Consider the following 55604-nt stretch of genomic DNA (forward strand, 5'->3'; position numbering starts at 1 on the left):
GGCCATGGGTCCGGCGGAAACGGAAACAGCGGCAATGGATCCGGTAGCGGCAGCAACCACTGACGTACCAAGTGCCGCGTCGATCAACGACATCATCGATGCGTGCGCAACCGGCCGGAGAGCGGATATCCCCTTGTGGTAACCGCTCTCCTCGATGACCGGCTCGACCTTACCTTGCGCGACACATGCCGTTCAAGCCTCGCCTCGGGCCTCGCGTCTCAAAGATGCATCATCATCGGCGGATTCAGCGGCCGAACCCGCATCGGCGAACTGTCGGCGAACGCACCGACGACCGACGAGCATCGTCGGTATCGATCACAGCATCTCGAGCGGCACCTTCCTGCGCGGCGGCTTGAACTCACCGTCGATCTTCGCCAATTCCCGCTCGTTGAGGACGATGTCGAGCGCCTGGCGATTCGCGCGCACATGCTCGACGCTGCCCGCCTTCGGAATAGCGCAGACCCCAGGCTGCGACAGCACCCACGCCAGTGCGATCTGCACCGGCGTCAGACCGCGCTCGCGCGCGATTTCATCCAGCACCGATCGCTTGGGCAAGCGCATGTGATCGATCGGACTATAGGCCATTGCGGGCATCCGATGCGCCTTCAGCCAAGGCAGCAGATCGAACTCGGGCCCGCGCCGGGCCACGTTGTAGAGAATCTGATTCGCGGCGCAGGCCTGCCCACCGGCGTCGACGAGTTCGTCCATGTCGTCGACGTCGAGGTTGCTCACGCCCCAGTGCCGGATCTTCCCGCCGCGCCGCAAGCCCTCGAGGCCCTCGACCGTTTCCTCGAGCGGGACACCGCCGCGCCAATGCAGCAAATACAAATCGAGCCGATCGGTCTTCAAGCGTTTCAGGCTCGCCTCGCACGAAGCGACGACCCCACGCCGGCCCGCATTGTGCGGATACACCTTGCTGACGAGGAAGATACGATCGCGCAGTCCTGCCAGCGCCTCGCCGAGCAACGCTTCGGTTTCCCCTTCGCCATACATTTCGGCCGTATCGATCACCGTCATGCCGAGTTCGATACCGGCGCGCAGTGCATCGATCTCGGCGGAGCGCCGCTCGGGCCGCTCACCCATTTCCCAGGTGCCTTGCCCCAGCCGGGCGATACGCTCGCCGTCGGGCAGCGTGACGAAAGCGTCGTCGCGCGTCATATCAACCTCCTCAACGATTGGCTATCGGATGCAGTGTAGTCATCGGGGGCGTGACTTGCGCTTGCATCGACGAATGGGCGGTATCAGAGGCGCGTATGCTCGGCTTCAACCTGTCGATATCCGGCCCTGACGGCGCCGCGATGACATAAAATTGCCGCTTGCCCCTCGCCGCGCACATTCCATGAACAACGCTTCCTCCGAAGACCGCTGGCGCGATTTGCGCCCGGACCCGGACAACGACACGCCGCTTTACCTGCAGCTCGCGCGCAAGCTCGGCCAGGCCATCCACGAGAACCGCTGGAACGCCGGCGAAGCACTGCCCTCGGAGCGCGTGCTGTCCGATGCGCTCGGCGTTTCGCGCATCACGGCCCGCAAGGCGATCGCACTGCTCGTGGAGCAAGGTTTGATCCGCCGCACTCAAGGCGCGGGAAGCTTCATCACGCCACGCTACGACGATCCCCTCTCGCGTTTGTCGAGCTTCAGCGAAATGCTGCGCCGGCGCGGCTTCACGCCCAGTTCCAAATGGATTTCGCGCGAGATTCAACCGGCGAGCCGCGATGAAGTCATCCAGCTCGGTTTGTCGCCGGCCGCGGCCGTCACGCGTCTGAAGCGCCTGCGGCTCGCCAATGGCATCGTCATGGCCGTCGAGAATTCCACGCTGCCCGCGTCGGTCATCCCCGATCCGAACGCAATCGGCGATTCGCTCTACAGCTATCTCGAACAGCGGGGCCTCGGCATCACGCGCGCCCTGCAGCATTTCCGCGCCGTCAATGCGAGCGACGAGATCGCGCTGCAGATGGGCATCGCGACACACGACGCCCTGCTGCTCATCACGCGTATCGGCTACACCACCGATCAGCGCGCGATCGAGTTGACCGACACGTACTGCCGCAACGACTACTACGACTTCGTCGCCGAACTTCGGAAGTAGTCGCCGCACACGCCGTGCCTAGCACACCGCCGCGCTAGGCAGTCCAGCTCGCCGCATCGGCGCCGAGCGGCACCGGCGGCCGGTCGAATCGAGGCGGTGTGGCCAACATCGTCTCGGCCGGCGCCGTGGCCAGCACCTTGCCGAAAGGCGAGTCCATCGTCTGCATCAGATCGCGCACGGCGTCCAGCGGCACGTCGGGCGCGCGCCATCCATCGGCGATCGTACCGAACGACTGCAGCCACCGCCCTGTTTGCGCCAGCGAAACGCGCACGTGCCAGCTACCGCCTTCGACAGCCCGGCGCAGCAACGCCGCCATCGCGCCGAAAGCGGCGAGATATCCGGTCGCGTGGTCGAGTGCCTGACAAGGAAGATGCTTGGGTGCCGTCGCTCCGGCCGCCGCGCGCTCGGTCCAGGCGATGCCGCTCGCCGATTGCACGAGACTGTCGAAGCCGCGCCGCTGCGCCCAAGGGCCCGCATGCCCGTACGCGCAGATCGACACGTAGACGATCCCGGGCCGCGCCCGCGCCAGCGCCTCGGGCGAGAACCCATGCGCCGCCAGCGCGCCGGGACGATAAGCCTGCAGGAAGATGTCGGCCTCGCTTGCGAGCGCGTGCAGCGTGGCCCGCTCGTCCTCTCGGCGCAAATCGAGCAGCGCCGAACGCTTGCCTCGGCCGTTGTCGATGACGAGCGGCGCGATGTTGGGCAGATGCGGTCCGTTGACGAGCAAGACGTCGGCTCCATGCTGAGCGAGCGTGCGCCCGGCCACGGGCCCCGCAATGATGCGGCTCAAATCGAGCACGCGCACGCCGCCGAGCGGACGGGCGTCGATCGCACCGGCCGCGCGGCCGATCGGCATTGGCCGTGCATCGCCCTCACCGTCGCCGCCGATCCGTTCGATCTCGAACAGCGGCAGCGCGGCGATCGCCGACGCCTGTTCGAGTGCGGCCCATTCGTCCGGACGCCTAATCAACGCCGCGCACAGCCCCGCATCGGCGAGCGCTTGATCGAGCGCGGCGCCGTCCCAGCCCCGAATTGCCGCGCTGACGCCCGCATGATCGTTCGCGCAGCCGAGCAGATTGACGACGCCTTGCCGATGATGCGGAAAATTCGTGTGCAACTGAATCCAGCGCCCATCGCGCGTTTCATAAAACCCCATCAACGGATCGCGCAGTTCCGGCGCGGCGCCTTCATCGATGCGTAGATACCGCTCGCTGCGAAACACGGCAAGCGCGCGCCGCTGCTCGACTTCGATACGTTGACCGATTCCGGTGCGCAGCCGGTGGCATTGCGCCGCGGCCAATGCGGCGGCACCGATCGTCGCGCCGGCGAGCGCACCGACGCGATAGACGGAAGGCAGCCCCGGATCCTCGCCGACAAGACGGACATCGTCCAATGCAGTTACATCGCAACCGGCCAACGACCAAATATGTTCGAGCGCACTGAAGGCAGTCATGGTCTGAAAAGAACGAAGTGACGATGTCGACGAGTCTAGGTTCGCGCTCCATGCCGATCAATCTCGATTTAAGCGATCAAGCCGCGGCCTGGCGCAAGCGCAAAGCCGGCACCGGCAGCCGCGGACGAGCGAGCGCCTCCTGCTTGCCGCTCTCGTCCCGCGAACCCGCGCTCCTCACCGTCACGCGTACGTCGCCGCGCCCCGAGCCGATCCACGTCCGCGCCCCGGCGGGCAACAAAAACGACTGACCGGAATCGAGCCAATAGTCTTCGGCGTCGCCCTCGATCGTCAGCCAAAGCGTGCCGTGCGCCACCTCGACGACGAGCGACCGGTCCACGCGCCATGCCGTGGCGGGTTCGTCGTATCCCATTTCGAACGTCCGGATTTCGCGCATCGCCTTACTCCTTCAAAATTGTTCCGTCTATTCATTATTGCGATAGCACGGCTACAATCACATGCACAGTACCGAACAGTTTTCGGCCGAACTGTTCAGCCAAAATCCCGAACAGTTACCGTTGCCGGTTGGAGGACGAGGATGAAAATCGAGATCGACCGCGCGAGCGGCGTGCCGATGACCGAGCAGATCGTCGCGGCCATGGATCGCTGGATTCGTTCTCGCGACGCGCATGCGGGCGCCAAGCTGCCGTCGATCCGCCAGCTCGCGCACGAATGCGGCATCAGCCGCTTCCCCGTGATCGAGGCCTACGACCGGCTCGTCTCGCTGGGGCTCGTCGAATCGCGCCACGGGTCGGGGTTTTATGTGAGCGGCCGCGCTCAGGCCGCGCTCGATCGCTGCGGCGCGTCGGACCCGCGCCGCGCCGAGGAGGAATCGAACTACATCCTCGAGCAGTTCAATCACCCGGGCGGCACGCTCAAGCTCGGCAGCGGATTCATTCCCGAGCCGTGGCGCGACGTGGAAGGCATCGCGCAGGCGGTGCGCCACGTCGCGCGCACCGATCCCGGATCGCTGATCGATTACGCGACGCCGCTCGGCAACGCCGCGCTGCGCGAACACCTGCAGGCGCGCATCGCCCCGCTCGGGATCCGCGCCGACGCCTCCCAGATCTTGGTCACGTTCGGTGCGAGCCAGGCCATCGATCTCATCGTGCGCTACATGCTGCGCGCGGGCGATACGATGTTCGTCGAGGATCCCGGCTACTACAATTTATTCGGACTCCTAAAGTTGCACGGCGTCAACGTCGTCGGCATTCCGCGCACGGCCACGGGGCCGGACATCGAAGCGCTGCAGGCCGAGCTGAAGCGGCATCGCCCGCGAGCGCTGTTCGTCAACACGGTTTTTCATAATCCGACCGGGACGGTCGTGGCGCCGTCGGTCGCCTTTCGCCTGCTGCAGCTCGCGCACGAGCACGACTTCACGATTGTCGAGGACGACATCTACGCCGATTTCCAAGCGGATACGACCGACCGGCTTGCCGCGCTCGATCAGCTCGAACGCGTGATCTATATCGGCGGATTGTCGAAAACGCTGTCGTCGTCGCTGCGGATCGGCTTCATCGCCGCGAGCCGCAAGACGGTCAAGGACCTCGGGGACATCAAGATGCTCACGAGCATCAGCGGCTCGCAGTTCGCCGAGGCGGTCACGCTGGCGATGCTCGAGCGCGGCGCCTACCGCAAGTTCCTGGAACGGCTCCGGCGCCGCATGACCGACGCGCTGGGCACGACGACGCGCACGCTCGAGGCACACGGCTGGCAACTGTTCGCGCCGCCGGCCGGCGGCAAGTTCATCTGGGCGCGCGTGCCGCATATCGACGATTCGCAAACGTTGATCGAGTGCGCGGCCGAATGCGGCGTGACGATCGCCGCGGGCAGCTACTTCCGTCCGCACGGGGAATCGAGCCCGTGGATCCGGATCAACGCCGCCTATGCGCAAGATCGGCGCGCTCACGCGTTCTTCGCCCGCGCGGGACAGTTGGCGCCGAGCGGCGACGCGCGCCCCTCGGGCGCAAACGAGCGCGCGCTCGTCGACTAAAGCTAAAGCTCGTCCCGGGCCTCTCCGCCCACACCGCGCGGAACGACCCCGCCGGAGCGCCGCGTTGGGGCGCACGGCACCGGCGTTGTGCGCGCACGCATCATGCGGAGCGGCGCGCGCTCGAGTTCGGCCCGCCGGTTCGGCCCGCCGGCAAGCGCATCGTCATCTTGCATAAATCTTGCTGGCGTATGCTGTACAGTTGAGCCAGCGTTCAGTGCTGTCTTGAAAGTGTCGCTGAAGGGCAGCTTGGCTCGCGAGGCACCCCGCGGCGCCTGTATTCACTTCCGTCCGATTTCCCATGAGCATGATCGACCTCGATCCTCCCGGCTTTCAACCGCCTCGTCCCGTCGCGGACGATGAGGGTAGCCGCCGCACCGTCGTCTATGGCGGCTACACCGTATTCAGCGTGTTCCAACCGGTGTTTTCGGTCTCGCATCGCCGCGCGATCGGCTATCACGCGTCGCTGCGCGCGCACGACGAACACGGACGGCCGGTCCCCTCGCGCGACGTCTTCGGGCAGGCCGCGCGGCGCGGCGATCTGCTCGAGCTCGGGCGGCTCGCCGAGTCGCTGCATCTGGGCAATTTCAGCGCGATCGACGGTCACGACGAGTGGCTCTTCCTGAGCCTGCATCCGGCCGCGCTGATGGATACGAGCTACGGGGACGCACTGCTCGCGAATCTGAAGTCGCTGAGCCTGCCGCCGCAGCGTGTCGTGCTCGAAGTCCCCGAGCAAGCGGGCGGCGAAACGGGCCGCTTCGCCGAGATCGTCGACAGCCTGCGCAAATCGGGCTTTCTGATCGCACTCGGCGGGTTCGGGGCGAAGCACTCGAACATCGACCGCGTTTGGCATCTGCATCCGGACATCGTTTCGCTCGATCGCGGCATCCTGGCGCAAGCGAGCGAGCACTCGCACTTCGAACGCGTGCTGCCGCAACTCGTCTCGCTGCTGCATGAATCGGGGCAGCTCGTGTTGATGGGCGGTCTGACGACGGAGCGCGACGCGTTGATCGCACTCGAGTGCAACGTCGACTTCGTTCAAGGCAGCTATTTCGCGGAGCCCAGCGCGCAACCCGTGGAGCCGCAAGCCGCGGCGGGGCTCGTCGATGCGTTGTCGGCGGCCTTGCGCAAGCGCATCGCGGTTCGCGAGCGCGCGCAAGCCGCGCGCCTCGCGCCGTATGTGAAATCGCTGGAACAAGCCTGCACGCGCTTCGTGGCCGGCACGCCGGTCGATGCAGCATGCGATGAGCTTTTGAAGCTGTCGGACACGGCGCGCTGCTTCTTGCTGGACGCTCAAGGCCGGCAAATCGGCGACAACGTCGTGCCGAGCGGCCGCGTCTCGCGGCGCGCGAAGCGTTTCAAGCCGCTGCTGCACTCGGAAGGCGCGAACTGGGCCCATCGCCCCTACTTCACCGAAGCCGTCCAGGCGCCGGGGCCCGTGCACGTCACGGCGCCGTATCTCTCGCTGAACGAGGCCCATTTGTGCGTCACGGCGTCGGTCGCCGCGCAAACCGCTCACGGGCTGCAGGTGCTGTGCGTCGATATCGATTGGGAAGCGGCCTCGCATGGGCGCTAACCCAGCCGTGAACGTCGCCGCGGCCGCAGCGTAGTGACATTGCGGTAATCACGTCAAGCCACGGTCAGGCCACGCACTGAGCCGTCGCTGACGCGCCGGCGATCCGCGCCAGCAATTGCGCGATCGCGCGCGCGCCGAAACGGCGGTTCAACGCATCCACTTCCACCCCGCTCGTCACGAGCGTGAAAGCGCCGCGCGCGTCGCCCGAGCCTTCGCTCCCGGAACGGAAGCGAACCAGGCCGACCACCTCGCACGCGCGCACGAGCGCGAACGCGCCCCCCCAATCGTGCGGCAGCGCATGCGCTTCGAGCGCGGCCCCTTCGTTTGCCGCTCCCGCGCATTCAACGGCCGAGTCCACCGTTTGCAGGGGCCGACTCGCGTTGCCGGCCGCGGCGGCAATGATCACCGCACTGTCGACGAACAACCGCATCGCACTGACCGCATCGGCGCCATGAATCGCCGCCCGCAACCGTTCGATGTTGCCCATGCTGAGTTCGTCAGGCGCCACGCGATCGCGCGGCTTGCCGTTCGGCACGCGCTCTTGTCCGCCGGACAGACGCAGGCGGGCCCGGTGCGCGAGTTGGCGGCAGTGCGCGGCGGTTTTGCCGACGACCTCGGCAATCTGCGCATAGTCGTAATCGAACGCTTCGTGCAAGACGAACGCCGCGCGTTCGTCGGGCGAGAGGCGATCGAACAGCAGCGCCACGGCCTCGGATACGGAAGCCGCACGCAGCACTTCGTCTTCGGCCGACGGTGCCATGTCGTCGAGCCACGGCTGCATCACCCATTCGCTCGCACGCGCCGCCTGCTCCGACTGCAGGCGCCGGATGCGGTCGATCGCGAGCCGCGTCGTCACCGTCGTCAGCCAGGCGAGCGGCGTGCGCAGATCGCCCGCGGCCGCCGTGTGCCACTTCAGCCATGCGTCTTGGACGACGTCCTCGGCCTCGGCCCGGCTGCCGAGCATCCGATAGGCGATCGACGTGAGCCGCGCGCGGGCGGCCTCGAAACCCGATGTTTTGTCTTTTTCTTCTTGCGTCATTGAATTGGCTCCCAAAGTCGAGCTGTCGGCGCGCCGTGCGCCTCCGTCATATTGACGGACGAGCGCGCCTCGATGTGACGTGCGTTCCGTAGTTTTTCATTGCCGACGGAAACGCGGATTTCGTATTCACCTCACGCGCGGCGGTTTTGTCGAAGCCCCGTCACGTCCTTTCCCATCCGTGCGTCATGACAGCGAGGACCGCCCGCGCGGAGTATGCTCGACCGGCGGCCATCGTCGATTCCTATCCGAGGAGCGCCATGCCTTCCTACCCACATAGCCAGCTCGTGCCGACCGTCATCGAACAATCGGGTCGCGGCGAGCGCGCCTACGACATCTATTCCCGCTTGCTGCGCGAGCGCATCGTGTTTCTGGTCGGGCCCGTGACCGACGAAACGGCGAGTCTTATCGTCGCGCAGATGCTGTTTCTCGAGTCCGAGAACCCCGACAAGGATATTTTCTTTTACATCAATTCGCCGGGCGGCTCGGTTTATGACGGCCTCGCGATCTACGACACGATGCAGTTCGTGAAACCGCAAGTCTCGACGCTGTGTACCGGATTCGCTGCAAGCATGGGGGCGTTCTTGCTCGCCGCGGGCGAAAAAGGGAAGCGTTTCGCGCTGCCGAACGCGCGCATCATGATCCACCAGCCCTCGGGCGGCAATCAAGGCACGGCGGCGGACATCGAGATTCAAGCCAAGGAAGTGCTGTTCCAGCGCGAGCGGCTCAATCAGGTCCTCGCGGAACGGACCGGGCAACCGATCGAGCGGATCGCGAAGGATACCGATCGCGACAATTTCATGTCGGCCGCCGCGGCAAAAGAGTACGGTCTCATCGACGATGTGCTGACCGATCGCGTCGCGCTGGCCGACGTCGCGCGGCGGACGTCGCTTTGAATCGAACGCCGCGCCATGAAAAAAGGCCCTCCGATGCGGAGAGCCTTTATCGATGGGTGGGCGCCCTAGCGGACACCCAACCCTCGGCAATGAGCCGGCGCTTGGGCGCTTGGCGTTAGGCGAAGTTCTTCGCCGCGAAATCCCAGTTCACGAGGTTCCAGTACGCTTCGACGAACTTCGGACGCGCATTGCGGTAGTCGATGTAGTAAGCGTGTTCCCACACGTCGATCGTCAGCAGTGCCTTGGCGTCGGTCGTCAGAGGCGTGGCGGCGTTGCTCGTCGAAACGATGTCGACCGAGCCGTCGGCCTTCTTCACGAGCCACGTCCAGCCCGAACCGAAGTTGCCCGCGGCAGCCTTCGAGAACGCTTCCTTGAACGCGTCGAAGGAGCCCCACTTCGCGTTGATCGCGTCGCCCAGCGCACCGCTCGGGGCGCCGCCGCCTTGCGGCTTCAGGCTGTTCCAGAAGAACGTGTGATTCCAGATTTGCGCGGCGTTGTTGAAGATACCGCCCGACGCCTTCTTGACGATCTCTTCGAGCTGCAGGTTTTCGAACTCGGTGCCCTTGATCAGGTTGTTCAAGTTCGTGACGTAGGCTTGATGGTGCTTGCCATAGTGAAACTCGAGCGTTTCCTCCGACATATGCGGAGCGAGCGCGTTCTTCGCGTACGGCAGCGGCGGGAGCGTATGTTCCATGGTGCTGATCCTTCTGTGTTATGGGGAAGTAGGCGACTAACGCTGTAGAGCAATGGATTGTAGGCGACTTGGAATAACCCCGCAAACCGGCGGCCTTTATGCGCAGCATTGACCGCCCTGCTCTTCGATCGGCGTAAAAAATGCTCTCGCAACGTGCATTTCGTCGCATGGATAGACGGAGATGACCGGCGATCGAGCCCGATTGCCGCGCGCGAGACATCGAACGCTTCAGCATGCGCCGGGCCACGACGTTCGTTCGGCGCCGGGCACGTGAAAGCTTTGAAGGTTTGAACGGCCGGCGCTTCGATCAGAAACCGCCGGTCAGTCCTAGAAACCGTCGGTCAGTCTCGGCTGCACGTCTTTCAGCGTGACGTCGGCCGACCCTTCGGCCACATGGACGGTCAGCCGCTTCTCCCGCTTGAGCGCGGACGGCGAGCGCACCGCGCGCCCCGTCTGCGCGTCGATGAGCGCCGCGTAACCGCGCTCCAGCGTGCGCTGCGGGCTGAGCACCTCGAGCCGGGCCGCGAGCGTGCCCACTTGCGCCGTGCGCCGCTCGCCCTGCCGATCGAGGCCGGCGTCGAGCCGGCGCGAGAGCCCGGCCAGCGCCGCGCGCGGTGCCGCGAGATCAGGGCGCCAGCGCTGCCAGGAGAGCCGCACCAGCGCAAACCGGGCCTGCGCGTCGCGCAACGGGCGCCCGCCCGCCGACGCCAGCCGCGCCCGCAATTGCTGAAGATGCGTCCGTTGGCGCCGCAGCCGCTCGGCGGGGCTCACGAGCCGGCGCGCAAGCCAATCGAGTTGCTGAGCGCGCCGCTCCATGAGCCGCCCGAAGCCCCGCGCCAGCGCGGTCGTGCGATGGTCGAGCTCGCGCAGCAGCAGCGTGCGCTGGGGGCTCACGAGTTCGGCGGCGCCCGTCGGGGTCGGCGCGCGCACGTCCGCCGCGAAATCGGCGATCGTAAAATCCGTCTCGTGGCCGACCCCGCTTACCACCGGGAGCGCGCTCTCGGCAATCGCGCGCGCGACGCCTTCTTCGTTGAAGGACCACAGATCCTCGATCGAGCCGCCGCCCCGGCAGACGATCAGCACATCGACTTCCCGGCGCGCGTTCGCGGTCTCGATCATCGCCGCGACCTTCTCGGCCGCTCCCGCGCCCTGCACGGGCGCCGGGTAGACGATGACGGCAACGTGCGGGGCGCGGCGCGCGAGCGTCGTCAGCACGTCGCGCAACGCCGCGGCTTGCAGCGAAGTCACGACGCCGATCGCGCGAGGGTGCGTCGGCAGCGGCCGCTTGCGCTCGGGCGCGAACAGCCCCTGCGCTTCGAGCTGCGCCTTCAGTTTCAAAAACTGCTCGTAGAGCCGGCCCGTGCCGGTGCGGCGGACGGCCTCGACGTTCAGCTGCAGCTCGCCGCGCGGCTCGTACATCGTGACGAGCGCGCGCACTTCGATCTTGTCGCCTTCGCGCGGCGTGAATTCGGCGTGCTGGGCGCGGCCGCGAAACATCACGCAGCGCATCTGCGCGCCCGCATCCTTGATCGAAAAATACCAATGGCCGCTCGCCGCCCGCGTGAAATTCGAGACTTCGCCGGCAACCCAAACGAGCGGAAACGATCGCTCGAGCATCGTGCCGATCGCCCGGTTGAGCACCGAAACGGGAACGGCCACGTCGGCGTCGAACGGACTGGCGGAGGACGGCGCGCCGCCGCCGCCGGGTGGAAATGGAGGGCGAGATTGCATGCAGAACCTTTTTTTAGCCGGTCAGACGATAGACCGCCGCGCGGCCGACGTCCAGTACGCTCGCCATCGCGTGCAAGGTTTCCCACATAGCGGAGCATGCCATCCGATGGCGGAGAATCACGAAGGGAACCGCTGAAAAGCGCGAGCATCCGTCGCAAATTATTGATTTTTAAAGCATATTTCTCAACAGAACATTGGGCATGGCCGATAAGAAGTCCGATTTATCGGCTTCCCGGGCTGCGGCGTAGGAAGTTCTTCACAGAGTTATCCACAGCCCGTGTCGACGCGGCGAAATCCGCCGGCGCGCTCGCGGGCCGGCCGCCGCTTGCCGCGGTCTTGCCGAGCACGCTACAGTGCCGGGTCCTTCTTCCTAACCTTCGACAACCTGACGACCACGCACATGGATCGCATGGCCGACCGACTCAAAGCACGCGCCGAAGCTTACGTCACGCGCGAATGGCAGCGCCGCGGCACTTTCGCGTGGGCCATGACGCCGCTCGCCTGCCTGTTCGCCACGATCGCGGCTGTCCGGCGCGCGACGTTCGCGCTCGGCTGGCGCGAGCGCGTGAAAGTGGACGTACCCATCGTCGTCGTCGGCAACGTGACTGTCGGCGGCACCGGCAAGACGCCCACCGTCATCGCGCTCGTGGAAGCGCTGCGCGCGGCCGGCTTCACGCCGGGTGTCGTCTCGCGCGGATACGGATCGAAGGGCAGCGAACCGCGGCCCGTCACGTCGGCTTCGTCGGCGAGCCAGGTCGGCGACGAGCCTGTGCTGATCGCCCGCCGCACGAGCGCGCCCGTCTGGGTCTCGCGCGACCGCGTCGCGTGCGCGAAAGCGCTGCGAGCGGCGCACATCGACGTGGACGTGATCGTCAGCGACGACGGCCTGCAGCACTACCGCCTCGAGCGCGACGTCGAACTCGTCGTCTTCGATCAGCGCCTGGCGGGCAACGGCTTTCTGCTGCCCGCCGGCCCCCTGCGCGAGCCGCTTTCGCGGCGCCGCGACGCCACGCTCGTCAACAATCCGTTCGAGCGCGCGCTGCCGCCGTGGCCCGACACGTTCGCGCTCTCGCTGACCCCGGGCGACGCATGGCACCTCGCCGATCCGAGCCTGCGGCGCCCGCTCGCGCAGTTCGCCGGCACCCGCGTGCTGGCCGCCGCCGGCATCGGCGCGCCGGAGCGCTTTTTCGCGACGCTGCGCGCGGCCGGCCTGGCCCCGGCCACACGTCCGCTGCCCGATCACTACGCGTTTCACGACAACCCGTTCGTCGACGAAACCGTCGACGCGATCCTGGTGACCGAGAAGGATGCAGTAAAATTGGGCGCTTGGCGTGACGCTCGCATCTGGGTAGTCCCGGTCGAAGCCACGCTGCCCGCTCGCCTCATTGCTCTGGTTGTGGAGAAACTCCGTGGACGCTCGCCTGCTTGAAATCCTCGTTTGCCCGATTTGCAAGGGGCCGCTGACCTACGACCGCGCTCAGCAGGAGCTGATCTGCAACGCCGATAAACTCGCCTACCCGGTTCGCGACGGCATTCCCGTCATGCTCGTCGACGAAGCGCGCCAGACCGTCGAAGGCACGCCGGTCGAGCCGCTCGACCCGACGGGCGGCGCGTAACGCGCCCAACCTGCGCCGCGCACTCCCTTCCAGCCTTTTCACGCACCTCGATGACCGCCAACGCTCGTCACGACGCACCGCCTTTCGTCGCCGTCGTCCCTGCCCGTCTCGCCTCGACCCGCCTGCCTGAAAAACCGCTCGCCGACATCGCCGGCAAGCCGATGGTCGTGCGCGTGGCCGAACGTGCGCGCGAAGCCGGCGCGCAGCGCGTGCTGATCGCGACCGACGACGCGCGCGTGCTCGCGGCCGCGCAATCGCATGGGTTCGATGCACTGCTCACGCGCGCCGATCATCCGTCGGGCACGGACCGCCTCGCCGAAGTCGCGACGCAGCTCGGCCTGGACGACGACACGATCGTCGTCAACGTGCAGGGCGACGAGCCGCTGATCGACCCGGCACTGGTGCGCGACGTCGCGTCGCACCTGGCCGATCGCCCCGACTGCGCGATCGCGACGGCCGCGCATCCGATCGTCGATGCCGCCGAGGTCTTCAACCCGAACGTCGTGAAGGTCGTGCTCGACGCGCGCGGCGTGGCGCTGTACTTCTCGCGCGCGCCGATCCCTTGGCAGCGCGACGCATACGGGCCGCAGTGCGGCGCGCAAGCGATCGACGTCGCCGCCATGCCCGCGCCGCGGGCGGGCGCCGTGCTGCGGCACATCGGCCTGTACGCCTACCGCGCGCGATTCCTGCGCACGTACCCCGCGCTCGCCCAAGCGCCGATCGAACAAGCCGAGATGCTCGAGCAGTTGCGCGCCATGTGGCACGGCGAACGCATTGCCGTGCGCGTGACGCAAGAGGCGCCGGCGCCCGGCGTCGACACGCCGGCCGATCTCGAACGCGTGCGAACGCTTTTTCTGTCAAAGCGCTAACAGCGGCTAACGCATGGCATAATCAGGGCCGATTGCGCGAGCATTCGCACTATTCGCTTCTGGTCCCCGTTCGTTTGCCTTGTCGCCCACCGGCGGCTTCCCGTATCGTTCCTACGATGCGGTAGGCCCCGCGAGAGCGGCCGATGCGCCTTTGCGCCGGCCGCGACGCAAAGGTCGGAAATCGGTCGGAAGCGCAATGCCATCGGCATTTTGATTTGCGTTTGTTTTTCGCGCCGCAGCATTCACATACGATTCGGAGAACAGCATGCGTTTGATCCTGTTGGGCGCGCCGGGCGCCGGCAAGGGTACCCAGGCTAACTACATCAAGGAAAAGTTCGGGATTCCGCAGATTTCGACCGGTGACATGCTGCGCGCGGCCGTCAAGGCCGGCTCGCCGCTGGGCGTCGAGGCCAAGCGCTACATGGACGCGGGCGAACTCGTTCCCGATGCGCTCATCATCAACCTCGTGAAGGAGCGCCTGCTCGAGGCCGACTGCAAGAACGGCTATCTGTTCGACGGTTTCCCGCGCACGCTGCCGCAAGCCGAAGCGATGAAGGAAGCCGGCGTCGCGATCGATTACGTGCTGGAGATCGACGTGCCGTTCGACGAGATCATCGTGCGCATGAGCGGGCGCCGCACGCACCCGCAATCGGGGCGCACCTATCACGTCAAGTTCAATCCGCCGAAGGTCGAAGGGCAGGACGACGTCACGGGAGAGCCGCTGATCCAGCGCGAGGACGATAAGGAAGAGACGGTGAAAAAGCGTCTCGACGTCTACGTCGCGCAAACGAAGCCGCTCGTCGATTACTACCAGCAATGGGCGCAGCGCGGTGTCGAAAACGGCTTGAGCGCGCCGCAGTATCGCCGGATCTCGGGCCTCGGCAGCGTCGACGAAATTCGTCAGCGCGTGTTCGATGCGCTGAAGTAAGGCGCGGCCGGATCCGCAAAACCCGCCCTCGCGGCGGGTTTTTTTACGTCCGCCGATCATGGGCACTAGCGATTACAATCGTCGGCGGTCCGCATGCCAACCGGTCACGAGCCGGGCGGCGGCAGCACTGCACCCTCTTGGAAAATGAAAGGAGCTTCAGCATGGAGATTCGCGGCAACGCATTTTTGATCACCGGCGGCGCGTCGGGCCTCGGCGCGGCAACGGCACGGCTTTTCGCCGAACAGGGCGGGAAGGTCGCGATCGCCGATTTGAACGAAGATGCGGGGAATCAGCTCGCGAGTGAGATCGGCGGCGTCTTCGTCAAATGCGACGTGAGCCGCGAGGCCGACGCCAAAGCGGCCGTCGAAGCCGCGACGCGGCTCGGCCCGCTCGTCGGGCTCGTCAACTGCGCGGGCGTCGCACCGGCCGTCAAGACCGTCGGCAAAGACGGCCCGCACCCGCTCGAGAAGTTTCAGCGCACGATCGAAATCAACCTGATCGGTACGTTCAACATGCTGCGGCTCGCAGCCTTCGAGATGTCGAAGAACGAGCCGAACGCGAACGGCGAGCGCGGCGTGATCGTCAACACGGCCTCGGTGGCCGCTTTCGACGGACAAATCGGCCAAGCGGCCTACGCGGCGTCCAAGAGCGGCGTCGCCGGCATGACGCTGCCCGTCGCGCGCGATCTGTCGCGCAATGCGATTCGTGTGATGACGATCGCGCCCGGGATCTTCGAAACGCCAATGCTGCTCGGCATGCCGAAGGAAGTGCAGGACGCGCTCGGTGCGATGGTGCCGTTCCCGCCCCGGCTCGGCAAACCGAACGAGTACGCGATGCTCGTCAAGCAAATCTTCGACAACCCGATGCTGAACGGCGAAGTGATCCGCCTTGACGGCGCGATTCGGATGCAGCCGAAGTAAGCGGCACGCACCGCGAGCCGTACCGCCATACGACAACGCCCGGCCAGCGCTTACGCGCCGGCCGGGCGTTGTCTTTTATTCGATACCTTTCTCAGCAGCCGAACGAATCCGCGCCGAGCGACTACAAAACGGCCGCGGGGCGCCGCTCACGGCGCGCTTGATCAATCCTCGCCGTGGTCGGTGCGCTGGCGCAATTCGTTCAACTGCGACTCGACCGTCGTCGCATCCTCGGCGTCGGGACGATCGTCCAAATAACGCTCCAAATCCTCGAGCGCCGGACGCAGATAATCGAGCCGGGCGTAGGCGAAACCACGGTCGCGCACCTCCTCGATACTGCCGGGCAGCAAGACGACGAGCCGCTGCTGCACCGACAGCAGCCGCTGCCAGCGCTCCGATTGCAGATACACGGCCTTTAGATTGCGCAGCATGCGCGCGACGATCTCCCGCCCCGTCGCGGGCTGCAGTAGCATCCGCAGCGCGTTGCCGACCGACTGCTCGGTATGCGAGATGTAGGGCTCCAGCATGTCCACCATCTGCGTCTCGGACAGCGACTGGCCCGTTGTCGGATCGAGCATGACGTCGCCCTCGGGCAGGGTGACGCGCAGCAGGAAGTGCCCGGGGAACGAGACGCCCTTCACGGGCACGCCGATTTGCTCCCCCAGTTCCAGATACAGGACCGCGAGCGAGATCGGAATGCCGCGCCGGCGCTTGAGCACGACGTTCAGGTGGCTGTTGTCCGGATCGTAGTAGTCGTTCAGATTTCCGGCGAACCCAAGCTCGCGGAAGAAGAAGCGATTCAGCGCACCGATCCTCTCCGTCAAATCGGCGCCCTCGGGCAGACGCCGCTTCAGGCGCAGCGCGAGCTCGTCGAGTTCCGCGAGCACGCCTTCGAGATCGAGATCGGGATACGCATCTTGCGCGAGCGAGACCGCTGTCTCGGTGAGAGGCAGACTGTCGTCGTCGGCAACGAGGGTGGCGAAGTAATCGAGTACGGATGTCATGGCCGTCACTTGGCACGCCTTCTGAAGTACGCGTATTTGAATCCCATCAGCCAAAGCATACTGAAATATAGTGCGGCAAACAGAACGAGGCAGGAACCGAGCAGCGCAATGCGCTCGAAAGGATGCGCGCGCAAGCCGATCCAGTCGAAATTGATGGCGCACCAGTGCATCGCGCCGGCGAGCAGCAGCGACGCCCCCGCCAGTTGCACGAGAAAATGCAGCCACCCGCTCGACGGAGTATAGATGCCGCGCCGGCGCAAACCGATGAACAACAGCGAAGCGTTAACGCAAGCTCCGAGCCCGACGCTGAGCGTGAGTCCCGCATGCGAGAGCAAGGGCACGAACGCGTAGTTCGACAGCTGCGTGACGATCAGCACCGCGATCCCGATCTTCACCGGCGTCTTGATGTCCTGCTTGGCGTAAAAGCCCGGCGCGAGGATCTTGATGAGGATCAGGCCGATCAGGCCGACCCCGTATGCCGTCAGCGCGCGGCCGACCATCACCACGGAGTGGGCGTCGAACCGGCCATAGTCGAACAGCGCCGCCGTGAGCGGATCGGCAAAGAAAAGCAGCGCGAGCGCGCTCGGCATGGCAAGCAAGAAGGTCACGCGCAGCCCCCAATCGAGCAGCGACGAATATTCGTGCGGATCTGCGTCGGCATGCGCCTTCGCCAGGCTCGGCAGCAAGATCGTGCCGAGCGCGACGCCGAGCAGGGCCGTCGGAAACTCCATCAGGCGATCGGCGTAGTAAATCCATGAAACGGCGCCGGGCCCGAGTCGCGAAGCGATGTTCGTATTGATGATGAGACTGATCTGCGCGACCGACACGGCGAGCGTCGCCGGTACCATCTTGAGGAGCACACGCTTGACGCCGCGGTGCGCAAGCGCGGCGAACGGATTGAATCCGATGCGCGGCGCCATGTCGATCTTGCCGAGCGCCGGCAGCTGCACGAAGAACTGCAGCACGCCGCCGACGACGACGGCCCAAGCCAGCGCATACACGGGCACCTTCATATGCGGCGCGACGAACACGGCCGCGATGATGAACACGATATTCAGCAGCACGGGCGCGAAGGCGGGCAGCGAGAACTTGCCGTACGTATTCAGTACGCCGGCGGCCAGCGTCGTCAGCGAGATGAAGATGATGTACGGGAACATGATCCGCGTCATCGCCACGGCCAGACCGAACGCCTGCCCGTCGGCCCGCAAGCCCGACGCGACCACGAACACGACCCAGGAGGAACCCAGCACGCCCAGGACGGAGACGAGGGCCAGGATCCACGCGAGCACGGTCGACATCGCGTCGACGAGCGCCTTGGTGGCGTCGTGGCCTTGTTGATTCTTGAACTCGGCCAGGATCGGCACGAACGCCTGCGAGAATGCGCCTTCGGCGGACAGGCGCCGCAGCAGGTTCGGGATACGGAAAGCGACGTAGAACGCGTCCGTGAATTGACTGGCGCCGAACGCACGGGCGATCAGCGTCTCGCGGGCCAGACCGGTCACGCGCGACAGCAGCGTGAAGCCGCTGACCGTCAGCAGGGCTCGGAAAAGATTCATGGGGGCGAATTATACGGATACCGACGGCCCGCCCCGTATCAAAGACTGGTCGGCCGCGCCGCCGCCGACATGGCGGATTTAAAGACGTCGGCCGCACGGCCGAACGGACATCCAGCCCTCTTCGACCCCGCTCGCCGCGATCGGTTGCAGCAGCGCGTCATTTGCCGCGCGCTTGCCATGTGCCTGATTTTGTTGCTATACTCGCGCGTTTCGAAGCTCAATCTCGGTTTCAAGCCGGCCTTTCCTCGTTTTTGGCCGGCCCGGGTTGCTGGCTGAGAGGCCGGCTAAGGGCCCAACGGCGAGCGTCAGGCAGTGGTTTGCTTGCCGCCGTGTTCGCGGCGAGTTCGCGAAAACCACGAGCACGCTACGCCGGTGTATTTGCACTTCCGGGCAATCGCTTCCGGAAGTTCGGACCAAAAGCGGCACTCGATCGGCCTACCGGCCGGGCGCCGAAACAGTACAGGACAAGGAACTCTCATGGCTAACTCCGCACAAGCACGCAAGCGCGCCCGTCAGGCCGCCAAAGCGAACTCGCACAACTCGGCCCTGCGCTCGAAGTACCGCACGGCAGTCAAGGCTGTCCGCAAGGCGATCGAAGCCGGCGACCAAGCCAAGGCCGTCGAGCTTTTCCAAGCTTCGTCGAAGACGATGGACATCATCGCCGACAAGAAAATCGTTCACAAGAACAAGGCCGCTCGCCATAAGAGCCGTCTGGCTGCAGCCATCAAGGGCCTGCAAGCCGCAGCTGCGCAGTAAGTCTGCAGCGGGCGGGGCGCCTGTCGCCTCGCTTGACCGGCGGCACGTTCGATCAGCGAACCCGCCGCCGGAAGCGCTTGCTCGGCAACAAAAAAGCCCGCATTTTTCGATTTGCGGGCTTTTTTGCGTGCCGAATTCGGCGCGATCTTCATTGATCTTCAATCTCGGTCGAAACCGCTCGGCCGATCTCGCCTTTCCTTCTCGCCTTTCCTCATTAGGCAGGCGCAGGCCCTCAACCGGGCCCAACTTCCTTATTGCTTCTGCACCGCGCCGTGATCGTCGGGCAACTCGCAAGCCTCGGTCACCACGAGGTCGTTGTCTTTTGCGAAATTCATGACGAAATCGAAGGCCATCGGTTCGATCTCGCGCAGCCGCGAATCGACGATGACGCACTTGAGATCGCCAAGAAGTGTGGGACGCACGTAGCGCGAGTACTGCAGCCGCGCGTTCGGGCCGTGGGCGCCGGGGCCGAAGCAGGACATGACACCCGCGAGGCGTTCCGACCAATCACTAGGACGGAATTTCTTTCCGTTCTTGGTGATGCCTTGAATGAAGTATTCAGTGTGGGATGCTTCGGCCATGTAAAAAACCCATGTAACTTGCCCGAAGCCTGCCCGCCGGGCTTGGGAAAACTCGTCGATTATACCACCGGAAGCGACTTTTGCCGCACTGCACACAAACGGGGCATGCCCGCCGGGCGGGCATCCGCGCGGCTCGCCAAACCTCGTCAAACCAAAAGAAATCCTTTATGCTGCCTGTAGTTACCACATCCGACGGCGGCGCCGTCCGGTATCGATAGCGTTCGCCGAACGCTACATTCATACCGGGTGAGGCCCGCCGTATTTGTTTTATGGCCGCCAAACAGATCCGACACTACCTGCAGTTCAACGACTTCTCCCGGGACGACTACGAGTACGTGCTGGAGCGCGCCCGCATCCTGAAGCGCAAGTTCAAGAACTACGAGACCTATCACCCGCTGCACGACCGCACGCTCGCGATGATCTTCGAGAAGAGTTCGACGCGCACGCGGCTGTCGTTCGAAGCCGGCATCTTCCAGCTCGGCGGCCATGCCGTGTTCATGAGCACGCGCGATACCCAACTCGGCCGCGGCGAGCCGATCGAAGACGCGGCTCAGGTGATTTCGCGGATGGTCGACATCATCATGATCCGCACGTTCGGGCAGGATATCCTGCGCCGCTTCGCGGAAAACTCGCGCGTGCCCGTCATCAACGGCCTGACGAACGAGTATCACCCATGCCAGGTGCTCGCGGATATTTTCACGTTCTACGAGCATCGGGGTCCGATCGCGGGCAAGACGGTGGCCTGGGTCGGCGACGCGAACAACATGCTCTACACCTGGATCGAGGCCGCGCAGATTCTCGGCTTCAAGCTGCGCCTGTCGACGCCGGCCGGCTATAAGCTCGACCCGGCACTGGTCGCCCCCGGCAGCGAGTCGTCCTTTGAGGAATTCGAGGATCCGAACGAAGCCTGCCAAGGCGCCGATCTCGTCACGACCGACGTCTGGACCAGCATGGGCTTCGAGGCCGAAAACGAAGCGCGCAAGGCCGCGTTCGCCGATTGGTGCGTCGACACCGACATGATGAGCCGCGCGCTTCCGGACGCCCTGTTCATGCACTGTCTGCCCGCCCACCGTGGCGAGGAAGTCACCGCCGAGGTGATCGACGGCCCGCAAAGCGTCGTTTGGGACGAGGCCGAGAACCGGCTGCATGTGCAGAAGGCACTGATGGAGTTCTTGCTGCTCGGCAAGCTCAATCACTGAAACTGCCCGCCGGGCCTGCGGGCCCGGCGTCAAACGACGACGGGCTCCGGTTCCAGCTGAACGCCGAACCGATCACGCACGTCCCGCTGGATGGCTTGCGCGAGTGCGAGCACCTGTGCTCCTGTCGCGCCGCCGCGATTGACCAGCACCAGCGCCTGCCGCTCATGAACGGCGGCCGCTCCCATCACCCGCCCCTTCCAGCCGCACCGATCGATGAGCCAACCGGCCGCGAGCTTCACGCGCCCATCGGGCTGCGCATACGAGACGATTTGCGGCTCGCGCGCATGCAGCGCTTCGAACGTTGCCGCATCGACAACGGGGTTCTTGAAGAAGCTCCCCGCATTGCCGAGCGTTGCCGGATCCGGCAGCTTTGCCCGCCGCACGGCCACGACCGCATCGAAAATCGCCTGCGGCGATGCCCCGGCCGAACTCGACTCGAGCGCTCGCGCGACGTCGGCATAGTCGGCTCGCGGCGCCCATGCCTTCGGCAAGCGGAACGTCACCGACGTGATCGCGAACCGGTCTCGCCCTTCCCGTTTGAAGAAACTGTCGCGGTAGCCGAATCGGCATTGCGCGGCATCGAGTTCCACCGTTTCGCCCGTCGCCAGTTCGAGCGCGCGCAGCGAATCGAAGCGCTCGGCCATCTCGATCCCGTACGCCCCGATGTTTTGAATCGGCGCGGCACCGACGGTGCCGGGAATCAGCGCCAGGTTCTCGAGCCCCGGGAAGCCGTTCGCGAGCGTCCAGGCGACGAAATCGTGCCAATTCTCCCCGGCCGCCGCCTCGACGTACCAAGCATCGTCGTCTTCGCGCACGAGGCGCTTGCCCGCGAGCGCCACGTGCAGGACGACGCCCTCGAAATCGCGGGTGAGCACGACGTTGCTGCCGCCGCCGAGCAGGAGATGCGGGCAAGCGGCTACCCGCTCGTCGCGCAGCGCCGCGGTGAGCTGAGCGGGCGATTCGATGCGGCAGAACCAGCGCGCCCGCGCGTCGAAGCCGAACGTGTTGTGCGCGCGCAGCGGATAGTCGGGTAGAAGCAGTAGCGGATCGGAAGAGGACATCGGCGAAGAGCGGGATTGCCTGCACGACCGGGGCAAGCGTCGCACAATGCGAGGTATCGCTCGCTGCGCGCTGGCCGCCCGGCGTTTTCTCGGAAGACAGGCATCGGTAAAATAGCGTTCGGTCGTGATTATAGCGAGTGCCCGCGGCCCAGCGCCTGCGCGGGCACGCAAGCCATGTATGCGGCAGCCGGCGTGGGTCCGCTGCCGCTCGTCAAAACATAGTCGGGAGAAATGAATATGCCGTCGTTCGACGTCGTCTGCGAAGCCAACATGATCGAAGTGAAGAACGCGATCGAGCAATCCAACAAGGAAATCTCCACGCGCTTCGACTTCAAAGGGTCCGACGCGCGCGTCGAGCAAAAGGAGCACGAACTGACGATGTTCGCCGACGACGATTTCAAGCTCGGCCAGGTGAAAGACGTCGTGCTGTCGAAAATGGCCAAGCGCAACGTCGACGTACGCTTTCTCGACTACGGCAAAGTCGAAAAAATCGGCGGCGACAAGGTCAAGCAAATCGTCAAGATCAAGAAGGGCGTATCGGGCGATCTCGCCAAGAAGATCGTCAAGCTCGTGAAAGACAGCAAGATCAAAGTGCAGGCGAGCATTCAGGGCGACGCCGTGCGCGTAACGGGCACCAAGCGCGACGATCTGCAAAGCGTGATCGCCATGCTGCGCAAGGACGTGACCGACACGCCGCTCGACTTCAACAACTTCCGCGACTGATCTTGCTCGTTCTCAATGCTTGCGGGCGTGCGTGGCGCTCGAGCCGGACTTGGCGCCGGCTTGCGCCGCATCCTTATCCTTCTTCGCGCCGATGCGGCTTTCGGTACCGGCAATCAGCTTCGCGATGTTGGCGCGGTGCCGCCAAATGAGCAGCGCGCCCATCGCGAATACGGCCCAGGCAATCGGATTAGGGCCGAACATGAAGATGTCGAACAGCGGCGCGAACACCGCCGCCACGAGCGCCGCGAACGACGAATACCGGAAGAAGAACGCGATGATGAGCCAGGTCAGCGCGGTCCCGAGCCCCAGCACGGGATGGATCGCGAGCAGCACGCCGGCGGCCGTTGCCACTCCCTTGCCCCCTTTGAATTTGAAAAAGACCGGATAGAGGTGCCCCAGAAACACCGCGATCGCGGCCAGCGCCACGGCCGCATCGTCGAGTCCGAAGCGCGGCCCGAAGCGGGCGACGAGCCAGACGGCCAGCCAGCCCTTGAACGCGTCGCCGAGCAGCGTGAGAATGGCCGCCTTCTTGTTGCCGCTGCGCAGCACGTTGGTCGCGCCGGGGTTCTTCGATCCGTACGAACGCGGGTCGGCCAGCCCCATGGCGGCGCTGACGATCACGGCGAACGAGACCGATCCGATCAAATAGGCGGCGATAGTGGCGATCAGCAATGACATAAGCGGAACTCTTTCGACTTGGCGGGCATAGCGCAGAAAGCGCGCGGGCGGCTCATTCTACAGAACGGCACGGTTCATTCGATGCTGGCGCATTGCACGGGGCGCGCATCGAGCAGCGACGTCAGCACCGAAGGCGAGAGGCTGACGAGGTAGCCTCGGCGTCCGCCGTTCAGGTAGATCGCATCGAGTTCGAGAATGCTCGATTCGACATAGATGGGCATCGTCTTTTTCGTGCCGAACGGCGAGGTGCCGCCGACGAGATAACCGGAGTGGCGATTGGCCACGTCGGGCTTGCAGGGCTCGACGCGCTTGGCGCCGATTTGCCGGGCGAGGTTCTTCGTCGACACCGTGCGATCGCCGTGCATGAGGACGATGAGCGGCTTCGCGTTCTCGTCCTCCATCACGAGCGTCTTAACCACGCAATGCTCATCGACGCCGAGCTGGCGTGCCGATTCGGCCGTACCGCCATGCTCCACGTACTCGTAGGGGTGTTCCCCGAAGCTCACGTCGTGGCGTCGCAGGAACTGCGTAGCCTGGGTCTCCGAAACATGTTTGGTTTTGCTCATCGGCGCATTGTAAGCGCAACCGCCCCGCGCTTACATGCCGCATCGCGCTCAGGGCGTTCCTGCCCGCAAGCCAGCGAGCCGGGAACCACGAGCCACCGCTCGGCCCGCGGCTCTCACCCGCGCGGATGATGCGCCGCGTGCAGCGTCTTCAAGCGCTCCCGGGCAACGTGCGTGTAGATCTGAGTGGTCGAAATATCGGCGTGGCCAAGCAGAAGCTGCACGACGCGCAGGTCGGCCCCATGATTGATGAGGTGGGTCGCGAACGCGTGGCGCAGCGTGTGCGGCGACAGCGGCGTGTTCACGTCGGCCGCGCGTGCATGCCGCTTGATAATGTTCCAGAACTGCTGGCGCGTCATGCCCTCGCCGCGCGCCGTGACGAACAGCGCGTCGGCCGCTCGCGCGCCGATCAGCGCCGGCCGGGCGTCGCGCAGATAGCGCGTGATCCAGCCATGCGCTTCCTCGCCGAACGGCACCAGACGCTCTTTCGACCCCTTGCCCATCACGCGCACGACACCTTCGTTCAGGCCCACTTCCACCGTCCCCAGCCCCACCAGTTCGCTCACGCGCAGCCCGCTCGCATACATCAGCTCGAGCATCGTGCGGTCGCGCAGGCCGAGTTCGGTATCGACGTCGGGCGCCGCCAGCAGCGCTTCGACCTGCGCCTCGGTCAACGTCGACGGAAAGCGCGGCGCCTGCTTCGCCGAGCGGATTTTCATCGTCGGATCGGCGCTCACCCGGTGTTCGCGCAGCGCCCATGCGTAATAGCGGCGAAAGACGGATAGGCGGCGATTCGCGGACGTCGCCTTACCGTCGCTGCGCGCGGCGAGGTAGCCGTTGACGTGCTTTTCCTGAGCCGCGTCGATGCCGACGGCATGGGTGCGGGCCAGCCAGTCGGCGAACAATCGCAGATCGCGGCCGTAGGCATCGAGCGTATTGCGTGCGAGACCGTGTTCGAGCCAAAGCGCGTCACTGAACGCGTCGATCGAGCGTACGTTGGCCGCCTGCAGCGCCGACGCCGCCGCGTCGGCCGGCGGCTCTCCGGGCTGTGAGGATAGATCCGGCGCGTCGACCGAGGAGAGTGCGTTCATCCCGCTCATAGCGCGAGCGCCAATTGGCTGCTTTCATGCGCGAGCAGCCAGCGTTTCACGCTCGGGTAGAAGCCGCCCGCATGATGAGAGAAACCGCCGAGCCCGTTCGCCCCAACGACGCGATGGCACGGAATCACGAGCGGAAACGGATTGTCGCCGCACGCTTGCCCCACCGCGCGCGCCACGCCGCCCACCTGCCGGGCGAGCGCGCCGTAGGTCATCACGCTGCCGAGCGGGATTTCGCACATCGCCTGCCAGACGCGGCGCTGAAACGGTGTGCCGGCGTCGGCGAGCGGCAAATCGAACGGCGCGCCGGCGTCCGCCAGATAGCGCTCGATCTGCCGCGCGGCGCGTTCGGCGATCGCCGAATCGGGCGCGCGCGCCGGAACCGAATCCTCGAGGTAGCAGATCGCGCGAACGACGCCGGCCGCCGCATCGACTTCGATCCCCACTTTGCCGAACGGCGCGCTGACGACGGCGTCGTACATCGATTCTCTCCGGTAGATAGCGGTAAACGGTGCGCCGATATTCGCCCCGTCGATTGCAGCACTATGCAGCACTAGCTTACGCTGCCCGCAGCGCCCAGTGCACGTGCTCGCGCACGAGCGGCGAGGGATCGTCGGCCCGCTCGCGCAACGCCGCGACGATCCGCTCGCGCGCGTCGGCGTCGAGCGGAGCCGGCCGATTCGGCTCGCCCCCTTGCTCAGCGCTTTGCTCAGCATCCTTCGCGGCCGACTCGGGACGCCCGGCGCGCAAGGCATTGCCCATCGCCACGGCCAGGTTGCGCAGCCATCGCTCATAGCCGATACGCCGGATCGCGCTGCCCTGCATGCGCGTATCGAAAGCCTCGGCGCTCCAGGCGAACAATTCGACGAGTGTCGCGCGATCGAGCCCATGCCGCACATCGAAGTCGTCCACGGGCGCCGCTTGGGCGAACTTGTTCCACGGACAGACGAGCTGGCAGTCGTCGCAGCCATAGACTCGATTCCCGATCAACGGCCGCAGCGCCTCGGGAATGCTGCCTTTCAGCTCGATCGTCAAATACGAAATGCAGCGGCGCGCATCGACGCGATAAGGCCCGACGATCGCACCGGTCGGACATGCATCGATACAGCGCGTGCACTGTCCGCAATGCGCGCCGGCCTCTCGCGTCGCGCGCGCGGGCTCCGTCTGCGCATCGGTCGGCAACGGAATGTCGACGTAGATTTCGCCGAGAAAGAACAGCGACCCCGCGTCGCGTTCGAGCAGCAGCGTGTGCTTGCCGCGCCACCCGATGCCGGCCTTTTGCGCGAGCGCGACCTCGAGCACCGGCGCCGAATCGGTGAAGACACGATAGCCGTATGCGCCGATCTCGTGCTCGATGCGCTCGGCCAGCTGCTGCAGGCGCGCCCGCATCACCTTGTGATAATCGCGTCCGCGTGCATAGATCGAGACGACTGCCGCCGACGGGTCGGTAAGACGTGCGAGTTCGCGCGCGCGCCAATCGTCGCGCTCGCCGGGGGGCATGGCTGACGATGTGCTTTCACCGGGGTTTCGGGCGAGTGTCGCCGCGGGCAAATATGCCATGCGAGCCGTAATAACACGTCGCGTGCCGGCCACAAGCTCGGCCGGACGTGCACGTTTGGCACCATGTTTGGCCATATAATCCATCTCGCCGTGGCAGCCCGCCTCGAGCCAAGCGGCTAGCGCCGCTTCGGCCTCGGAGAGGTCGGTGTCGCTGATTCCGACGGCGGAAAAGCCCAGCTCGCGGCCCCACGTCTTGACCCGTCGCGCAAGTGTCGCGAGCGCGGCATCGTCGAGGCGCACGGCAATATCGCCGGCACGGTCGGATTCGCCGTGCGTGCTCGTGCCGAAGGTGGCCTGTTCCGGACTTTGTTTCATCCCGCTATTTTACGAGAATGCCTGCCGCACCCGCTTCGTCGTCTTTCCCGCTCGCGAAAGCGCTGCTAGAGCGCCGGTTCGCGCTCGACGATCTCGCGGCCACCGACGCGTTCGGCGTGCGCTTCGCGCATGCGATCGATCAGGTGCGCGCCGCGCCCCATTTCAGCGGCCTGCACGTCCAGCTGCTCGGGGATCTCGGCGCCGGCAAGACAACGCTCGTGCGCGCGACGCTCGCCGGGCTCGGCCATACGGGCCGCGTGCGCAGCCCAACCTACACGCTCGTCGAACCGTACGCGCTCCCGCGCGATGCAGGGGAACTCGAGCTCTACCATTTCGATCTTTACCGCTTTGCCGATCCGGCGGAGTGGCTTGACGCCGGCTTTCGCGAATATTTCGATGCAGGTGCCGTCTGCCTCGTCGAATGGCCGCAAAAAGCCGGCGCGCTGCTCGGCACGCCCGATCTCGTCCTTGCCCTCGAACCTTTCGACGGCGACCGGCGCCTGCTCGATGCCAGCGCGTATAGCGAATCAGGAAAAGCATGTCTCGAAAGATGTTGATCAAACCGTTCAAGTCGATCGAATCGGCCGCAACGGCGACGCATAACTGGCGCCGCCGCCAAGTGCTGCGCGCGGGCGCATCGACGATCATCCTCGGGCTCGCGTCGTCGCTCGCGCTCCCGCGCCTGGCGTTTGCCAGTTCCGTGCTCGGCGTGCGCGTGTGGCCCGCGCGCGACTACACACGCGTGACGATCGAATCGGATCAGCCGCTGGAGACGACCCAGCAACTGCTGCAAGGCCCCGATCGCCTCGTCGTCGATCTGAACGGCCTCGATCTCGATCAGGCGCTGCGCGATCTCGTCTCGAAGATCACGCCGAACGATCCGCAGATCAAGACCGTGCGCGTCGGCCAATACCAGCCGCATGTGGTGCGCCTCGTGTTCGACCTGAAAGACTCGGTCAAGCCGCAGGTGTTTTCTCTGCCGCCGGTGGGCAGCTATCGCTACCGGCTCGTCCTCGACCTGTATCCGAGCGTCGCGCCGGATCCGCTGATGGAGTTGCTGGCCGAAACCGAGCGCAAGGAAAAGCGCCTGGATGACAGCGCGCGCAGCGACGACGCGCTGCAAAACGCACCCGCGCCGCTCGCGGGGCCGGATGCGGGGCCTGCTTCGCCGCCCGCCGCACCCGACAACAGCGACGCGTTTTTCGAGCACTACGCGCAGAACACGCCGCCGGGAGCACCGGGCTCGCCGAGTGCGCCGGCTTCGCCTGGGGCTGGAGCCGGCGCCGCGCACAAGGCGCCGAAGCCGCCCACTGGCCCGCAGGCGCTCGCCCAGCGCAAGAACTCGCCCGACAAGAGCCCCGGCGCCACGGACGACGGCCTTGCCAACAATGGCGATGCCGACGCCTATGCGTTCACGACGCCCAAGTCCGGCAAGACCGTGCGCCTGCTGACGGTCGCGATCGATCCGGGGCACGGCGGCGAGGATCCGGGCGCGATCGGCAGCGCCGGCACCTACGAGAAGCACATCGCGCTCGATGTCGCCAAGAAACTGCGCGCGCTGATCGATGCGCAGCCGAACATGCGGTCGATGATGACGCGCGACGCCGACTTCTTCGTGCCCTTGAACGTGCGCGTGCAAAAGGCGCGGCGCGTCGGCGCCGATCTGTTCGTATCGGTCCACGCCGATGCCTTCACGACGCCCGAGGCACGCGGTTCGTCGGTCTTCGCGCTGTCCGAGCACGGTGCGACGAGCGCCGCGGCGCGCTGGATGGCCAATAAGGAGAATTCATCGGATCTGATCGGCGGCATCAACGTGAAAACGCAGGACGAATCGGTCAACCGCGCGCTGTTCGACATGTCGACGACGGCGCAAATCCGCGACTCGCTGCGCTACGGCTCGTTCGTGCTCAAGGAAGTCGGCGAGATCAACAAGCTGCACAAAGGCTCGGTCGAGCAAGCCGGCTTTGCCGTGCTCAAGGCGCCCGACATTCCTTCGATCCTCGTGGAAACCGCTTTCATCAGCAACCCCGAGGAAGAAAAGAAGCTGAACGACGACAGCTATCGCGCCGAAATGGCGAACGCGATCCTCAAAGGCATCAAGCGCTACTTCGCGGCGAACCCGCCGCTCTCCAAGAATCGCATGGCGTGATACCGGCGCCGGGTGCGCGCGAGCCCGGCGGCGCAGGCCGCCGGCCCTGCGCGCGCCGCGCGGCCGGATCGATGCGGCGAAGTACAATGGTCGGCCCAAGCCCCAAGTCCAGCAGGGAGTGCGCCGTGCCGACACCCGTCAAAGCCATCCTCAAGCCGACGCTGCGCGACATCGGCAGCCTCTCGGTGCGTCGCGTGCTGCCCGCGCTCGCGGCTCGCCTCGTCGGCCCGTTCATCTTCTTCGACCACATGGGGCCCGCGCGCTACGCGCCGGACACAGGGGTCGACGTGCGGCCGCATCCGCATATCGGCCTCGCCACGGTCACCTATCTGTTCGAAGGCGCCATGCTTCATCGCGACAGCATCGGCTCCGTGCAGCGCATCACGCCCGGCGACGTCAATTGGATGACGGCCGGCCGCGGCATCGTCCACTCCGAGCGCACGCCGGACGAGGAGCGGCGCCGGGGCCAGACGATGCACGGCATCCAAACGTGGGTAGCGTTGCCGCTCGCGCACGAAGCCGACGAACCGTCGTTCGAGCACCATGCGGCCGCGACGCTGCCGCAGATCGAACGCAACGGCGTCACGCTGACCGTCATCGCCGGCAGTGCGTTCGGCTCGCAGGCGCCGACGCGCACCTACTCGCCGACCCTCTACGTGGCGGCGAACTTTGCCCCGGACGGGGCGCTCGCGCTCGAGCCCGAGCATGAGGAGCGCGGGGTCTATCTCGTCGACGGCGATCTCGCGATCGACGGCGAGCCGCTCGACCCTTTCCACATGGCCGTGCTCGCGCAGGGCGAGACGGTGACGCTATCGAGCCGCGCCGGCGCGACCGTCATGCTGCTCGGCGGCGCGAAACTCGACGGCGAGCGCTTCATCGAATGGAATTTCGTGGCGAGTTCGCGCGAAAAGATCGCGCAAGCCAAAGCGGCGTGGACCGGCCAGACCATGGGCAAGGTACCCGGCGAGACGGAATGGATTGCGCTGCCCGAACGCGGGGCGCCGCCGCCGAAAGGTTGAAATGGCGCGAGCCGCACCCATCTGCAGCACTGGCATCTGCTCGTCGAGTTCGAACCGTTCGTACGGTTTGCGCCGTTCGGACCGTTCGCAAGCAGCCCCCAGCCCACCATGAGGACGCGATGAACACCACATTGGCCACTTTCGAAAAAGACGTGATCGACGCTTCCGCCCACGCGCCCGTCCTGGTCGATTTCTGGGCACCGTGGTGCGGCCCTTGCACCTCGCTCGGGCCGCTCCTCGAAAAGCTCGAGCACGAATACGCCGGCCGCTGGCGGCTCGTGAAAGTCAACGTCGACGAAGACCCGCAGCTTGCCGCGCATTTTCAGGTGCGCAGCATTCCGCACGTCGTCGCGTTCGCGGGCGGCCGTCCGGTCGATCAATTCACCGGCGTGCTGCCGGAGGGCCAACTGCGCGCGTTCATCGAGCGGCTCGTGCCGAACCCCGCCCAAGCCGAGCACCGCTCCGCGCTGCTCGCGCTCGACCAAGGCCAGCGCGGTGTCGCGCGCGATCACTTGCAGGCGGCGCTCGCGCTCGATCCCGGCTACGACGAGGCGCGGCTCGATTTGATCGAACTGCTGCTCGACGAAGAGCAGGTCGAGGACGCGCGCCGCGAGGCCGAACTGCTTTCGCCGAAGATCACTCAGGGAATCGACGCGCGCTACAACACGCTGAAGACGCGGCTGGACGCCCTCGACGCGGCCGCGGAACTGCCGCCGACCGATGCGCTCGAAGCGGCCGTGGCAAGCGATCCGGGCAATCTGGAAGCGCGCTTCGACTTGGCCAGCGCGCTGATCGCGCGGCGTGCGTACGAGCCAGCGCTCGAGCACCTTCTGGAAATCGTCAAGCGCGATCGGGCGTTCCGCGACGACGTCGGCCGCAAGACGATGCTCTCCGTCTTCGACTTGGCGGCGCACCGCCCCGAACTCATCGCGCAGTGGCGCCGCAGGCTCAGCGCCTCGTTGAACTGACGCGCTGAGTCGCCGTACACCGGCGCGGCCGGCCCGGTTTTGCGCCGAGCGGGCCAGCCGGCATGCTCGGCGGCCGTGCCCGCGAACGAAGGCGCCGCTTAGCCCGCCACCTTGGCTAGGGCGCGCAGCACGTGCGCGGCGGCGGCAAAACCGAAGCTCGCCGTCACGCACACGCTCGAGCCGAATCCCGCGCAATTGAGCCCGACTGGCCCGGCATGCCCGGCGGACGTGTCCACGTGCTGAGCGACATCGTCGATATCGCACACGGCCGCCTCGGGATAAATGAGCGGTTCGTCGGAATAGACGGCGCTCACCTTGAATTTGGCCTTGGGCCCTCGGGCAAATCCGTGCTGCTTGCGTAGCTGCGCGCGCACCTTCGAGAGCAGCGGATCTTGGATCGTCAGCGCCAGATCGTCGATCCGGATGCGCGTCGGGTCAAGCTGCCCGCCCGCTCCACCCACCGTGATGAGCGGCTGCCCCTGCTTCACGCACCAAGCGATGAGCGCCGTTTTCGTGCGCACGCTGTCGATTGCATCCACGACGTAGTCGAAGCCGCCGCCGAGCAGCGCATCGAAATTGTCCGGATCGACGAAATCCTCGATGCGGCGAACCTTGCACGCGCGATCGATCAGCGCGATGCGCTCGGCCATGGCGTCGACCTTCGGTTTTCCGTAGTTGCCGTCGAGCGCGTGGATCTGGCGGTTGGTATTGCTCTCCGCCACGTTGTCGAGATCGATCAGCGTCAGCTTGCCGACGGCGCTGCGCGCCAGCGCCTCGGCCACCCACGAGCCCACGCCGCCGATCCCGATCACGGCCACGTGCGCGCGCTCGAAGGCGGCAAGCGCGGCCGGGCCGTAAAGGCGGGCGATGCCGCCGAACCGGCGTGCGCGGTCGGCGTCATGCGGGGCGTCGACGACGCTGAACTCGGGAGTAAGATCGGAATTGATCGCGGTGGCGCGAGGGCTGGACATGATGCGTGCAAATCGTACGAGCAAGGCCTGTATTGTGCCTCATCGAAGCCGGACGAGCCGGCGGCGGCTTGCGGCAAAGGCTGCGGTCGCCGCGCCTGCGCGTTTCACCCGTTTCACCGGTTTCCCCGTTTGCAGCGCGGTGTCGCGACACCCGGCACGTTTTTCGCGGGTTGGCTATACTGACCCCGACTCTGTAGCGGTCGCATAACAATATGACTACCCTCGCCGATCTCCGTAAAGACTACGCGCGCGGCTCGCTCGACGAAACGAGCGTCGACGCCGACCCGTTCCGCCAATTCGAAGCCTGGTTCAAGCAGGCCCAAGATGCGCGGCTGCCCGAACCGAATACGATGACGCTGGCCACCGTCGACGCGCGCGGCTATCCGTCGGCCCGGATCGTCCTGATCAAAGGCGTCGACGAGCGAGGCTTCGTCTTCTACACGAATTACGAAAGCCGTAAAGGGCTGGACTTGGCGGCCAATCCGCACGCAAGCCTTCTGTTCTATTGGATCGAGCTCGAGCGCCAGGTGCGCGTCGAAGGCACGGTGGTGAAGGCGAGCGCCGAAGAGAGCGACGCTTATTTCAATTCGCGACCGCTCGGCTCGCGAATCGGCGCCTGGGCGTCGGATCAGAGCAAGCAAATCGAAAGCCGCGCGTTGCTGGAGGCCCGCGAGAAGTCGTTCGCCGAACGTTTCGGCGATCACCCGCCGCGCCCGCCCCACTGGGGCGGCTACCGCCTCGTGCCGGAAACGATCGAGTTCTGGCAGGGACGTCCCTCCCGGCTGCACGACCGAATTCTATACACACGCCAGAGCACCGAAGGCTGGCGCCTCTCGCGACTATCGCCCTGACGGCGGGCTGACGCGCCGCGCGCGCCGGCCCGATTGCCCGCCCACGAGAGCGGGCGGCTCCGCCGTCTGTGCAAGAACACGCCATCCGCGGCTCGCCCGAGCCGCGGATGGCCGCTTTGCTCTGCTTTGCATTTTCAACGTACACGGAGAAAACGCATGTTCTGGGAGAAAAAGCTGGCGCAGTGGGTGGACGACGTGCGCAATAAAACGAACTTGCCGGCACGCCTCGTCTTATGGAATGGACAGCAGCTCGACTTCGGCAGCTTCGCCGCGCCGCAGGTCACGCTCAAGGTCAACTCGGCTTCGGCGCTGCCGCTGCTGCTCGAACCGAGTCTGGACAATCTCGGCGAAGCCTATGTCGAGGGCAAGATCGACATCGAGGGCAAGCTCTCCGACATCATCAACGTCGGCTACTCGCTCGCCATGAATACCGTGACGAGCGCCGGCAAGCTCGCCCGCGTGCGGCGCTACTTCAACCACACGAAAACGTCGGACAAAAAGGCGATCCAATATCACTACGACGTCTCGAACGAGTTCTACCAGCTCTGGCTCGACGAGAACATGGTCTATTCGTGTGCCTATTTCGAAAACGGCGATGAAGACATCGGTGCGGCGCAGCTCAAGAAGATCGACCACATTCTGAGAAAAATTCAATTGCAGCCCGGCCAGCGCCTGCTGGACATCGGCTGCGGCTGGGGCGCACTCGTGCTGCGGGCGGCCAGCAAGTTCGGTGCGCACTGCGTCGGCGTCACGCTTTCGCAAAACCAGTTCGATCTCGCCACCGAGCGCGTGAAAGCGGCCGGGCTGGCCGATAAGATCGAGATCCGCTTGCAAGACTATCGCGAGATCGAAGGGCAGTTCGACCGCATCACGAGCGTCGGGATGTTCGAGCACGTGGGGCGCAAGAATCTGCCCATGTATTTCGGCAAGATCCGCGAACTGCTTGCCGAGGACGGCATCGCGATGAACCACGGCATCACGTCGACCGACTACGACAGCGGCGAAACGGCGCTCGGCGGCGGCGAGTTCATCGATCGGTACGTGTTCCCCGACGGCGAGCTGCCGCACATCAGCCTCGCGCTCGAATCGATGCAGCGCGGCGGGCTCGAACCGGTCGACATTGAAAGCTTGCGCCGCCATTACGCGCACACGCTGGAGATCTGGACCGAGAGATTCGAAACGCACGCCGAGAAGCTGAAAACGCTCGTCGACGACGAGAAGTTCCGCATCTGGCGCCTCTATCTGGCCGGCTGCTCTTATGCGTTCGAGCACGACGACGTTTCGCTGTTCCAGATAGTGTGCCGCCGAGCCGGCCGCAGCGCGCAGACGTTGCCTTGGTCGCGTCGCTACATGTACGATCGGCCGCTCTAGCGCATAGCGCTCACTCGGCCCTCGGCGGAAAAGCCGGCGAGGGCCCGGATTCGATGTCAGCAAGCAAAGACAGCAGAGACAGCAAAGACGATTCGCAATTCGATCTGTTCGGCGGGATGGACGCCGGATTGCCGCAGCCGGCGTCCGGCGAAGCCGGACCGGACAGCCCCGACCGCCCGGCTGCCGCCGCCGAACCCGCCCCGACCGCAGAGCCGAAACGCGGCCGCCGCGCGCGGGCCGTGCTCGCCGCGACGCCCTCTCCCGACGTGCTCGATTGGGCGCAAGCGCTGCCGCCGCATGTGCATCTGGGCACCTCGTCGTGGTCGTTCCCGGGCTGGGAAGGAATCGTCTACGGCGAGGCCTACAGCGACTCCAAGCTCGCGCGCGACGGTCTCGCCGCCTATGGCGCGCATCCGCTGCTGCGCACGGTCAGCATCGACCGCTCGTTTTACGCGCCGCTTTCCGTGGCCGATTATCTGCGCTATGCACAGCAGGTTCCCGACGGCTTCCGCTTCGTGGTGAAAGCGCCGGCCTCGGTAACGGATGCGACGCTGCGCGCCGAACGCGGCGAACCGATCGCCGAAAACCCCTGCTTTCTCGATGCGCGGCTGGCCACCGACGAATTCGTCACGCCATGCCTCGAAGGGCTAGGCGCCAAGGCCGGTTCGCTCGTCTTCCAATTTCCGCCGCTGCCGGATCGCATCCTTGCCGATCCGATCGCGTTCGTCGAACGGCTCGGCGCATTTTTCGATGCGCTACCGCGGCTGCCGGCGTCCGGCCCGCATGCCGGCGAGGCAACGAGCCCCTCGGCGGCGCCCTGCTATGCATTGGAAATTCGCGATGCCTGCCTGCTGACCCCGCGGCTCATCCGCATGTTGCGCGAGCGCGGCGTGCGCTACTGCGTGGGACTGCATGCGCGCATGCCCGACCCGCTGCGCCAAGCGGCCGCGCTCGCGCTGCTCGATGGGGACACGCCATGCGGCCCGCTCATCGTGCGCTGGAGCTTGCACGGCGGGTTCAAGTACGAGCAGGCGAAAGCGAAATACGAGCCGTTCAATCGGCTCGTCGACGAAGACCCGGCAACGCGTTCGGCACTTGCGGAACTGGCCGCGCGCTACGCGATCGCGGGTCAACCGGTGTTGATCGTGGCCAACAACAAAGCGGAAGGGTCGGCGCCGCTGACGTGCGCAGGCCTGGCGCGCGAGATCGCCGCCGCCTGCGCCCGGCTGCGGGAAGAGCCGCCGGCGGACGGCGCGCCCGCAGCCGCAGCATGACCTCTCGCCGCCCGCACTCGGTCGAAGCGGCCTGCGCCGGGGCGAAGCGCCCCACTAGCCACTAGCCACTAGCCACTAGCCACTAGCCACTAGCCACTAGCCGCCTAGCCCTAGGCCGCGCCCGGCCGCATCCAACTGGCGAACTTGGCGCGGAACTTCGCGACTTTCGGCGCGACGACGAACGTGCAATAGCCCTGCTCGGGATGCTGGGCGAAATACCGCTGATGATAGGCCTCGGCCGGCCAGTAATTGCCGCCCAGCGGCTCGATTTTCGTCACGATCGGCGCGCCGAACACATCGTCGCGCTCGAGTTCGCGAATCGACTCGAGGGCAATCTCGCGCTGGCGGTCGCTATCCGTGAAGATCACCGATCGGTATTGATCGCCGACGTCGTTGCCCTGCCGATTGAGCTGGGTCGGATCGTGGATCGAAAAGAAAATCTTCAAGACCTCGTGGTAGCTGATGCGGGTCGGGTCGAATTCGACTTTCACGACCTCGGCGTGGCCAGTGCCGCCGTCGCAGACTTGCTCGTAAGTCGGCCGCTCGAGCGTTCCGCCCGCGTAGCCCGATTCGACGCTCGTCACACCCTCGACGTCGAGATAAACGGCTTCGAGACACCAGAAGCACCCGCCGCCCAGCATGGCGGTTTCGGTTGTCTGACTCATGGCTTTCGCTCTCCTCATTCGTGCGCGGTTTCCAGCGGTGCACCCTCTCGCGCGCATGGCGCCCCGAGAGACAAGCTTAGTGCGTTTTACGACAACATGTGAGCCCATGCACATTCCGCGCCGGCCGATATTGTCGGAGCCGCGCGCGGCAGTATCGCCGATTCAATTAAAATCTCCACTACTCGACCACTTACGTCACCGTTTTGACTTTGGATTCATTCTTTTCGCCCGTTCCCTTGCCCGCGCGGCCCGCGTCCGCCCAGCAACCTGGCGGCGCCACGGCACGATGAAGCACGCAAGCCCCCCCAACTTCGACGGTGCAGCTTTCAAGCGCGCGCTGGGTCAATTCGCAACGGGCGTGACGGTCATCACGACGCGCGCGCCGTCGGGGCAGTTGATCGGCATCACGGCCAGTTCGTTCAACTCGGTATCGCTCGATCCGCCGCTCGTGCTTTGGTCGCTGGCGACGAAATCGGCCTCGATGCCCGTCTTCCAGACGAACAGCCACTACGTGGTGAACGTGTTGGCCGCGTCGCAGATCGATCTGTGCCAACGCTTCGCCACGGTCAAGGGCGACCGGTTCGCCGGCGTCTCGCATGCGGCCGGCGATTCGGGCATGCCCGTGCTCGACGGAGCCATCGCCTGGTTCGAGTGCCATAACCGCAGCCGCTATCAAGAAGGCGACCACGTGATCTTCGTGGGCGAGGTCGAGCGCTGCGGCGTGCATCCGGACGCCGAGGACATCGCGCCCCTCATTTTTCACGGCGGCGCGTTTCACGGGGTCAAACCGCTTTGAACCGAGCGGCCGGTAGCGCCACATAAGGAACGGAGAACGCCCGCTCGGGCGGAATCTCGTATCGATCGCTATTCGCGATCGCTCAACGCGCAGCCGCAGGAGCCGACGCCGACGCGGGCGTCAGGACAACCGGTACGCCCGAATCCTCCTTGAGCGTTTCCAAAACGATGTTCGAGCGAATGTCCATGACGCCGGGCGCCTTGTAGAGCTTGGTCAGCACGAACTCGGAGTAGTGCTTGAGGTTGTGCGCGAGCACCCGCAGCACATAATGGCTTTCACCGGTCACGACAAAGGCGCCGACCACCTCCGGCCAGGCCCGTACCGCGTCGGCGAACCGTTCGTGCCAATTCTCCTGATCGTTGCGCATCGAAACCTGGACGAAAGCTTCGAGCTCGAAACCGAGCGCTTCCCGGTTCAAGCAAGCCCGATAGCGCTCGATGACGCCCTGTTCTTCAAGCAGCCGCAGCCGGCGCAAACACGCCGACGGCGATAGCGAGATGCGATCGGCCAGATCGAGATTGCTGATTCGGCCCTCGTTCTGTAAAACGCTCAGGATACGGCAATCGGTGGCGTCGAGCGTGATCGCGTTCATTTTTGGCCCCCTTTTTAGGTTTATATCGAATTATGTTCTAGTCTGAGCCTTTCGTGGCGAGAATTTCGCAAGCACTTTGCGCGCGAAGTTGCCTATCATCGTCGCAAGCTTCCCGATAAGTGAGGAAACATGCAGGAGACGATCTGGGATATCTCGCCGCCGATCGAGCCCGGCACGCCCGTGTGGCCGGGCGATACGCCCGTCGCCGTCGAACGGGTATGGCGGATGGAGGCGGGCTCGCCCGTCAACGTTGCGCGGCTGACGTGTTCGCCGCATACGGGCGCGCATGCCGACGCGCCGCTCCACTACGACGCCGGCGGCGCCGCGATCGGACACGTGCCGCTCGCACCGTACCTCGGCGCGTGCCGTGTCGTGCATTGCATCGGCGCGGCACCGCTCGTGTTGCCCGAGCATGTGGCGCCGTTTGCCGATGCGCTGCCGCCGCGAGTGCTGTTGCGCACCTACGAACGCGCGCCGGTGACGCGCTGGGACGAAGCGTTTTGCGCCGTCGCGCCCGAGACGATCGACTTTCTCGCCGAACGCGGCGTCATGCTGATCGGAATCGATACGCCTTCGCTCGACCCTCAGGCCTCCAAAACGATGGACTCGCACGCTCGCGTGCGCGCGCATCGCATGTCGATCCTCGAGGGCCTCGTGCTCGATGCCGTCGCGCCGGGCGACTACGAGTTGATCGCCCTGCCGCTGAAGCTGACGACGCTCGATGCCAGCCCCGTGCGCGCCGTGCTGCGGGCCTGCCCGCCTTGAGCGAGCCGAATCGAGCCGAATCCCCTTTTATTGCATCCATTTTTCGAACGAACTCATGAAGACACGCGCCGATGCGATCGCCCTCGATGGTGACGATCCCCTTGCCCGCTTACGCGACCGGTTCACTCTGACGCCGGACGTCATCTATCTCGACGGCAACTCGCTGGGCGTGCCGCCCGCCGCCGCGGCCGCGCGTGCGCAGGCCGTCATCGCCCAGGAGTGGACCGAAGGTCTCATCCGCAGCTGGAATGCGGCAGGCTGGTTCGCACTGCCGCGCCGCCTCGGCGATAAGCTCGCGCCGCTCGTCGGCGCGGCGAAGGACGAGATCGTCGTCACCGATACGATCTCCGTCAATCTGTTCAAGCTGCTGTCGGCCGCGCTCAAGATGGCGCACGATCGCGATCCGAGCCGCCGCGTGATCGTCTCGGAGCGCGCCAATTTCCCGACCGACCTCTACATCGCGCAAGGGCTCATCGAGCAGCTCGACCGCGGCTACTCGCTGCGTCTCGTCGACGATCCGGCCGACCTGCCGGACGCGATCGACGAAGACACGGCGGTGGCGATGATCACGCACGTGAACTACCGCACCGGCTACATGCACGACATGGCCGCGCTCACGCAGATCATCCAGCGCGCGGGCGCGCTCGCGCTGTGGGACCTCGCCCATTCGGCGGGCGCCGTCCCCGTCGATCTGAACGGCGTGCATGCCGACTTCGCCGTCGGCTGTACCTACAAGTATTTGAACGGCGGCCCCGGATCGCCCGCGTTCGCCTGGGTGGCGAAGCGCCATCAAGATGCCCTCGCGCAGCCGCTCTCGGGCTGGTGGGGACATGCCGCGCCGTTCGAAATGAATCCCGTCTACGCGCCGGGCCAAGGGATCGGCCGCTTCCTGTGCGGCACGCAGCCGATCGTCTCGATGTCGCTCGTCGAGGCCGGGCTCGATGTCTTTCTCGAAACCGACATGCAGACGATTCGACGCAAATCGCTCGCACTGACCGATGCATTCATCGCGCTCGTCGAGGCGCGCTGCGGCGGCCATCCGCTCACGCTGGTCACGCCGCGTGCCCATACGCAGCGCGGCTCGCATGTGAGCATCGAGCATCCGCACGGCTATGAAGTCATGCAAGCGCTGATCGCGCGCGGCGTGATCGGCGACTATCGCGAGCCGCGCGTGCTGCGCTTCGGCTTCACGCCGCTCTACACGCGCTTCGTCGATGTCTGGGATGCCGTCGAAACGCTGCGCGACGTGCTCGACACCGAAGCGTGGCGCGCACCCGAATTCGCGGCTCGCCACTCCGTTACCTGAGGAGTCCTAAATGACCACTGGACATATGCGCTTACCGGGCGTGCCCGACACGGCCGAGCCGACGCCTCAGGCTGCAGGAGGCTGCCCGTTCGGACACGGCGGCGAGCCGGCGGCGGGCGACGCATCAGCCAAGGCGACACCGCACGTGCCCACGGGCGAGGCCGGCTGGCACGACGCCCAGCTCGACTTCTCGAAGTCGATGAGCTACGGCGACTATCTCTCGCTCGGCTCGATCCTGCACGCGCAGCATCCGCTCTCGCCCGATCACAACGAGATGCTGTTCATCATCCAGCATCAGACGAGCGAACTGTGGATGAAGCTGGCGCTCTACGAACTACGCGCGGCGCTCGGCTGCGTGCAGCGCGACGCGTTGCCGCCCGCATTCAAGATGCTGGCGCGCGTCTCGCGGATCATGGAGCAGCTCGTGCAAGCGTGGAGCGTGCTGGCCACGATGACACCGTCCGAATACACGGCGATGCGCCCGTACCTGGGCGCATCCTCGGGCTTTCAGTCGTATCAGTATCGGCAGATCGAATTCGTGCTCGGCAACAAGAACGCGCAGATGCTCAAACCGCACGCGCACCGGCCCGACGTGCTCGCCGAAGTCAAGGCGACGCTCGAAGCGCCGTCGTTCTACGATGAAGTCGTGCGCCTGCTTGCGCGCCGCGGCTTTTCGATTGCGCCGGAACGGCTCGATCGGGATTGGACGCAGCCGACTGTCTACGATGCCTCCGTCGAAGCGGCTTGGCTCGAGGTCTATCGCAATCCGTCGCAGCATTGGGAGCTGTACGAGATGGCGGAAGAACTCGTCGATCTCGAGGATGCGTTCCGTCAATGGCGTTTCAGGCACGTGACGACGGTCGAGCGGATCATCGGCTACAAGCAAGGCACGGGCGGCACGAGCGGCGCGCCGTATCTGCGCAAGATGCTCGACGTCGTGCTGTTCCCCGAGCTTTGGCACGTGCGGACGGTGTTGTAGAGCGAGGGCTGTCGGGCTTAGCCGTTCGCTGCATGCATCGTCTAACCGAGCGGTACCCCACAGACGCGTGGGGCACCGCTCGCGGCATTACATCGTCAAGCTGCCGGGTTCGGGGCAAACCCACGAAGCCTTCAGGCGCTCGCGAATCTGAGCGAGCGTGGTGGTGACCAGCAACTCGCCGTCACGGAAGACGGGCTTCAACTCGCCGCCGTCGAATTGCTCGAGCGTCTGTTGCTCGTACAGCACGTAGTCGCCGCCTTCTTTTTCGACACGCAGCAGACCGCGCGCGGACTTCTTCGTGCCGTCGTCGGTAGCCGGGTCCTTGTAGATATCGACCTGCTCGTCGCCGACTTCCGCGTAGATGGCCTTCATCGCCCAGCCGAACGTATCGCGCGAAAGCATGTTGTACGTGTACGAGCCGATGCCGAACACGACGTTGCTCGATGCGAAGCCCTTGGCTGCCAAACGGCGCATGATCTCGAACGCGCGCGGCAGCGAAATCGAATCCCCATAGATCAGACCGACCTTGTCGTTGAGCATCTTGTAGCCCCTCTCCGTCTCGGTGCCGCCGTAGATGTCCCACAGGCACTGCACGGAGCCCTTGCGCTCCGCTTCGGTGATCGCGAGATTCGTCGCCGCCACCACGTACTTGCCGGCTTCCATCCGGAACGTGCCGTCCGCGCTGCGCGCGAGTTCGCCGTCGTCATAGCCGGCTAGGATTCGGACCGGGTCGCCCGAGTCGGGGCGGAACACCACGCGGCTTTGCCCCAGCGCATTCGGCTTGCGCGCCAGAATGTCGTCCTTCAACTCCTTCGCGATGACGGTGATGACGTTCCAGTAATCGAAGGAATCCGACACGAGCGACACCATTCCGGCCGGGTAATCCTGCGTGACGAACTCTCGGATCACTTCACGCTCGGCCAAGCGCCGCAATCCCCTCTCTTGATACCCCGTCGCGGCGAGCTCCTTGCGCAGGCGTTCGACTTCGGCCGCGGCCTCGTCATCCGACAGCCCCTTCAACGCGGCGGCCGTCGCCGTCGCATCGCTCTTGCCCGTTGCCAGCCGCTTGAGCGTGAACAGAATGCGCAACGTCATCACGCTGTGTTCCGACGCCGGAATCGAGCCGCCGACCAGTTCCTTGTCGGCATCGGCGCCGTAATAATCCTCGGCGTAGTCGATGGCGGGAATCGTGTCCGTGCCCGTGAACGACAGCAAGTGTCCGGTCCCGCAGCGCATGGCGTCGTGGATGCCGCTCATGCCGCGCATCGAGAAGTCATGCCCTTGCCAGTCGACGAAGGCTTGCGGCGCCCCCGTCAGGTTGGCGAAGTAGGTCAGCAGCTTGCGGAATTCGAAGGCGAGGGTCGCCACCGTCGACGGCTTCCACAGTTCCGCGCTGAACAGCGTTTCGAAATACGTGGACACCCACGGAAATTCCGCGTGCGTATTGACGAACACGACCGGCGGCACTTTGATGTTCACGCGCGTCCCCTCCGGCAGCGCGCGCAACTCGAGCGGCAAATAGCCCAAATCGTGAAGCGCGGCGAGGCGATCGACGGGAACGGCGTCCGGACCCAGCGCGGTGTCCATGCGACGCTTGTATTTGCGCAACGCTTCGGCCTTCGGCGCTTGAAAGAACTCGCGCTGGAACACGCCCAGGAAGAATTCCTTGATGAAGCCTTGCAAGCCGAACCAAACGATCTTGTTGTCATAGAACTCGCGCAGCACAGGCGCGTATTTCGCCGAGCGCGGCGTGAAGTTCGCGACGAGCTTCGTCGTTTCGCGCGGATACATCCCGGGATGGCCGGTTTTGTAAAAGTCGGCGAGATTGAAGGGGATCAGTCCGTTCATGTTGTTGCTCCTCGGTGCGATGTTGTTGTGGGTTCAGACTTGGATAGCGCGCGCATCGCTCGTCCAGTTGTTGCGCGTGAAGATGGCCGCGTAGCCGTCGAGCAAAGCGTCGAGCCCCTTGCTGAAAATACCGTGGGTCACGTATAGGTAAAGCGGCTGGCGTGCGCCGCTGCGATTCTGCTTCTCCCGCGCCGTCTGTGCGAGTTCGGTGAAGGTGCGGCCGCCATCGCAGATGTCGTCGACGACGAGCAGCGCGCAATCGGGCAGATCGCCCTGGATCTCGGTACCCGTAATGACGCCCGTACGGGTATCGCGAATCTTGTCGGCGAAAACGACCGGCAGTTCAAGGTGCGCGGCCAGTTTGAGAACACGCTTGCGCGCACCGGCATCGGGCGCGACGAGTGCCACGTTCATGCTGCGCGTGCGAATCCGCTCGAGCGCCCGGCGCAAGGCCGGCAGCGGATCGTCGATGACGATGCGATCGAGCAAGGCAGGCGTGACGTCGCTGTGGGGATCTTGAACCACGACGCGGCGGTAGCACTGCGCATTGATCAAATCGCAGAACACCTTCGCGCTCAGCGATTCGCCGGGGTTCGCGACCCGATCTTGGCGCGCATACGGGACGTAAGGCAGATGCACGTCGATCGGCGTGCCCGGATACGCCCGGCGCAGCGCGTCCGTCGTCATGAGCAGCGTCATGACCGCATCCGCGTTGGGAAGATGCGCTTTCAGTTCGAGTTCGTCGGCGCACACGCCGGCTTCCACCGTGACGTGCAACTCGCCTCCCGGAAACTTCAAGACCTTCATTTCCACGGGATTGCGAGCGTACCCGGATGCGTCCGAGGAATGCTTCGTGTTGGCCACCGCGGTGATGCTGATCATCGCCCTCTCCACATAGTTATAAAATTCGACTAACTTGAAGCGCAGTATAGGACTAGATAGTCGAACTTTGCAACTATCTTTGCTAAAATATTTTCATGATATCGAGGCAAGGGAGGAGAAACGATGACCAAGGCATACGAGAAGCCGGATGTAAGCGTCGACGTGGTGCTGTTGACGCTGGCGGAGAAAGGCCTGAAGGTCGCGCTCCATAGACGCGCCAAAGAGCCCTACCCAGGATCGCTGGCGCTGCCGGGCGGGTACATCCATGCGGATGAAGACGATTCGCTCGAGGATGCCGCACGCCGCACGTTGCAAGACAAGACGGGGCTGGCGCCGCGCTACCTCGAACAATTGAGGACGTTCGCCGGACCGGGGCGCGATCCGCGCGGATGGTCGGTCGCGATCAGCTATGTCGCGCTCGTGCCGTTCGAGGAACTGGCGGCTGTGCCGTCCACCGTCTTCGAGTTCTATTCGGTAGACGACATTCCGGCGCTGGCTTTCGACCACTCCGATCAGGTGCGTGCCGCCGTCGAGCGCGTGAGAAACAAGTCGAGCTACTCGACGTTGCCGTGCTGGCTGCTGCCCGGGAAATTCACGTTGACCCAGCTGCAGCACACCTACGAAGCCGTATTCGGCGAAAGCGTCACGCGCGCCACTTTCCGCTCCAGACTCGGCATCAAAGTGGGCGATGTGCAGACCGGGGAGGCTGTCGACGAAGCCGGCGTCTTGATTGCGACCGACGACTATCAACTCGGCAACCAAAGACCCGCGCGCCTTTTCCGCGCGGATAAGCTCGGCCTGTTCAAGCGAGCAAGCTGGTAACCGGATCCGCCTGCCCAAGCAGCCACGCGCGAAACGCCAACGCCTCTTCGCGCTCGGCCTTCGCGCGCGGATGGACGAGCCAATAACTGTAATCGTTCGGCACGGCCAGATCGAACGGCCTCACCAAACGGCCCGCCTGCAAGTCCCGCTCGGCCAGCGTCAATCTGCCGAGCGCGACGCCCTGCCCTTGCAGCGCGGCTTGCAATACGAGCCCCGCATCGTCGAACGCAAGCCCCGCATCGAGATCGATGTCCGTCACCCCCGCGCGCTCGCACCAGATCCGCCAACCGTCGCGCGGCACGTCGTGGAGCAAACGCATGCCCCGTAGATCAGCCGGCTCGCGCAGCGGCGACGGACCGGCCGCGAACGACGGCGCGCAGACGGGGCTCAGCGATTCGCGCGCGATCAGCTCGGCGTTGAAGCCGGGCCACCGTCCCAGCCCCGAGCGAATACCGACGTCGAAGCGATCGTCGATGCCGTCCCAAAGCTGCGTCGACGTCGTCAGCTTCAGTTCGATTTGCGGATGCCGTTCCCGAAAAGCGTCGAGCCGCGGCACGAGCCAACACGCGGCGAACGACGGCAGCACCGTGATCCGCAGCGGACCTTCGACGTCTTGCTTCACGCGCGAAGTCGCCGATGCAATGCGGTCAAGCGCCGCGGACACTTCCGCAAGATAGCCGCGCCCTTTCTCCGTCATCGTCAGCGAGTGACCGCGCCGCTCGAACAGCCGGAGCCCCAGCCACGCTTCGAGCTGACGGACTTGATGGCTGATCGCCGCCTGCGTCACGTGCAGTTCGGCTGCAGCCAGGGTGAAGTTCAGATGGCGCGCGGCGGCCTCGAAGGCCCGCAGCGCGCCCAATGGAGGTAAGCGGCGCATGCGCTCGATAATCTCACCTTATCGAGCGCATGAAAATACCTCGCTTTGTCGGCCGCGCAAACCTGCGTTTAATGATCGCCACCCATCGATCGCTTCACTCAAGGAGAACGCATGGTTTCGCTGCAGATATGGATGCTCATCGTCGGCTTCTCGGTCCCGATGATCATCAGTCCCGGGCCGGGCAACACCATTCTCGCGACGGCCGGCGGGCGCTTCGGCGTCAGAGGCACCGTGCCGTTCTGGTTCGGCTTCGAGGCCGCGAATTTCGTCTGGTGTCTTGTCTACGGCTTCGGGTTGAGCCGCCTGATGCACGAGGTGCCGGCGGCCGCCCACGTGCTCAAATGGGCCGGCATCGCCTATACGCTCTATCTGGCCTACGGCTTCGTCAAACCGTCGAAGCCCGGCAAGAAAGCGTCGATGCCGCGATTGTCCGCATTGGACGGTTTTTTGTCGGTGTCGCTCAATCCGAAAATCCATTCGATGATTTTCGTGCTGTTCTCGCAATTCCTGCGGCCCGACGTGCCGCTCATGCAGCAGGTGGTGCAGATCGCTTTCGTCTTTACGCTGCTTTGCATCGTCTGCCACTTTCCGTGGATCTACGGCGGGCAAGTCGTATTCGACCGCTTCAACAGCGAGAAGTCGGCCAAGGTTCAAGGCTATTTGTTCGGCGGGTGCATGGCGGCCGTCGCCCTCTTTCTCGCCGTTACCGTGTGATCGAGGCATCGCTCCGCTGCGCGATGCGATGATATGTTATATCATCGCCCTCGTGATTCACTTCGGAACGATGCCATGTCCGCCGCCTCTTTGACCGACCGGCTCGCGCGCGCCGATGCGTACGCGGCCGAACATGGTTTGGCGCTCACGCAGTTGCGGCGCCAGGTCTATGCGCTCGTCGCCGCCGCCGGCAAGCCGATCGGCGCCTACGATTTGCTCGCGGCGCTCGAGCCCGAGCGCGGCCGCGTGCCGCCCACGACCGTCTACCGTGCTCTCGATTTTCTCGTCGAGCATGGGTTCGTTCACCGCATCGAATCGCGCAACGCGTTCTTCGCGTGCTGCGAAATCGGCAAACCGCACCAAAGCCAGTTCCTCATCTGCGAACGCTGCGGCGATACGCTCGAAATCCCCGGAGAAGAACTCGCGGAAAGGCTCTCCGCCACGCCGCCCGCGCACGGCTTCGAGGTGCACAAGCAGGTGGTCGAATTGAGCGGGCTTTGCGGTCACTGCCAGCACAAGCGCGGCGCACATACGCACGGGCATTGACCTCTCTCGCGTCGCCGCCCTTCTTCCGTCGATAATTAGGAGAACAGATGACATCGCTCGATCGTCCCGATCGTTTGGCAAGCCGTCCGCGCCGATTGCTCGGGCGCGCCGCGCTGGCGCTCGCCGCACTTGCGCTGAGCGGCGCGGCGCTTGCGCAAAGCACCGCTACCGCCCCGATCCGCGTCGTCGCGGCCGAGAACTTCTACGGCGATGTCGCGAAGCAATTGGGCGGTGCCCATGTGGCCGTCACGAGCATTCTCAGCAATCCCGATCAAGACCCGCACTTGTTCGAGGCGAGCCCGAAAACCGCGCGCGATCTGCATAATGCCGCGCTCGTCGTCTATAACGGTGCGGATTACGACCCGTGGATGGACAAGCTGCTCGCCGCTTCGAAGAACGACAAACGCGTCGTGATCGTGGCCGCCGATCTCGTCGGCAAGAAGGCCGGCGACAATCCGCACCTCTGGTACGACCCGCGGACGATGCCCGCCGTCGCGCAGAAAATCGTCGACGAACTCGATCGCGCCGATGCCGCGCACAAGGCCGAGTACGACGCGAATCTCGCGAAATTTTTAGGCACGCTCAAACCGGTCGACGACAAAATCGAGGCATTGAAGGCGAAGTATCAGGGCGTACCCGTCACGGCCACCGAACCGGTCGCCGGCTATCTGTGCGATGCCATCGGTCTCACGATGAAAAACGCGCGCTTTCAGCTGTCCGTCATGAACGACACCGAGCCCGCGGCCTCCGACATCGCCGCGTTCGAACAGGACCTGCGCGGCAAACGCGTCCGCGTGTTCATCTACAACGCCCAAGCCGTCACCAAGCTGACTGAACGCATGCTGGGTCTGGCCAAGCAATCGGGCGTGCCGAGCGTCAGCGTGACCGAGACGGAGCCTGCCGGGAAAAACTATCAACAGTGGATGAGCACGCAAGTCGACGCACTCGCGCAAGCGCTCGGGAAGCCGTGACGATGAACGACGACAGCAAGCGCGGCGCACCGCCCCGGGCCGCCATGACAGGCCCTGGCCCTCACTCGGCTTCGCACCCGCGCCGCGCCGCGCTCGAACTCGACCGCGTCTCGCTCGAGCTGGCCGGCCGCACGATCTTGAGCGACGTGAGCCTCACGATCGGCGAAGGCGAATTCATCGGCGTGCTCGGGCCGAACGGCGCCGGCAAGACGACGATGATGCGAGCCGTGCTCGGTCTCGTGCCGGTGGCCGGCGGCGCGATCCGCATCGGTGGGCTTCCCGTCGCGCGCGGCAATCCCTCCATCGGGTACATGCCGCAGACGCGCAGTGCGCTCGCGAGCCGGCGCGTGCTCGGGCGCGACTTCGTCGCGATGGCCGCCGACGGACACCGCTGGGGCCTGCCGATCGCCGATAGCGCGACGCGCCATGACGTCGAGCGCGTGCTCGATCTCGTCGGCGCGCGCGCGCTTGCCGCCCGTCCGCTCTCGGAACTCTCGGGGGGCGAACGCCAGCGGCTATTGCTCGCGCAGTGCCTGCTGGGCAAGCCGCAACTGCTGCTGCTCGACGAGCCGCTCATCAGTCTCGATCCGCACCATCAGCGCAGCGTCGTCGAACTCGTGCGGCGCGTACAGCGCGAGTTGCGCATCACCGTCCTGTTCTCGGCGCATGAACTGAATCCGCTGCTCAACGCGATCGACCGTGTCCTCTATCTCGGCAGAGGCAGCGCCGCGCTCGGCACCGTCGACGAAGTCATCACGCGCCCCGTGCTGTCGCGGCTGTACGGCTCGCCGATCGACGTCATGCGCGTGAACGGCCGCATTTTCGTGATGTCGGGCGACGTCGAAGTCGAAAAGCACGACCACGAACACGAAGACGACGCAGGCGGCACGGCGCATCACGGACATTCGCACGACCACGGCGGCCATGGACACCCTGGCGGACACGGCCACGATCATTCGCACGGACACACGCACGATGTTTGAATACGACTTCATGGTGAACGCGTTCGCGGCGTCGGGGATCGTCGCCGTGCTCGCGGGCATCGTCGGGTACTTCCTCGTGATGCGCGGGCAGACGTTCGCCGGTCACGCGCTGTCGCACGTCGGGTTCACCGGTGCGACGGGCGCCGTCCTCATCGGCATCTCGCCGCTTTGGGGAATGATCGGCTTCACGCTTGCGGCCGGACTGTCGATGGGCGCGCTCGGCGAGCGGCTAGCGGGCCGCGACGTGGCAATCGGCGTCGTCCTGTCGCTCGCACTGGGCTGTGGCTTGCTCTTCCTGCACTTTTTCACGGCGTACGCCACGCAGGTCACGGCGCTGCTGTTCGGCAACGTGCTCGGCGTCACGGATGCGACGCTGCTCGTGCTCGCCGGCATCGGCGCCGCGAGCCTCATCGCGCTCGGCGCCATCATGCGGCCCCTGCTGTTCGCAACGCTGCAGCCGGAACTGGCGGAAGCCAAGGGCGTCTCGCTGCGGCTCGTCTCCGTGCTGTTTCTGGCCATCGCCGCGCTGGCCGTCGCCGCCTGCACGCAAATCGTCGGCGTATTGCTCGTGTTCACGCTGATGGTGGGACCGGCTGCCGCCGCGCAAAACTTGTCCACGCGGCTCGCAACCGGCGTCGGCCTGGCGGCGTTGTTCGCGCTGGGCCAGGCTTGGCTCGGCGTGACGCTGGCGTTCTATACCGATTGGCCGACGAGTTTCTGGATCACCGCCCTCTCCGCCCTCGTCTACGGCGCCAGCCTGCTGCGCCGCCGCTGATTCCGGCTCCCGGCCGTTCCCTCCCCAGTTCCATCTCGTAACGTCTCCGTTGCGGCGCGCCTTGACTTTCGCGCGCCGCAATCCGATCATTCGCTCAGTCAGAGAACAAAAGATCCATTTTGGATCCGGCGGCGCCTGGTCGCCGCACTCAACGTTGCTCGGGCGAGAGCCGGAATTGGCGGTCGGCTTCGCGCCTACACAGGAGACAAACATGAGCACCGGCTCGAACGTGATCTTGCACTTGGGCGTAGGCTCGTTCCATCGCGCCCATCAAGCGTGGTATCTGCATCGGTTGTCCACCCTCACGGCTCCCGGCGAACCGCGCTGGTCGCTCACCGTCGGCAACATCCGCGGCGACATGAACGCCACGCTCGAGGCGCTCGCGAAACAGCAAGGCGTCTACACGCTCGAGACGGTCACGCCGCAGGGCGAGCGCGCCTACGAGTCGGTCCGCTCGATCGAGCGCGTGCTGCCGTGGTCGCCGACGCTCGCGCCGATCGTCGAAGCGGGCTCGGATCCGGCCTGCAAGATCGTTTCATTCACGGTCACGGAAGGCGGGTATTACCTCGACGAACACGATCGGCTCGACACGTCGAACCCCGACCTGGCCGCGGACTTGGCCGGTGGCCGCACGACGATCTACGGTGCGCTGGCCGCGATTCTCGAAGCACGCCGCGCGAACGGCACCGGCCCCGTGACACTGCAAAGCTGCGACAACCTGCGCAGCAACGGCGAGCGCTTCGAGGCCGGGATGCGCGCCTTCCTCGCCGCGCGCGGAGAGACCGCGCTCGGAGAATGGTTCGAGGCGAACACCACCTGTCCGAATTCGATGGTCGACCGGATCACGCCGCGTCCGACCGAGGACGTGCGCGCACGCGTGCTGGAAGCGACGGGCATTCCCGATACCTGCCCCGTCATGGGCGAAGCGTTCATCCAATGGGTCATCGAAGACCGCTTCAAGGCCGGCCGCCCGGCTTGGGAGCGCGTGGGCGCCGAACTCGTCGAGTCGGTCATGCCCTACGAGGAAGCGAAGATCCGCATCCTGAACGCGAGCCACAGTTGCATCGCATGGGCCGGCACGCTCGTCGGCCATACGTACATTCACGAGGGCACGCTCGATGCGGACGTGCGCCGTTTCGCCTACGAGTACGTCACGCAAGACGTCATCCCGTGCTTGACGCCGAGCCCGCTGAATCTGGCCGGGTATCGCGACGTCGTCCTCGACCGGTTCAGCAATCCGTATATCCAGGACACGAATCAGCGTGTCGCGGCCGACGGCTTTTCGAAGATTCCGGGATTCATCGCGCCGACGCTTGCCGAGTGTTTCGCGCGCAACGCGCAGCCGAATGCCACTGCCGTCTTGCCCGCGCTGTTCTTCCGCTTCCTCGACCGCTGGCAGGCGGGCGCGTTGCCCTACACGTATCAAGACGGCTTGCTCGACGAAGCCGCCGTGCGCGCGTGGTTCGATGCGCCCGATCCGCTCGCGCGGTTCTGCGCGTCGCGCGTGCTCTGGGGCGGGATGGCGCAAGATCCGCGGCTCGAACGCGTGATCGAGGCGGCACTCGAACGCGTCGACGCTTGGCTGGCCTCGCGCAAGGCGTAAGGCGTCTGGCCTCGAGCATAAGCAGCATCGGCGCCGACGAATATTGGCGTAAGCCGCACTGCGCGGCTAAAGTAGCGCATTCGCGTTTCCCGACTCCATCACGGATCGCATCGACCAAGGGGCCGTCCGCCATGTACCTCGGCATCGACCTAGGCACGTCCGAAGTAAAAGTCCTGCTGCTATCGGCCGACGCGCGCGTGCTCGCCACAGCGGGCTCGCCGTTCCATGTGTCCCGCCCTCACCCGCGTTGGGCCGAGCAAGACCCGGCCGACTGGTGGCGCGGCACCTGCGAGGCGATCGCGAAACTGCGCGCCGTCTGTCCCGATGCGTTCGCGCAAGTGCGCGGCATCGGTCTATCCGGCCAGATGCACGGCGCCGTGCTGCTCGACGCGGCCGATCGCGTCCTGCGCCCCGCCATCCTCTGGAACGACATGCGCAGCGTCGAGGAATGCGACGAGCTGACGCGGCGCGCGCCCGAACTGCACACGATAGCCGGCAACTTGGCCATGCCGGGCTTCACCGCGCCGAAGCTGCTGTGGGTGGCGCGGCACGAGCCCGACGTGTTCGCGCGCACGGCGTGCGTCCTGCTGCCGAAAGACTACCTGCGGCTGCGCATGACGGGCGAGAAAGTCTCCGATCCCTCCGACGCCGCGGGCACCCTCTGGCTCGACGTCGCGCGGCGCGACTGGTCCGACGCGCTGCTCGGCGCCTGCGACATGCGCCGCGCGCAGATGCCGCGGCTGGCGGAAGGCAGCGCCCCGTCCGGCGTGCTGCGCGCCGACGTCGCGCGCGAGTGGGGTTTGAGCGGGGAAGTCGTGGTCGCGGCGGGCGGCGGCGACAACGCGACAAGCGCGATCGGCATCGGCGCGACCGAACCGGGCGACGGCTTCGTCTCGCTCGGCACCTCGGGCGTACTGTGCGTCGTGGGCGATCGGTTTTCGCCGAATCCGGCTTCGGCCGTGCACGCGTTCTGCCACGCGATTCCCGATCGCTGGCATCAGATGAGCGTCGTGCTGTCGGCGGCGAGCTGCCTGCGCTGGGTCTGCAAACTGACGAATACCGACGAGCCGACGCTCGTGGGCGAGGCCGCCGCGCTCGCGCCCGATTCGCTCGACTCGGCTCCGATTTTTCTCCCGTATCTGTCGGGCGAGCGCACGCCGCATAACGATCCCTATGCGCAAGGCGTCTTTTTCGGCATGACGCACGCGACCGATCGCGCGCTGCTCGGCTATGCCGTGCTCGAAGGCGTAACGCTCGCATTGACCGACGGTCTCGACGCCCTGGCTGCCGCCGGTACGGCGCCGAGCGCGCTCTCGCTGCTCGGCGGCGGCGCACGCAGCGCGTTTTGGGCACAGCTGCTGGCCGACGCATTGGCCACGCCGACCCGCCAGCACGGCGGCGGCGAAACAGGCGCGGCGCTCGGTGCGGCACGCCTGGGCTGGCTCGCGGCCGGCGGCGAGCCGAGCGAAGTGCTGACCAAGCCCCCGGTCGCCGCTCAGTTCACACCGGACCCGAGACGGCACACGCAGTTGCGCGCCCGCCTTCAGGCCTATCGCGAGCTGTACCGTCACGTGCGGCCGCTGTTCGAACCCTCGCGCCCGCGACTAGCCTGATATTCTGTCTCGCTGCTTCCCTATATCGGTCCAACACCCTGCTTACCGCCGTGCCCAAATTCAACGAAAAGCTCGATCTGGCGACTCGCGCGGCGTGGCTCTACTACGTCGCGGGCAACACACAGAACGAAATCGCCGAAAAGCTGCAGGTATCGCGGCCGGTCGCGCAGCGACTCGTCGCGTTCGCCGTCGAAAAGAATCTCGTGCGCGTGCGCATCGAGCACCGGCTCGCCGATTGCCTGACGCTCGCCGAGCAGTTGAAGGCGCGCTACGGGCTGTCGATGTGCGAAGTCGTGCCCGTCGACGACGATACGCCCGAAGCCATCGACCGCAAGCTGGCCGTCGCGGGCGCGCAGGTGATGGAACGCTATCTCAGCGAAGAAAAGCCGATGATCATTTCGGTGAGCAGCGGCCGGACGCTGAAGGCGGCCGTCGATCAACTGGGACAAATCGACCGGCCGCAGCACCGGCTCGTGTCGATGGTCGGCGCGATCGCGCAAGACGGTTCCTCGAACCGGTACGACGTTGCGCTGCATATTTCGGAGAAGACGGGGGGCAAGCACTTCCTGCTGCCGGCACCGCTCATCGCCGACAGCGAGGCCGAGCGCGCGCAATGGGTCAACCACCGGCTCTATCGCATCGTGGAATCGCTCACGGCGGAGGCTGACGTGTCCTTCGTCGGCATCGGCGACATCGGGTCGAAGTGCCCGCTGCACGTCGACGGGTTCATCACCGCGGGCGAGGTCGGCGAACTGACGAAGGGCGGCGCCGTGGCGGAAATGTTAGGACTGCCGATCGATGCCGACGGGAAGTGCGTCGAATCGCCGACAGGCCGCCGCGTGACCAGCGTGCCGCTGGATTCGCCGCCCAAGCGGCCCACCATCGGGTTCGCCGGCGGCGAGCGCAAGCACGGCGCGGTGCTGGCCGTTCTCAAGGGCGGCTGGCTGTCGGGGCTCGTGACCGACGAGGCCTGTGCGCGCGTAGCGCTGGGCGACGGCGAACGTGCGCCGAAACGCGCGAAGGCCCGTGGTGCGCATGCCGGCGGCTAACGCCTGCCCCGCCTCTTATGGCCGAATTTCGGCTTCGACGAGCAGCTTCAGCAACGCAAGCGATTCCTGCCAGCCTAGGTAGCACGCTTGCGCCGGGATCATTTCCGGAATCCCCTCCTGCACGATGTTCACTTCGGTGCCGAATGGTGTATGCGAAAGCGATACCGTGGTCTGCATCTCGCCGGGCAGATTCGGAGCGTCGAATTTCCCGGTGTAGCGAATCCGTTCATTCGGCACCAGGTCGAGATACTCCCCGCCGAACGAATGTCCGTCGCCGGTGGTGAAGTTCGTGAACGACATCTTGTAGCTGCCGCCTACCTCGGCTCGCAGGTGATGAACGGTACCGGTGAAGCCGTTCGGCGGAAGCCATTTCGCTAGAGCGGAGGCGTCGAGGAACGCGCGATAGACGCGCTCGGGAGTGGAACGCAGAACGCGGTGCAGGCTGACGGTATTCGTAGGCATGATGGGCTCCGAAGGCGAAGGGACGGCCCCTTCGATCCTACTCGACGAACGAGGTGTGAGGAAATCGACACGCGGCCGGCAAGTGATTTGGCCAAGAACGCACGGGAGGCGTCGTGTGTCGTCTATCCGGCGGACGCCAAGTGCACGGCCATATTACCGGACATTTTCGATCAATCGATTCGCTGCTATCCGCCACCGGCATTTTCGGACATAAATCACACCAATAAAACAATATAGTATTTTTCGGCCAATTATTAAACGATATCGGCCTTTCTTTCACATACCAAACAGCATCTGCTTTATCGGACATTAAACGATATTTAAGAAACCGGCTTCCAAAATCTCTATAAATTTCGACCCATAGCAAAACGCCAGAATTCCGCGTTTCGAATGTCGAAGCAGAAAAACTCAACAAAGAGATTTTTAAATAGGTATGCAAAAACAATCCTCATTTCATCCGCGGCCGGGGCGCGATGCAAAGCACCTGATTTCCAGCCGACGCTCCCCCGCGGCGTCGAGCCTGCGCCCGAAGGCGACTGCACTCGCCGTTCTCGGCTACATCGCGTTGATTCCCGCGCTCGCTCACGCGAACTGCACGACGATCGGCTCGGCGACGACCTGCGATACGACCTCGCCCTCGCCATGGACAACGACGATCGGCACCGGGCCGACGTCGGCATCGGGCTCGCAAGTGACGGTCGGCCCCAATGCGCGGATCGTCGTTGGCGACAGCAGCGCCATCGCGCTGTCCGACAACGCGAACATCGTCGTGCAATCGGGCGCGCTTGTGCAAAACAGCGCGGTCAGCAGTTCCGGCACTTACTGGACGGGAGCCAACACGATCGACTTCCGCAACAACAGCACGCTCACCGTCGAGCAGGGCGCGACCGTGCTGTCGAACGGCACCGAGGCAGATGCCGAAGCCGTCAACCCGGAGGGCACCGGCAATACGATCGTCAACAACGGCACGATCCGCGCTGCCAACGCCTCGGCGCTCTGGTTTCAGAACACGTCGGGCTCGAACACGGTCATCAACAACGCGACCGGTGTGATCCAAGCGGCGAACATCATGGGCTCCGCGGGCACCGGCGCCGTCGTCTTCACCAATTTCGGCTCGGTCATCGGCAACATGATCTTCGGGGACGGCAACGATACGCTGAACCTGGAAACCGGGTCGAGCGAGTCCGGCGCAATGGAGGGTGGGGGCGGAAGCAATCTGCTGACGCTCGGAGGCACCGGCACCGCCACCCTGCCGACGACAACGATCATCGGCTTCCAAACGCTGCAGAAGCTGGACAGCGGCACGTGGACGGTCTCGAGTCCGATCGGCGGCATGGGCGTGACCTCGGCGGAGGTGAAACAAGGCACGCTCGTTCTGACCGGCAACAATGCTAGCTATACGGGCACGATGCTCGTCGATCAAACGGGCACGCTGCGGGCCAGCGCGCAAAGTCTGACTCCGGTCGTGACGGACAACGGGCTGGTGCAGTTTCAGCAAGACACGGCCGGCACCTACTCCGGCCTCATCCAAGGCTCCGGCGCCGTCGAGAAAGACGGCGCCGGCCCGTTGATGCTCGCGCCCACCGCCGCCGGCGGCAACACTTATACGGGTGGGACCGTACTCAAGCAAGGAGCGCTGTGGGTCTCGGCGGACAACGCACTCGGCGCGGCCTCGGGCGGTCTGACGTTCGACGGCGGCACGCTGCAGATCGGCCAGTCCTTCGATCTCGCCGGCACGCGCGCGATCTCGGTGACGTCGAACGGCGGCACGATCGATACGCAAGACTTCCAGTCGACGATCAATCAGGCCATCACCGGGTCGGGGGCACTCGACAAGACGGGCTCGGGAACGTTGACGGTCAACGGCG

55 protein-coding genes (1 of these 55 only partly in view) are annotated in these 55604 nt (G+C 65.3%); 33 read left to right on the forward strand and 22 right to left on the reverse strand.

Translation table 11 applies throughout. The features are described from left to right. Nucleotides 1–315: 315 nt before the first annotated feature. Nucleotides 316–1158 carry an aldo/keto reductase gene (locus tag DWV00_RS04140; protein WP_115532301.1) on the reverse strand — a complete coding sequence of 281 codons (843 nt, stop codon included), beginning with the start codon at nt 1156–1158 and terminating at the stop codon, nt 316–318. Nucleotides 1159–1339: 181 nt separating this feature from the next. On the opposite strand from DWV00_RS04140, the gene DWV00_RS04145 reads away from it, so the two are divergent. After that, nucleotides 1340–2089: a GntR family transcriptional regulator gene (locus DWV00_RS04145; RefSeq protein WP_115532302.1), complete on the forward strand. Its 750-nt coding sequence runs from the start codon at nt 1340–1342 to the stop codon at nt 2087–2089. Between the two features lie 34 nt (nt 2090–2123). Here the strand turns inward: DWV00_RS04145 and DWV00_RS04150 are convergent, their stop codons facing one another. Both DWV00_RS04150 and DWV00_RS04155 read right to left on the reverse strand, forming a co-directional pair. Next, entirely contained in the window at nt 2124–3542 is a 1419-nt protein-coding gene (locus tag DWV00_RS04150; protein WP_115532303.1) for a CoA transferase, read from the reverse strand. A gap of 76 nt (nt 3543–3618) precedes the next feature. Continuing rightward, nucleotides 3619–3936 (reverse strand): DUF2917 domain-containing protein, encoded by a 318-nt coding sequence (locus DWV00_RS04155; protein WP_115532304.1) that lies wholly within the window; start codon nt 3934–3936, stop codon nt 3619–3621. Between the two features lie 141 nt (nt 3937–4077). Between DWV00_RS04155 and DWV00_RS04160 the strand changes: the two genes are divergently transcribed. Together DWV00_RS04160 and DWV00_RS04165 are read left to right on the forward strand one after the other, a co-directional pair. Beyond that, nucleotides 4078–5532 carry an aminotransferase-like domain-containing protein gene (locus DWV00_RS04160; protein WP_115532305.1) on the forward strand — a complete coding sequence of 485 codons (1455 nt, stop codon included), beginning with the start codon at nt 4078–4080 and terminating at the stop codon, nt 5530–5532. Between the two features lie 298 nt (nt 5533–5830). Further along, on the forward strand, nt 5831–7105 hold the full coding sequence (locus DWV00_RS04165; protein ID WP_115532306.1) for a sensor domain-containing phosphodiesterase: 1275 nt from the start codon (nt 5831–5833) through the stop codon (nt 7103–7105). A gap of 64 nt (nt 7106–7169) precedes the next feature. Here DWV00_RS04165 and DWV00_RS04170 read toward each other — a convergent pair whose 3' ends face one another. Continuing rightward, nucleotides 7170–8144, reverse strand: a complete 975-nt coding sequence (locus tag DWV00_RS04170) for a sigma-70 family RNA polymerase sigma factor (RefSeq protein WP_115532307.1) — start codon at nt 8142–8144, stop codon at nt 7170–7172. 257 nt (nt 8145–8401) lie between these two features. On the opposite strand from DWV00_RS04170, the gene clpP reads away from it, so the two are divergent. Next, entirely contained in the window at nt 8402–9037 is a 636-nt protein-coding gene (clpP, locus tag DWV00_RS04175) for an ATP-dependent Clp endopeptidase proteolytic subunit ClpP (protein ID WP_115532308.1), read from the forward strand. Between the two features lie 115 nt (nt 9038–9152). Here the strand turns inward: clpP and sodB are convergent, their stop codons facing one another. Further along, nucleotides 9153–9731, reverse strand: a complete 579-nt coding sequence (sodB, locus tag DWV00_RS04180; RefSeq protein ID WP_115532309.1) for a superoxide dismutase [Fe] — start codon at nt 9729–9731, stop codon at nt 9153–9155. Between the two features lie 327 nt (nt 9732–10058). Continuing rightward, nucleotides 10059–11462, reverse strand: coding sequence for an exodeoxyribonuclease VII large subunit (gene xseA / locus DWV00_RS04185; protein ID WP_115532310.1), 1404 nt, complete (start codon nt 11460–11462; stop codon nt 10059–10061). Between the two features lie 400 nt (nt 11463–11862). Between xseA and lpxK the strand changes: the two genes are divergently transcribed. From lpxK to DWV00_RS04210, 5 genes are all read left to right on the forward strand, one after another. Further along, a complete protein-coding gene (gene lpxK, locus DWV00_RS04190) occupies nt 11863–12891 on the forward strand; it encodes a tetraacyldisaccharide 4'-kinase (RefSeq protein ID WP_181885357.1) in 1029 nt (342 codons plus the stop codon). Continuing rightward, a complete protein-coding gene (locus DWV00_RS04195) occupies nt 12872–13078 on the forward strand; it encodes a Trm112 family protein (protein WP_115532311.1) in 207 nt (68 codons plus the stop codon). Before lpxK ends, DWV00_RS04195 begins: the two co-directional genes overlap by 20 nt. Nucleotides 13079–13128: 50 nt before the next feature. After that, complete coding sequence (kdsB, locus tag DWV00_RS04200) at nt 13129–13947, forward strand: 3-deoxy-manno-octulosonate cytidylyltransferase (RefSeq protein ID WP_115532312.1); 819 nt, start codon at nt 13129–13131, stop codon at nt 13945–13947. A 265-nt stretch (nt 13948–14212) separates the two neighbouring features. Further along, nucleotides 14213–14875 carry an adenylate kinase gene (adk, locus tag DWV00_RS04205; RefSeq protein ID WP_115532313.1) on the forward strand — a complete coding sequence of 221 codons (663 nt, stop codon included), beginning with the start codon at nt 14213–14215 and terminating at the stop codon, nt 14873–14875. A 161-nt stretch (nt 14876–15036) separates the two neighbouring features. Continuing rightward, on the forward strand, nt 15037–15795 hold the full coding sequence (locus tag DWV00_RS04210) for a 3-hydroxyacyl-CoA dehydrogenase (RefSeq protein WP_115532314.1): 759 nt from the start codon (nt 15037–15039) through the stop codon (nt 15793–15795). Nucleotides 15796–15956: 161 nt separating this feature from the next. Here the strand turns inward: DWV00_RS04210 and DWV00_RS04215 are convergent, their stop codons facing one another. Both DWV00_RS04215 and murJ read right to left on the reverse strand, forming a co-directional pair. Continuing rightward, nucleotides 15957–16796, reverse strand: coding sequence for a SirB1 family protein (locus DWV00_RS04215; RefSeq protein WP_115532796.1), 840 nt, complete (start codon nt 16794–16796; stop codon nt 15957–15959). A gap of 5 nt (nt 16797–16801) precedes the next feature. Further along, a complete protein-coding gene (murJ, locus tag DWV00_RS04220) occupies nt 16802–18352 on the reverse strand; it encodes a murein biosynthesis integral membrane protein MurJ (protein WP_115532315.1) in 1551 nt (516 codons plus the stop codon). 477 nt (nt 18353–18829) lie between these two features. Between murJ and rpsT the strand changes: the two genes are divergently transcribed. Further along, nucleotides 18830–19108, forward strand: a complete 279-nt coding sequence (rpsT, locus tag DWV00_RS04230) for a 30S ribosomal protein S20 (RefSeq protein ID WP_115532317.1) — start codon at nt 18830–18832, stop codon at nt 19106–19108. A 251-nt stretch (nt 19109–19359) separates the two neighbouring features. Here the strand turns inward: rpsT and DWV00_RS04235 are convergent, their stop codons facing one another. Then, entirely contained in the window at nt 19360–19689 is a 330-nt protein-coding gene (locus DWV00_RS04235) for a DUF3579 domain-containing protein (RefSeq protein WP_115532318.1), read from the reverse strand. Between the two features lie 269 nt (nt 19690–19958). Here DWV00_RS04235 and argF point away from each other — a divergent pair, with 269 nt between their 5' ends. Continuing rightward, on the forward strand, nt 19959–20888 hold the full coding sequence (gene argF, locus DWV00_RS04240; protein WP_115532319.1) for an ornithine carbamoyltransferase: 930 nt from the start codon (nt 19959–19961) through the stop codon (nt 20886–20888). A gap of 29 nt (nt 20889–20917) precedes the next feature. Here the strand turns inward: argF and murB are convergent, their stop codons facing one another. After that, nucleotides 20918–21949 carry a UDP-N-acetylmuramate dehydrogenase gene (gene murB, locus DWV00_RS04245; protein WP_115532320.1) on the reverse strand — a complete coding sequence of 344 codons (1032 nt, stop codon included), beginning with the start codon at nt 21947–21949 and terminating at the stop codon, nt 20918–20920. Between the two features lie 237 nt (nt 21950–22186). Between murB and DWV00_RS04250 the strand changes: the two genes are divergently transcribed. Then, a complete protein-coding gene (locus DWV00_RS04250) occupies nt 22187–22672 on the forward strand; it encodes a YajQ family cyclic di-GMP-binding protein (RefSeq protein ID WP_115532321.1) in 486 nt (161 codons plus the stop codon). Between the two features lie 12 nt (nt 22673–22684). On the opposite strand, the gene plsY is transcribed toward DWV00_RS04250, so the two are convergent. The 5 genes from plsY to queG all read right to left on the reverse strand — a co-directional run bounded on the left by plsY (nt 22685) and on the right by queG (nt 26885). Then, the gene (plsY, locus tag DWV00_RS04255) at nt 22685–23350 is read right to left on the reverse strand and encodes a glycerol-3-phosphate 1-O-acyltransferase PlsY (RefSeq protein WP_115532322.1); all 666 of its coding nucleotides are present in this window, start codon (nt 23348–23350) and stop codon (nt 22685–22687) included. A 74-nt stretch (nt 23351–23424) separates the two neighbouring features. Then, nucleotides 23425–23916 (reverse strand): Cys-tRNA(Pro) deacylase, encoded by a 492-nt coding sequence (gene ybaK, locus DWV00_RS04260; RefSeq protein ID WP_115532323.1) that lies wholly within the window; start codon nt 23914–23916, stop codon nt 23425–23427. A gap of 113 nt (nt 23917–24029) precedes the next feature. Further along, entirely contained in the window at nt 24030–25004 is a 975-nt protein-coding gene (gene xerD, locus DWV00_RS04265; protein ID WP_115532797.1) for a site-specific tyrosine recombinase XerD, read from the reverse strand. Between the two features lie 5 nt (nt 25005–25009). Then, a complete protein-coding gene (locus DWV00_RS04270) occupies nt 25010–25492 on the reverse strand; it encodes a methylated-DNA--[protein]-cysteine S-methyltransferase (protein WP_115532324.1) in 483 nt (160 codons plus the stop codon). A gap of 76 nt (nt 25493–25568) precedes the next feature. After that, on the reverse strand, nt 25569–26885 hold the full coding sequence (queG, locus tag DWV00_RS04275; RefSeq protein ID WP_115532325.1) for a tRNA epoxyqueuosine(34) reductase QueG: 1317 nt from the start codon (nt 26883–26885) through the stop codon (nt 25569–25571). A gap of 17 nt (nt 26886–26902) precedes the next feature. On the opposite strand from queG, the gene tsaE reads away from it, so the two are divergent. The 4 genes from tsaE (at nt 26903) to trxA (ending at nt 31021) form a co-directional block, all read left to right on the forward strand. Next, nucleotides 26903–27442 carry a tRNA (adenosine(37)-N6)-threonylcarbamoyltransferase complex ATPase subunit type 1 TsaE gene (gene tsaE, locus DWV00_RS04280; RefSeq protein WP_115532326.1) on the forward strand — a complete coding sequence of 180 codons (540 nt, stop codon included), beginning with the start codon at nt 26903–26905 and terminating at the stop codon, nt 27440–27442. Continuing rightward, entirely contained in the window at nt 27424–29034 is a 1611-nt protein-coding gene (locus DWV00_RS04285) for an N-acetylmuramoyl-L-alanine amidase (RefSeq protein WP_181885358.1), read from the forward strand. Before tsaE ends, DWV00_RS04285 begins: the two co-directional genes overlap by 19 nt. A gap of 86 nt (nt 29035–29120) precedes the next feature. Next, complete coding sequence (locus DWV00_RS04290) at nt 29121–30053, forward strand: pirin family protein (protein WP_425452708.1); 933 nt, start codon at nt 29121–29123, stop codon at nt 30051–30053. A gap of 119 nt (nt 30054–30172) precedes the next feature. Further along, nucleotides 30173–31021 carry a thioredoxin gene (gene trxA, locus DWV00_RS04295; RefSeq protein ID WP_115532328.1) on the forward strand — a complete coding sequence of 283 codons (849 nt, stop codon included), beginning with the start codon at nt 30173–30175 and terminating at the stop codon, nt 31019–31021. Nucleotides 31022–31119: 98 nt separating this feature from the next. Here the strand turns inward: trxA and DWV00_RS04300 are convergent, their stop codons facing one another. Further along, complete coding sequence (locus DWV00_RS04300) at nt 31120–31992, reverse strand: tRNA threonylcarbamoyladenosine dehydratase (RefSeq protein WP_115532799.1); 873 nt, start codon at nt 31990–31992, stop codon at nt 31120–31122. Nucleotides 31993–32204: 212 nt separating this feature from the next. On the opposite strand from DWV00_RS04300, the gene pdxH reads away from it, so the two are divergent. The 3 genes from pdxH to DWV00_RS04315 all read left to right on the forward strand — a co-directional run bounded on the left by pdxH (nt 32205) and on the right by DWV00_RS04315 (nt 35488). Beyond that, nucleotides 32205–32843 (forward strand): pyridoxamine 5'-phosphate oxidase, encoded by a 639-nt coding sequence (gene pdxH / locus DWV00_RS04305; protein WP_115532329.1) that lies wholly within the window; start codon nt 32205–32207, stop codon nt 32841–32843. 156 nt (nt 32844–32999) lie between these two features. Continuing rightward, nucleotides 33000–34214, forward strand: a complete 1215-nt coding sequence (locus tag DWV00_RS04310) for an SAM-dependent methyltransferase (RefSeq protein WP_115532330.1) — start codon at nt 33000–33002, stop codon at nt 34212–34214. A 53-nt stretch (nt 34215–34267) separates the two neighbouring features. Then, complete coding sequence (locus DWV00_RS04315) at nt 34268–35488, forward strand: DUF72 domain-containing protein (protein ID WP_115532800.1); 1221 nt, start codon at nt 34268–34270, stop codon at nt 35486–35488. 110 nt (nt 35489–35598) lie between these two features. Here DWV00_RS04315 and msrA read toward each other — a convergent pair whose 3' ends face one another. After that, nucleotides 35599–36153, reverse strand: a complete 555-nt coding sequence (gene msrA, locus DWV00_RS04320; RefSeq protein ID WP_115532331.1) for a peptide-methionine (S)-S-oxide reductase MsrA — start codon at nt 36151–36153, stop codon at nt 35599–35601. A gap of 286 nt (nt 36154–36439) precedes the next feature. On the opposite strand from msrA, the gene DWV00_RS04325 reads away from it, so the two are divergent. Further along, the gene (locus DWV00_RS04325) at nt 36440–36949 is read left to right on the forward strand and encodes a flavin reductase family protein (RefSeq protein ID WP_115532332.1); all 510 of its coding nucleotides are present in this window, start codon (nt 36440–36442) and stop codon (nt 36947–36949) included. An 82-nt stretch (nt 36950–37031) separates the two neighbouring features. On the opposite strand, the gene DWV00_RS04330 is transcribed toward DWV00_RS04325, so the two are convergent. Further along, a complete protein-coding gene (locus DWV00_RS04330; RefSeq protein WP_115532333.1) occupies nt 37032–37541 on the reverse strand; it encodes an Lrp/AsnC family transcriptional regulator in 510 nt (169 codons plus the stop codon). A gap of 129 nt (nt 37542–37670) precedes the next feature. Here DWV00_RS04330 and kynB point away from each other — a divergent pair, with 129 nt between their 5' ends. The 3 genes from kynB to kynA are packed head-to-tail and all read left to right on the forward strand — an operon-like array spanning nt 37671 to nt 40591. Next, nucleotides 37671–38306 carry an arylformamidase gene (kynB, locus tag DWV00_RS04335; RefSeq protein ID WP_115532334.1) on the forward strand — a complete coding sequence of 212 codons (636 nt, stop codon included), beginning with the start codon at nt 37671–37673 and terminating at the stop codon, nt 38304–38306. A 55-nt stretch (nt 38307–38361) separates the two neighbouring features. Next, the gene (kynU, locus tag DWV00_RS04340) at nt 38362–39612 is read left to right on the forward strand and encodes a kynureninase (protein WP_115532335.1); all 1251 of its coding nucleotides are present in this window, start codon (nt 38362–38364) and stop codon (nt 39610–39612) included. Between the two features lie 10 nt (nt 39613–39622). Then, nucleotides 39623–40591: a tryptophan 2,3-dioxygenase gene (gene kynA, locus DWV00_RS04345; RefSeq protein ID WP_115532336.1), complete on the forward strand. Its 969-nt coding sequence runs from the start codon at nt 39623–39625 to the stop codon at nt 40589–40591. A gap of 87 nt (nt 40592–40678) precedes the next feature. On the opposite strand, the gene DWV00_RS04350 is transcribed toward kynA, so the two are convergent. Both DWV00_RS04350 and prs read right to left on the reverse strand, forming a co-directional pair. Continuing rightward, the gene (locus DWV00_RS04350; RefSeq protein ID WP_115532337.1) at nt 40679–42439 is read right to left on the reverse strand and encodes a nicotinate phosphoribosyltransferase; all 1761 of its coding nucleotides are present in this window, start codon (nt 42437–42439) and stop codon (nt 40679–40681) included. Between the two features lie 33 nt (nt 42440–42472). Next, nucleotides 42473–43321 carry a ribose-phosphate diphosphokinase gene (prs, locus tag DWV00_RS04355; protein ID WP_115532338.1) on the reverse strand — a complete coding sequence of 283 codons (849 nt, stop codon included), beginning with the start codon at nt 43319–43321 and terminating at the stop codon, nt 42473–42475. A 123-nt stretch (nt 43322–43444) separates the two neighbouring features. Here prs and DWV00_RS04360 point away from each other — a divergent pair, with 123 nt between their 5' ends. Continuing rightward, nucleotides 43445–44143 carry an NUDIX hydrolase gene (locus tag DWV00_RS04360; protein ID WP_115532339.1) on the forward strand — a complete coding sequence of 233 codons (699 nt, stop codon included), beginning with the start codon at nt 43445–43447 and terminating at the stop codon, nt 44141–44143. Here DWV00_RS04360 and gcvA read toward each other — a convergent pair. Beyond that, nucleotides 44124–45020: a transcriptional regulator GcvA gene (gcvA, locus tag DWV00_RS04365; RefSeq protein ID WP_115532340.1), complete on the reverse strand. Its 897-nt coding sequence runs from the start codon at nt 45018–45020 to the stop codon at nt 44124–44126. The genes DWV00_RS04360 and gcvA overlap by 20 nt on opposite strands. Before the next feature lie 111 nt (nt 45021–45131). Between gcvA and DWV00_RS04370 the strand changes: the two genes are divergently transcribed. From DWV00_RS04370 to DWV00_RS04405, 8 genes are all read left to right on the forward strand, one after another. Next, on the forward strand, nt 45132–45734 hold the full coding sequence (locus DWV00_RS04370) for a LysE family translocator (RefSeq protein WP_115532341.1): 603 nt from the start codon (nt 45132–45134) through the stop codon (nt 45732–45734). A gap of 75 nt (nt 45735–45809) precedes the next feature. Beyond that, the gene (locus tag DWV00_RS04375; RefSeq protein ID WP_181885359.1) at nt 45810–46280 is read left to right on the forward strand and encodes a Fur family transcriptional regulator; all 471 of its coding nucleotides are present in this window, start codon (nt 45810–45812) and stop codon (nt 46278–46280) included. A gap of 47 nt (nt 46281–46327) precedes the next feature. Then, nucleotides 46328–47251, forward strand: coding sequence for a metal ABC transporter solute-binding protein (locus tag DWV00_RS04380; protein ID WP_115532343.1), 924 nt, complete (start codon nt 46328–46330; stop codon nt 47249–47251). Nucleotides 47252–47295: 44 nt separating this feature from the next. Further along, complete coding sequence (locus tag DWV00_RS04385) at nt 47296–48234, forward strand: ABC transporter ATP-binding protein (protein WP_245964749.1); 939 nt, start codon at nt 47296–47298, stop codon at nt 48232–48234. Further along, nucleotides 48227–49009, forward strand: coding sequence for a metal ABC transporter permease (locus DWV00_RS04390; RefSeq protein ID WP_115532801.1), 783 nt, complete (start codon nt 48227–48229; stop codon nt 49007–49009). Before DWV00_RS04385 ends, DWV00_RS04390 begins: the two co-directional genes overlap by 8 nt. Nucleotides 49010–49220: 211 nt before the next feature. Continuing rightward, a complete protein-coding gene (gene dalD / locus DWV00_RS04395) occupies nt 49221–50612 on the forward strand; it encodes a D-arabinitol 4-dehydrogenase (RefSeq protein WP_115532345.1) in 1392 nt (463 codons plus the stop codon). A gap of 131 nt (nt 50613–50743) precedes the next feature. Then, on the forward strand, nt 50744–52225 hold the full coding sequence (xylB, locus tag DWV00_RS04400) for a xylulokinase (RefSeq protein ID WP_115532346.1): 1482 nt from the start codon (nt 50744–50746) through the stop codon (nt 52223–52225). A 50-nt stretch (nt 52226–52275) separates the two neighbouring features. After that, nucleotides 52276–53274, forward strand: coding sequence for a sugar-binding transcriptional regulator (locus tag DWV00_RS04405; protein WP_115532347.1), 999 nt, complete (start codon nt 52276–52278; stop codon nt 53272–53274). Between the two features lie 15 nt (nt 53275–53289). Here DWV00_RS04405 and DWV00_RS04410 read toward each other — a convergent pair whose 3' ends face one another. After that, entirely contained in the window at nt 53290–53736 is a 447-nt protein-coding gene (locus DWV00_RS04410; protein WP_115532348.1) for an SRPBCC family protein, read from the reverse strand. A 433-nt stretch (nt 53737–54169) separates the two neighbouring features. Between DWV00_RS04410 and DWV00_RS04415 the strand changes: the two genes are divergently transcribed. Beyond that, nucleotides 54170–55604 carry the beginning of an autotransporter family protein gene (locus tag DWV00_RS04415; protein WP_115532349.1) on the forward strand. 1967 nt of this gene lie beyond the right edge of the window, so only the first 1435 of its 3402 coding nucleotides appear in the window; its start codon is at nt 54170–54172; its stop codon lies off the right edge, out of view.

Origin of the sequence: Trinickia dinghuensis, from assembly GCF_003367175.1 — a bacterium.
In the GTDB taxonomy this organism is placed as follows: domain Bacteria; phylum Pseudomonadota; class Gammaproteobacteria; order Burkholderiales; family Burkholderiaceae; genus Trinickia; species Trinickia dinghuensis.

Coding starts and splice junctions, on each gene's coding strand:
- DWV00_RS04140 (WP_115532301.1), bottom strand. CDS start 1,158: ATGACGCGCGACGACGCTTTCGTCACGCTGCCCGACGGCGAGCGTATC.
- DWV00_RS04145 (WP_115532302.1), top strand. CDS start 1,340: ATGAACAACGCTTCCTCCGAAGACCGCTGGCGCGATTTGCGCCCGGAC.
- DWV00_RS04150 (WP_115532303.1), bottom strand. CDS start 3,542: ATGACTGCCTTCAGTGCGCTCGAACATATTTGGTCGTTGGCCGGTTGC.
- DWV00_RS04155 (WP_115532304.1), bottom strand. CDS start 3,936: ATGCGCGAAATCCGGACGTTCGAAATGGGATACGACGAACCCGCCACG.
- DWV00_RS04160 (WP_115532305.1), top strand. CDS start 4,078: ATGAAAATCGAGATCGACCGCGCGAGCGGCGTGCCGATGACCGAGCAG.
- DWV00_RS04165 (WP_115532306.1), top strand. CDS start 5,831: ATGAGCATGATCGACCTCGATCCTCCCGGCTTTCAACCGCCTCGTCCC.
- DWV00_RS04170 (WP_115532307.1), bottom strand. CDS start 8,144: ATGACGCAAGAAGAAAAAGACAAAACATCGGGTTTCGAGGCCGCCCGC.
- clpP (WP_115532308.1), top strand. CDS start 8,402: ATGCCTTCCTACCCACATAGCCAGCTCGTGCCGACCGTCATCGAACAA.
- sodB (WP_115532309.1), bottom strand. CDS start 9,731: ATGGAACATACGCTCCCGCCGCTGCCGTACGCGAAGAACGCGCTCGCT.
- xseA (WP_115532310.1), bottom strand. CDS start 11,462: ATGCAATCTCGCCCTCCATTTCCACCCGGCGGCGGCGGCGCGCCGTCC.
- lpxK (WP_181885357.1), top strand. CDS start 11,863: ATGGATCGCATGGCCGACCGACTCAAAGCACGCGCCGAAGCTTACGTC.
- kdsB (WP_115532312.1), top strand. CDS start 13,129: ATGACCGCCAACGCTCGTCACGACGCACCGCCTTTCGTCGCCGTCGTC.
- adk (WP_115532313.1), top strand. CDS start 14,213: ATGCGTTTGATCCTGTTGGGCGCGCCGGGCGCCGGCAAGGGTACCCAG.
- DWV00_RS04210 (WP_115532314.1), top strand. CDS start 15,037: ATGGAGATTCGCGGCAACGCATTTTTGATCACCGGCGGCGCGTCGGGC.
- DWV00_RS04215 (WP_115532796.1), bottom strand. CDS start 16,796: ATGACATCCGTACTCGATTACTTCGCCACCCTCGTTGCCGACGACGAC.
- murJ (WP_115532315.1), bottom strand. CDS start 18,352: ATGAATCTTTTCCGAGCCCTGCTGACGGTCAGCGGCTTCACGCTGCTG.
- rpsT (WP_115532317.1), top strand. CDS start 18,830: ATGGCTAACTCCGCACAAGCACGCAAGCGCGCCCGTCAGGCCGCCAAA.
- DWV00_RS04235 (WP_115532318.1), bottom strand. CDS start 19,689: ATGGCCGAAGCATCCCACACTGAATACTTCATTCAAGGCATCACCAAG.
- argF (WP_115532319.1), top strand. CDS start 19,959: ATGGCCGCCAAACAGATCCGACACTACCTGCAGTTCAACGACTTCTCC.
- murB (WP_115532320.1), bottom strand. CDS start 21,949: ATGTCCTCTTCCGATCCGCTACTGCTTCTACCCGACTATCCGCTGCGC.
- DWV00_RS04250 (WP_115532321.1), top strand. CDS start 22,187: ATGCCGTCGTTCGACGTCGTCTGCGAAGCCAACATGATCGAAGTGAAG.
- plsY (WP_115532322.1), bottom strand. CDS start 23,350: ATGTCATTGCTGATCGCCACTATCGCCGCCTATTTGATCGGATCGGTC.
- ybaK (WP_115532323.1), bottom strand. CDS start 23,916: ATGAGCAAAACCAAACATGTTTCGGAGACCCAGGCTACGCAGTTCCTG.
- xerD (WP_115532797.1), bottom strand. CDS start 25,004: ATGAACGCACTCTCCTCGGTCGACGCGCCGGATCTATCCTCACAGCCC.
- DWV00_RS04270 (WP_115532324.1), bottom strand. CDS start 25,492: ATGTACGACGCCGTCGTCAGCGCGCCGTTCGGCAAAGTGGGGATCGAA.
- queG (WP_115532325.1), bottom strand. CDS start 26,885: ATGAAACAAAGTCCGGAACAGGCCACCTTCGGCACGAGCACGCACGGC.
- tsaE (WP_115532326.1), top strand. CDS start 26,903: ATGCCTGCCGCACCCGCTTCGTCGTCTTTCCCGCTCGCGAAAGCGCTG.
- DWV00_RS04285 (WP_181885358.1), top strand. CDS start 27,424: ATGTCTCGAAAGATGTTGATCAAACCGTTCAAGTCGATCGAATCGGCC.
- DWV00_RS04290 (WP_425452708.1), top strand. CDS start 29,121: ATGGTCGGCCCAAGCCCCAAGTCCAGCAGGGAGTGCGCCGTGCCGACA.
- trxA (WP_115532328.1), top strand. CDS start 30,173: ATGAACACCACATTGGCCACTTTCGAAAAAGACGTGATCGACGCTTCC.
- DWV00_RS04300 (WP_115532799.1), bottom strand. CDS start 31,992: ATGTCCAGCCCTCGCGCCACCGCGATCAATTCCGATCTTACTCCCGAG.
- pdxH (WP_115532329.1), top strand. CDS start 32,205: ATGACTACCCTCGCCGATCTCCGTAAAGACTACGCGCGCGGCTCGCTC.
- DWV00_RS04310 (WP_115532330.1), top strand. CDS start 33,000: ATGTTCTGGGAGAAAAAGCTGGCGCAGTGGGTGGACGACGTGCGCAAT.
- DWV00_RS04315 (WP_115532800.1), top strand. CDS start 34,268: ATGTCAGCAAGCAAAGACAGCAGAGACAGCAAAGACGATTCGCAATTC.
- msrA (WP_115532331.1), bottom strand. CDS start 36,153: ATGAGTCAGACAACCGAAACCGCCATGCTGGGCGGCGGGTGCTTCTGG.
- DWV00_RS04325 (WP_115532332.1), top strand. CDS start 36,440: ATGAAGCACGCAAGCCCCCCCAACTTCGACGGTGCAGCTTTCAAGCGC.
- DWV00_RS04330 (WP_115532333.1), bottom strand. CDS start 37,541: ATGAACGCGATCACGCTCGACGCCACCGATTGCCGTATCCTGAGCGTT.
- kynB (WP_115532334.1), top strand. CDS start 37,671: ATGCAGGAGACGATCTGGGATATCTCGCCGCCGATCGAGCCCGGCACG.
- kynU (WP_115532335.1), top strand. CDS start 38,362: ATGAAGACACGCGCCGATGCGATCGCCCTCGATGGTGACGATCCCCTT.
- kynA (WP_115532336.1), top strand. CDS start 39,623: ATGACCACTGGACATATGCGCTTACCGGGCGTGCCCGACACGGCCGAG.
- DWV00_RS04350 (WP_115532337.1), bottom strand. CDS start 42,439: ATGAACGGACTGATCCCCTTCAATCTCGCCGACTTTTACAAAACCGGC.
- prs (WP_115532338.1), bottom strand. CDS start 43,321: ATGATCAGCATCACCGCGGTGGCCAACACGAAGCATTCCTCGGACGCA.
- DWV00_RS04360 (WP_115532339.1), top strand. CDS start 43,445: ATGACCAAGGCATACGAGAAGCCGGATGTAAGCGTCGACGTGGTGCTG.
- gcvA (WP_115532340.1), bottom strand. CDS start 45,020: ATGCGCCGCTTACCTCCATTGGGCGCGCTGCGGGCCTTCGAGGCCGCC.
- DWV00_RS04370 (WP_115532341.1), top strand. CDS start 45,132: ATGGTTTCGCTGCAGATATGGATGCTCATCGTCGGCTTCTCGGTCCCG.
- DWV00_RS04375 (WP_181885359.1), top strand. CDS start 45,810: ATGTCCGCCGCCTCTTTGACCGACCGGCTCGCGCGCGCCGATGCGTAC.
- DWV00_RS04380 (WP_115532343.1), top strand. CDS start 46,328: ATGACATCGCTCGATCGTCCCGATCGTTTGGCAAGCCGTCCGCGCCGA.
- DWV00_RS04385 (WP_245964749.1), top strand. CDS start 47,296: ATGACAGGCCCTGGCCCTCACTCGGCTTCGCACCCGCGCCGCGCCGCG.
- DWV00_RS04390 (WP_115532801.1), top strand. CDS start 48,227: ATGTTTGAATACGACTTCATGGTGAACGCGTTCGCGGCGTCGGGGATC.
- dalD (WP_115532345.1), top strand. CDS start 49,221: ATGAGCACCGGCTCGAACGTGATCTTGCACTTGGGCGTAGGCTCGTTC.
- xylB (WP_115532346.1), top strand. CDS start 50,744: ATGTACCTCGGCATCGACCTAGGCACGTCCGAAGTAAAAGTCCTGCTG.
- DWV00_RS04410 (WP_115532348.1), bottom strand. CDS start 53,736: ATGCCTACGAATACCGTCAGCCTGCACCGCGTTCTGCGTTCCACTCCC.